Source organism: Rhizobium sp. CECT 9324 (assembly GCF_918741265.1).
In the GTDB taxonomy this organism is placed as follows: Bacteria; Pseudomonadota; Alphaproteobacteria; order Rhizobiales; family Rhizobiaceae; genus Allorhizobium.
This window is the reverse complement of record NZ_CAKKMZ010000001.1, coordinates 2,803,176-2,860,846: the sequence shown is the minus strand read 5'-3', so window position 1 is coordinate 2,860,846 and position 57,671 is coordinate 2,803,176. Positions and strand designations below refer to the sequence as shown.

General features: G+C 59.9%; 49 protein-coding genes (2 of these 49 cut by a window edge). 27 read left to right on the top strand and 22 right to left on the bottom strand.

Going from position 1 to position 57,671, the window contains the following annotated elements; genetic code table 11:
- Positions 1-1,267, bottom strand: the 5' portion of a protein-coding gene (locus LQ231_RS14005) for an NADP-dependent malic enzyme (RefSeq protein WP_113141608.1). 1,046 nt of this gene lie to the left of the window's left edge; only the first 1,267 of its 2,313 coding nucleotides appear in the window; the start codon lies at positions 1,265-1,267; the stop codon falls past the left edge of the window.
- 157 nt (positions 1,268-1,424) lie between these two features.
- Here LQ231_RS14005 and LQ231_RS14000 point away from each other — a divergent pair, with 157 nt between their 5' ends.
- The 5 genes from LQ231_RS14000 to LQ231_RS13980 all read left to right on the top strand — a co-directional run bounded on the left by LQ231_RS14000 (position 1,425) and on the right by LQ231_RS13980 (position 6,501).
- The gene (locus LQ231_RS14000; protein ID WP_113142484.1) at positions 1,425-2,279 is read left to right on the top strand and encodes a UDP-2,3-diacylglucosamine diphosphatase; all 855 of its coding nucleotides are present in this window, start codon (positions 1,425-1,427) and stop codon (positions 2,277-2,279) included.
- A gap of 176 nt (positions 2,280-2,455) precedes the next feature.
- Positions 2,456-3,607, top strand: a complete 1,152-nt coding sequence (locus tag LQ231_RS13995; protein WP_113141607.1) for an ABC transporter permease — start codon at positions 2,456-2,458, stop codon at positions 3,605-3,607.
- 8 nt (positions 3,608-3,615) lie between these two features.
- Positions 3,616-4,464: an ABC transporter ATP-binding protein gene (locus LQ231_RS13990; protein ID WP_230171775.1), complete on the top strand. Its 849-nt coding sequence runs from the start codon at positions 3,616-3,618 to the stop codon at positions 4,462-4,464.
- Between the two features lie 7 nt (positions 4,465-4,471).
- Complete coding sequence (locus LQ231_RS13985; RefSeq protein ID WP_230171774.1) at positions 4,472-5,845, top strand: MlaD family protein; 1,374 nt, start codon at positions 4,472-4,474, stop codon at positions 5,843-5,845.
- A 29-nt stretch (positions 5,846-5,874) separates the two neighbouring features.
- Entirely contained in the window at positions 5,875-6,501 is a 627-nt protein-coding gene (locus LQ231_RS13980; RefSeq protein ID WP_230171773.1) for an ABC-type transport auxiliary lipoprotein family protein, read from the top strand.
- Between the two features lie 98 nt (positions 6,502-6,599).
- Here LQ231_RS13980 and LQ231_RS13975 read toward each other — a convergent pair whose 3' ends face one another.
- Positions 6,600-12,965, bottom strand: a complete 6,366-nt coding sequence (locus tag LQ231_RS13975) for a hypothetical protein (RefSeq protein WP_230171772.1) — start codon at positions 12,963-12,965, stop codon at positions 6,600-6,602.
- 473 nt (positions 12,966-13,438) lie between these two features.
- On the opposite strand from LQ231_RS13975, the gene LQ231_RS13970 reads away from it, so the two are divergent.
- Together LQ231_RS13970 and LQ231_RS13965 are read left to right on the top strand one after the other, a co-directional pair.
- Entirely contained in the window at positions 13,439-13,810 is a 372-nt protein-coding gene (locus LQ231_RS13970) for an Hpt domain-containing protein (RefSeq protein WP_230171771.1), read from the top strand.
- Between the two features lie 119 nt (positions 13,811-13,929).
- Entirely contained in the window at positions 13,930-14,250 is a 321-nt protein-coding gene (locus tag LQ231_RS13965) for a 2Fe-2S iron-sulfur cluster-binding protein (RefSeq protein ID WP_113142481.1), read from the top strand.
- 307 nt (positions 14,251-14,557) lie between these two features.
- On the opposite strand, the gene LQ231_RS13960 is transcribed toward LQ231_RS13965, so the two are convergent.
- Positions 14,558-15,181: a DUF922 domain-containing protein gene (locus tag LQ231_RS13960; RefSeq protein WP_113141603.1), complete on the bottom strand. Its 624-nt coding sequence runs from the start codon at positions 15,179-15,181 to the stop codon at positions 14,558-14,560.
- Positions 15,182-15,291: 110 nt separating this feature from the next.
- Here LQ231_RS13960 and folP point away from each other — a divergent pair, with 110 nt between their 5' ends.
- The 3 genes from folP to folK are packed head-to-tail and all read left to right on the top strand — an operon-like array spanning position 15,292 to position 17,040.
- On the top strand, positions 15,292-16,167 hold the full coding sequence (folP, locus tag LQ231_RS13955; protein ID WP_230171770.1) for a dihydropteroate synthase: 876 nt from the start codon (positions 15,292-15,294) through the stop codon (positions 16,165-16,167).
- Entirely contained in the window at positions 16,164-16,532 is a 369-nt protein-coding gene (gene folB, locus LQ231_RS13950) for a dihydroneopterin aldolase (RefSeq protein ID WP_230171769.1), read from the top strand. The genes folP and folB overlap by 4 nt, the downstream gene beginning before the upstream one ends.
- Positions 16,516-17,040, top strand: coding sequence for a 2-amino-4-hydroxy-6-hydroxymethyldihydropteridine diphosphokinase (gene folK / locus LQ231_RS13945; protein WP_290371360.1), 525 nt, complete (start codon positions 16,516-16,518; stop codon positions 17,038-17,040). Before folB ends, folK begins: the two co-directional genes overlap by 17 nt.
- A 37-nt stretch (positions 17,041-17,077) precedes the next feature.
- Here the strand turns inward: folK and LQ231_RS13940 are convergent, their stop codons facing one another.
- The 4 genes from LQ231_RS13940 to LQ231_RS13925 form a co-directional block, all read right to left on the bottom strand.
- Positions 17,078-17,632 (bottom strand): hypothetical protein, encoded by a 555-nt coding sequence (locus LQ231_RS13940; protein WP_113141600.1) that lies wholly within the window; start codon positions 17,630-17,632, stop codon positions 17,078-17,080.
- 142 nt (positions 17,633-17,774) lie between these two features.
- Entirely contained in the window at positions 17,775-18,878 is a 1,104-nt protein-coding gene (locus tag LQ231_RS13935) for a TIGR01620 family protein (RefSeq protein ID WP_230171768.1), read from the bottom strand.
- Positions 18,875-20,353 carry a YcjX family protein gene (locus LQ231_RS13930; protein WP_230171767.1) on the bottom strand — a complete coding sequence of 493 codons (1,479 nt, stop codon included), beginning with the start codon at positions 20,351-20,353 and terminating at the stop codon, positions 18,875-18,877. Before LQ231_RS13930 ends, LQ231_RS13935 begins: the two co-directional genes overlap by 4 nt.
- Before the next feature lie 166 nt (positions 20,354-20,519).
- Complete coding sequence (locus LQ231_RS13925; protein WP_113141597.1) at positions 20,520-21,026, bottom strand: histidine phosphatase family protein; 507 nt, start codon at positions 21,024-21,026, stop codon at positions 20,520-20,522.
- A 274-nt stretch (positions 21,027-21,300) separates the two neighbouring features.
- Between LQ231_RS13925 and dksA the strand changes: the two genes are divergently transcribed.
- A complete protein-coding gene (dksA, locus tag LQ231_RS13920) occupies positions 21,301-21,720 on the top strand; it encodes an RNA polymerase-binding protein DksA (protein WP_113141596.1) in 420 nt (139 codons plus the stop codon).
- A 135-nt stretch (positions 21,721-21,855) separates the two neighbouring features.
- Here the strand turns inward: dksA and LQ231_RS13915 are convergent, their stop codons facing one another.
- Entirely contained in the window at positions 21,856-23,382 is a 1,527-nt protein-coding gene (locus LQ231_RS13915; protein ID WP_230171766.1) for a flagellar biosynthetic protein FliO, read from the bottom strand.
- Positions 23,383-23,641: 259 nt separating this feature from the next.
- Between LQ231_RS13915 and cckA the strand changes: the two genes are divergently transcribed.
- Complete coding sequence (cckA, locus tag LQ231_RS13910) at positions 23,642-26,251, top strand: cell cycle histidine kinase CckA (RefSeq protein WP_230171765.1); 2,610 nt, start codon at positions 23,642-23,644, stop codon at positions 26,249-26,251.
- A gap of 77 nt (positions 26,252-26,328) precedes the next feature.
- On the opposite strand, the gene LQ231_RS13905 is transcribed toward cckA, so the two are convergent.
- Positions 26,329-27,255: a pseudouridine-5'-phosphate glycosidase gene (locus tag LQ231_RS13905; protein ID WP_230171764.1), complete on the bottom strand. Its 927-nt coding sequence runs from the start codon at positions 27,253-27,255 to the stop codon at positions 26,329-26,331.
- A gap of 25 nt (positions 27,256-27,280) precedes the next feature.
- Entirely contained in the window at positions 27,281-28,225 is a 945-nt protein-coding gene (locus LQ231_RS13900) for a carbohydrate kinase family protein (protein WP_230171763.1), read from the bottom strand.
- A gap of 240 nt (positions 28,226-28,465) precedes the next feature.
- Here LQ231_RS13900 and recA point away from each other — a divergent pair, with 240 nt between their 5' ends.
- The 3 genes from recA (at position 28,466) to LQ231_RS13885 (ending at position 33,754) form a co-directional block, all read left to right on the top strand.
- Positions 28,466-29,551: a recombinase RecA gene (gene recA / locus LQ231_RS13895; RefSeq protein WP_113141591.1), complete on the top strand. Its 1,086-nt coding sequence runs from the start codon at positions 28,466-28,468 to the stop codon at positions 29,549-29,551.
- Between the two features lie 155 nt (positions 29,552-29,706).
- Positions 29,707-32,367: an alanine--tRNA ligase gene (alaS, locus tag LQ231_RS13890; protein ID WP_230171762.1), complete on the top strand. Its 2,661-nt coding sequence runs from the start codon at positions 29,707-29,709 to the stop codon at positions 32,365-32,367.
- A 142-nt stretch (positions 32,368-32,509) separates the two neighbouring features.
- Positions 32,510-33,754 carry a GGDEF domain-containing protein gene (locus LQ231_RS13885; protein ID WP_230171761.1) on the top strand — a complete coding sequence of 415 codons (1,245 nt, stop codon included), beginning with the start codon at positions 32,510-32,512 and terminating at the stop codon, positions 33,752-33,754.
- 14 nt (positions 33,755-33,768) lie between these two features.
- Here LQ231_RS13885 and LQ231_RS13880 read toward each other — a convergent pair whose 3' ends face one another.
- Complete coding sequence (locus LQ231_RS13880; RefSeq protein ID WP_230171760.1) at positions 33,769-34,401, bottom strand: glutathione S-transferase family protein; 633 nt, start codon at positions 34,399-34,401, stop codon at positions 33,769-33,771.
- Positions 34,402-34,524: 123 nt separating this feature from the next.
- Positions 34,525-35,739, bottom strand: coding sequence for an NADP-dependent isocitrate dehydrogenase (locus LQ231_RS13875; RefSeq protein ID WP_113141587.1), 1,215 nt, complete (start codon positions 35,737-35,739; stop codon positions 34,525-34,527).
- Positions 35,740-35,963: 224 nt separating this feature from the next.
- Between LQ231_RS13875 and LQ231_RS13870 the strand changes: the two genes are divergently transcribed.
- From LQ231_RS13870 to LQ231_RS13845, 6 genes are all read left to right on the top strand, one after another.
- Positions 35,964-36,488, top strand: a complete 525-nt coding sequence (locus LQ231_RS13870) for a hypothetical protein (RefSeq protein ID WP_230171759.1) — start codon at positions 35,964-35,966, stop codon at positions 36,486-36,488.
- A 166-nt stretch (positions 36,489-36,654) separates the two neighbouring features.
- Positions 36,655-37,494 carry an RNA methyltransferase gene (locus LQ231_RS13865; RefSeq protein ID WP_113141585.1) on the top strand — a complete coding sequence of 280 codons (840 nt, stop codon included), beginning with the start codon at positions 36,655-36,657 and terminating at the stop codon, positions 37,492-37,494.
- Positions 37,472-38,305 (top strand): glutamate racemase, encoded by an 834-nt coding sequence (gene murI, locus LQ231_RS13860; protein WP_230171758.1) that lies wholly within the window; start codon positions 37,472-37,474, stop codon positions 38,303-38,305. The genes LQ231_RS13865 and murI overlap by 23 nt, the downstream gene beginning before the upstream one ends.
- A gap of 84 nt (positions 38,306-38,389) precedes the next feature.
- Complete coding sequence (locus tag LQ231_RS13855) at positions 38,390-39,676, top strand: hemolysin family protein (protein ID WP_290371359.1); 1,287 nt, start codon at positions 38,390-38,392, stop codon at positions 39,674-39,676.
- A gap of 459 nt (positions 39,677-40,135) precedes the next feature.
- Positions 40,136-40,372 (top strand): DUF1127 domain-containing protein, encoded by a 237-nt coding sequence (locus LQ231_RS13850; protein WP_230171756.1) that lies wholly within the window; start codon positions 40,136-40,138, stop codon positions 40,370-40,372.
- 273 nt (positions 40,373-40,645) lie between these two features.
- On the top strand, positions 40,646-42,172 hold the full coding sequence (locus tag LQ231_RS13845) for an ATP-binding protein (RefSeq protein WP_230173355.1): 1,527 nt from the start codon (positions 40,646-40,648) through the stop codon (positions 42,170-42,172).
- 42 nt (positions 42,173-42,214) lie between these two features.
- On the opposite strand, the gene pepT is transcribed toward LQ231_RS13845, so the two are convergent.
- The 3 genes from pepT to LQ231_RS13830 all read right to left on the bottom strand — a co-directional run bounded on the left by pepT (position 42,215) and on the right by LQ231_RS13830 (position 45,444).
- Complete coding sequence (pepT, locus tag LQ231_RS13840) at positions 42,215-43,453, bottom strand: peptidase T (RefSeq protein WP_230171755.1); 1,239 nt, start codon at positions 43,451-43,453, stop codon at positions 42,215-42,217.
- Between the two features lie 25 nt (positions 43,454-43,478).
- A complete protein-coding gene (locus tag LQ231_RS13835) occupies positions 43,479-44,291 on the bottom strand; it encodes a D-alanyl-D-alanine carboxypeptidase family protein (protein ID WP_230171754.1) in 813 nt (270 codons plus the stop codon).
- Positions 44,292-44,445: 154 nt separating this feature from the next.
- The gene (locus LQ231_RS13830) at positions 44,446-45,444 is read right to left on the bottom strand and encodes a TerC family protein (protein ID WP_230173353.1); all 999 of its coding nucleotides are present in this window, start codon (positions 45,442-45,444) and stop codon (positions 44,446-44,448) included.
- 340 nt (positions 45,445-45,784) lie between these two features.
- On the opposite strand from LQ231_RS13830, the gene rpsD reads away from it, so the two are divergent.
- The 4 genes from rpsD (at position 45,785) to LQ231_RS13810 (ending at position 49,219) form a co-directional block, all read left to right on the top strand.
- Positions 45,785-46,402, top strand: a complete 618-nt coding sequence (gene rpsD, locus LQ231_RS13825) for a 30S ribosomal protein S4 (protein ID WP_007606101.1) — start codon at positions 45,785-45,787, stop codon at positions 46,400-46,402.
- Between the two features lie 111 nt (positions 46,403-46,513).
- Positions 46,514-47,440, top strand: a complete 927-nt coding sequence (locus tag LQ231_RS13820) for a glutaminase (protein ID WP_230173351.1) — start codon at positions 46,514-46,516, stop codon at positions 47,438-47,440.
- 69 nt (positions 47,441-47,509) lie between these two features.
- On the top strand, positions 47,510-48,397 hold the full coding sequence (ttcA, locus tag LQ231_RS13815; RefSeq protein ID WP_230171753.1) for a tRNA 2-thiocytidine(32) synthetase TtcA: 888 nt from the start codon (positions 47,510-47,512) through the stop codon (positions 48,395-48,397).
- Positions 48,398-49,219, top strand: a complete 822-nt coding sequence (locus tag LQ231_RS13810) for an inositol monophosphatase family protein (RefSeq protein ID WP_230171752.1) — start codon at positions 48,398-48,400, stop codon at positions 49,217-49,219.
- Positions 49,220-49,265: 46 nt separating this feature from the next.
- Here LQ231_RS13810 and LQ231_RS13805 read toward each other — a convergent pair whose 3' ends face one another.
- The 3 genes from LQ231_RS13805 to LQ231_RS13795 form a co-directional block, all read right to left on the bottom strand.
- Positions 49,266-50,471 (bottom strand): multidrug effflux MFS transporter, encoded by a 1,206-nt coding sequence (locus LQ231_RS13805; protein ID WP_230173350.1) that lies wholly within the window; start codon positions 50,469-50,471, stop codon positions 49,266-49,268.
- A 130-nt stretch (positions 50,472-50,601) separates the two neighbouring features.
- On the bottom strand, positions 50,602-50,937 hold the full coding sequence (grxD, locus tag LQ231_RS13800; protein ID WP_113141577.1) for a Grx4 family monothiol glutaredoxin: 336 nt from the start codon (positions 50,935-50,937) through the stop codon (positions 50,602-50,604).
- A 125-nt stretch (positions 50,938-51,062) separates the two neighbouring features.
- Complete coding sequence (locus tag LQ231_RS13795) at positions 51,063-51,302, bottom strand: hypothetical protein (protein WP_230171751.1); 240 nt, start codon at positions 51,300-51,302, stop codon at positions 51,063-51,065.
- Between the two features lie 143 nt (positions 51,303-51,445).
- Between LQ231_RS13795 and LQ231_RS13790 the strand changes: the two genes are divergently transcribed.
- A complete protein-coding gene (locus tag LQ231_RS13790) occupies positions 51,446-52,594 on the top strand; it encodes a hypothetical protein (protein WP_230171750.1) in 1,149 nt (382 codons plus the stop codon).
- A gap of 82 nt (positions 52,595-52,676) precedes the next feature.
- Here the strand turns inward: LQ231_RS13790 and LQ231_RS13785 are convergent, their stop codons facing one another.
- The 3 genes from LQ231_RS13785 to LQ231_RS13775 form a co-directional block, all read right to left on the bottom strand.
- Positions 52,677-52,910, bottom strand: coding sequence for a BolA family transcriptional regulator (locus LQ231_RS13785; RefSeq protein WP_007606087.1), 234 nt, complete (start codon positions 52,908-52,910; stop codon positions 52,677-52,679).
- A 33-nt stretch (positions 52,911-52,943) separates the two neighbouring features.
- Positions 52,944-55,166, bottom strand: coding sequence for a phosphoribosylformylglycinamidine synthase subunit PurL (gene purL, locus LQ231_RS13780; RefSeq protein ID WP_230171749.1), 2,223 nt, complete (start codon positions 55,164-55,166; stop codon positions 52,944-52,946).
- A gap of 148 nt (positions 55,167-55,314) precedes the next feature.
- The gene (locus LQ231_RS13775) at positions 55,315-56,733 is read right to left on the bottom strand and encodes a PLP-dependent aminotransferase family protein (protein WP_230173349.1); all 1,419 of its coding nucleotides are present in this window, start codon (positions 56,731-56,733) and stop codon (positions 55,315-55,317) included.
- 83 nt (positions 56,734-56,816) lie between these two features.
- On the opposite strand from LQ231_RS13775, the gene LQ231_RS27290 reads away from it, so the two are divergent.
- On the top strand, positions 56,817-57,047 hold the full coding sequence (locus tag LQ231_RS27290) for a DUF1127 domain-containing protein (RefSeq protein WP_113141573.1): 231 nt from the start codon (positions 56,817-56,819) through the stop codon (positions 57,045-57,047).
- 69 nt (positions 57,048-57,116) lie between these two features.
- Here LQ231_RS27290 and LQ231_RS13765 read toward each other — a convergent pair whose 3' ends face one another.
- Positions 57,117-57,671: the 3' portion of an acyloxyacyl hydrolase gene (locus LQ231_RS13765; protein ID WP_230171747.1), read on the bottom strand. The gene runs 18 nt beyond the window's last position; 555 of the gene's 573 nt are visible here — the last part of the coding sequence; its start codon lies beyond the right edge, outside the window — the gene reads right to left on this strand; it ends in the stop codon at positions 57,117-57,119.

Below are 57,671 nucleotides of genomic sequence, written 5' to 3'. Positions count from 1 at the left end.
TGATCGGACGGCGAGCGACACCACTGTCGGCTGCGGCGCGGGCCACAGCCGGGGCAATGCGCAGGATCAGGCGTGGATCGAACGGCGAGGGAATGAGGTAGTCGGAACCAAACGTCGGTGTCTCGCCGGAATAGGCCTTGGCGGCCACTTCCGAGACTTCCTCACGTGCCAGCGCTGCAATGGCACGCACGGCGGCCATCTTCATCTCTTCGTTGATGGTGGTGGCGCCGCAGTCGAGTGCACCCCGGAAGATATAGGGGAAGCAGAGAACGTTGTTTACCTGGTTGGGGAAGTCCGAGCGGCCGGTGCAGATCATCGCATCCGGGCGCGCCGCGCGCGCTTCTTCAGGCATGATTTCCGGCTTTGGATTGGCCAGGGCCATGATCAGCGGGTTGGGCGCCATCTGTACGAGCAGCTCAGGCTTCAGTACGCCTGCCGCAGACAGTCCGAGGAAGACGTCGGCGCCGTGGATGCTGTCGGCCAGCACGCGCTTATCGCTTTCCTGGGCGTAGACTTCCTTCCAAGGGTCCATGAGCTCATTACGGCCCTTGTAGACCAGGCCTTCGATGTCGTGGACCCAGATATTCTCGCGCTTGGCGCCAAGGATGACGAGAAGATTGAGACAGGCGAGTGCTGCGGCGCCGGCGCCGGAGGCGACGATCTTGACCTCCTCGATCTTTTTTCCTGCGAGTTCGAGGCCGTTGAGGATCGCAGCCGCGACGATGATCGCCGTGCCGTGCTGATCGTCATGGAAGACCGGAATGTTCATCTTGGCGCGAAGCTGGTCTTCGACTTCGAAACACTCCGGAGCCTTGATGTCTTCGAGGTTGATGCCGCCGAAGGTCGGCTCCAGGGCCGAAATCGTCGAGACCATCTCATTGACCGTCGGCGCTTCGATTTCAATGTCGAAAACATCGATGCCGGCAAACTTCTTGAACAGAACTGCCTTGCCTTCCATCACCGGCTTGGAGGCGAGAGGGCCGATATTGCCGAGACCGAGAACCGCGGTACCATTTGAGATCACCGCAACGAGGTTTGAGCGCGCCGTATAATCGTCGGCGGCAGCGGGGTTTTCCTGAATGGCAAGGCAAGGTGCAGCGACGCCTGGCGAATAGGCCAGCGCCAGATCACGCTGGTTGCCGAGCGGCTTGGTCGCCTGGATTTCCAGTTTCCCCGGTCGCGGATAGCGATGATAGAAAAGCGCCTGCTCATCGAGGTCCGCAGAGGTGTTGGAGGCTTGCGGCTTGTTCTTGTCCTGGGAATTCATCGGCTCACCGGCAGTTTCTTGAAGGGGAAGTGTGGGTTCCTCAATACACGAATTGCCCGCAAGTGGTAGCCGCTAAGTGTGCTGTTCGGTACTGTGTCATCTTCCTGAAACACGACTCTGGTTAAGCGCTTGATAAAGAGTGCTAGAGGACCGCGACGTGGAAGAAGCCAGCGAAATCCGCCAATTCAGGACACTTTTCATCTCGGATGTCCATCTTGGTTCGAAAGCGGCCAAGACCGATTTCCTTCTCGATTTCCTGCGCCTGCATGAGGCGGAGACGATCATTCTGGTCGGAGACATCGTTGACGGATGGCGGTTGAAGCGCAGTTGGTACTGGCCGCAGGAATGCAACGACGTTGTGCAGAAGCTGTTGCGCAAGGCGCGCAAGGGCACGCGGATCGTCTACATCCCCGGAAATCACGACGAATTCCTGCGCGGCTTTCCGGGTACCCATTTCGGCGGTATCGAGGTCGCTGAGCGTATGATCCACGAGACGGCCGACGGGAAGAAATATCTCGTCCTGCATGGTGACGAGTTTGACGTTGTCGTGCGCAATGCCCGACTGCTCGCCTATCTGGGCGATTGGGCCTACGACACCGCGATCGCGATCAACATTTTCCTTGCAGCCGTCCGGCGCCGTATGGGCATGCCTTATTGGTCGTTTTCGGCCTGGGCGAAACTGCAGGTCAAGCATGCCGTCAATTTTATCGGCGAATTCCAGAAGGTTGTCGCCGAAGAAGCCCGCCGGAACGAGGTCGATGGCGTTATCTGCGGCCATATTCACCATGCGGTCATGGAAGACATCGATGGCATCCACTATGTCAACACGGGTGACTGGGTGGAAAGCTGCACTGCCATTGTCGAGCATCACGACGGCCGGTTTGAGTTGATTTCCTGGGCGCACAAGATCGGTGAAGCAGCTTCTTCCAAGCGAATCGCATCGCCGATGGTTCCGATTTCGTTGCCGGCGCTGGCTGACATTGCCGAAGCTGAGGGCGTCCGCGCAGCCTGAGCGCAGCGGACAGGTGCTGGAAAGCGACAGCCCAGCCAGATTAAAGCCATGGTGTGCGATTAATTCCCAGTTAAGGATTACATCGCCATTTGCGATGGTTATAGTGCACTTCCATTTTGTAGGATTTGCGTGGACGGGATTCGTTGTGGCCCGTCATTTTGGAAGTTGTCTTAGCCTTGAACTCGGTTCAGCCTGAAATCGCGCGTATCACGATCGATGACCTGCCGGAGGGGCGTGGGCGTGTCATTCGGCTCGCCGGAAACTGGAAAAATACCAGTCTCAGCGCCATGGTCAAAAGCGCAGGCAGCCTTGTGGATGACAAGTCCGGGGTTGCCGAAACCGTGGATCTCGACAGTGTTGTCAGCATGGATACAGCCGGCGCCTGGCTGGTTCGGCGTTTCGTCGCGCAGCGGCAGGCTGACGGGCGCGACATTTCGATCGAGGGCGGTACGCCTGAGATGCGTGAACTGATCAATGCGCTGCCCGACCGCGTTCAGCCTCCGGAAAAGAAGAGCAGCCGCAGCAGCCTGTTCGAAACCATCTTCGCACCCGTGGGGATGCTGACAGTCAGTCTCTGGGAAGATTTCGTCGCCATGATGTTTGTGCTCGGCTCTGCCGTGCGCGGCGCCCAGACGAAATTCGGGAGAGGCGGTGGCGTTTCGCCCGCCTCCGTGGTCAATCAGCTCGACCACATGGGCGTTCGCGCCATGCCGATCATCATACTGATGTCGTTCCTGATCGGCGCGATCATCGCGCAGCAGGGTGCTTTCCAGCTCCGCTATTTCGGTGCCGAAGTGTTTGTCGTCGATCTTGTCGGCATTCTACAGTTGCGCGAGATCGGCGTGCTGTTGACGGCGATCATGATTGCCGGCCGTTCCGGCAGCGCCATAACGGCCGAAATCGGTTCGATGAAAATGCGCGAGGAAATCGATGCGTTGAAGGTCATTGGCCTCAACCCGATCGGCGTGCTGGTTTTTCCGCGCCTCGTCGCACTGACTATCGCGTTGCCATTGCTGACCATTGTCGCCAACTTTTCTGCACTTTACGGCGCAGCAGTGGTCGCCTGGGCTTATTCGGGCATCACCTTCGATGTCTTCATTACCCGATTGCATGATGCCGTCGATTACTCGACCCTTGCTTCGGGCATGATCAAAGCTCCGTTCATGGCCCTGATTATCGGTATCGTCGCTGCAGTCGAAGGCATGAAAGTTGGCGGTAGCGCGGAATCGCTTGGCCGGCATGTAACCGCCGCCGTGGTCAAATCCATCTTTGTCGTCATTCTCGTGGATGGGCTGTTTGCCATATTCTACGCGGCCATCGATTTTTGAGGACGCGCATGGAAGACCAGACAGGCAAACAGAAAGAAGTCCGGCAGGCAGAAGTTCGGCAGGCAAAAGACCGGGAAACAATCCTTTCCGTCAAAGAACTGACCGTTGCCTTCGGCGACAATGTCGTGCTCGACAAGCTGGATCTCGACATCTATCGCGGTGAGATCCTCGGGTTCGTCGGCGCGTCCGGCGCCGGTAAATCCGTATTGATGCGCACCGTGCTCCGGTTGCTGCCGCGCCGCTCCGGCAAGATCGAAATCCTTGGTGCCGACTATGACGAGGTTGACGAGCGCGAGCGCACGATGCTCGATACGCGGCTTGGCGTGCTTTTTCAGCATGGCGCCCTATTTTCTGCCTTGACCGTCAAGGAGAACATTCAATTGCCGATGCGCGAATACCTGGATCTGCCGCAATGGCTGATGGATGAGCTCGCCTATCTAAAACTCGAGCTGGTCGGTCTCCACCCCGATGCCGCCGACAAATATCCTTCCGAACTCTCGGGCGGCATGATCAAGCGCGCGGCACTTGCGCGGGCGCTCGCCCTCGATCCGGATCTCGTCTTTCTCGACGAGCCGACGTCGGGGCTTGACCCGATTGGTGCTGCTGAATTCGACGATCTGATCGCTCGGTTGCGCGATACCCTTGGATTGACCGTCTATATGGTCACCCACGATCTCGACAGCCTGTTCTCCGTCTGCGACCGTATCGCCGTGCTGGGTCAGAAGAAGGTTCTGGTCGAAGGCACGCTCGAAGACATGCTCGCCTGTGATGATCCATGGGTGCAATCCTATTTCAAGGGCAAACGAGCCCGCTCCATTCCTCGGCCGGAATCGTCCGGCGTGCATCCGGTAGAGTGACTGACACATGGAAACCAAAGCCAACTATGCCCTCGTCGGCTTTTTCACCCTGCTGGTCATCGGCGCTGCCTTCGGCTTCGTCTACTGGATGGCGGAGTATGGCAGAGGCGGCCCGGTTGCGCCGCTTGCCATTCGCATTCCAGGCTCGGCCAATGGCCTGAGCATCGGCTCGCCGGTGCGCTTCAACGGCATTGCCGTGGGTTCAGTCCGCAATCTCTATATCGACAATGACGACCCGCAGTTCTCGGTGGCGTTTACGGAAGTGCGCGCCGATGCGCCCGTGACGTCCTCCACCAAAGCGGTTCTGGAAATCCAGGGTCTGACAGGGGCTGCCTATATCGAGCTTTCAGGCGGGACAGCCGACGACAAGGAAAACATCCTTGCCAAAGCAATGGCGACCGGGGAGCCAGCGGTTCTGATGGCCGATCAATCGAGCGTGACAAACCTGCTTTCCACCGCGGACAAGATCCTTCAGCGCGCCAATGATGCCATTGGTGATTTGCAGGGCTTTATCGGCGATGCGCGCGCGCCTCTGACCAATACGGTGAAAAATGCCGAGGTGTTCTCCAAATCGCTGGCCGACAATGCCAAGGGCATCGATCAGTTCCTGAAAAGCGTAAGCGCATTGTCCGATTCCGTGTCGGGCCTTTCCGGGCGCCTGGATTCGACCCTCGGTGCGGCCGAAGACCTGTTCAAGGCGCTGAATTCGGAGAAGATCGACAAGATCCTGACCAATACCGAGCGTGCGACAGCAAATATTGCCAGCGCAGCAGATCGAGTTGGTCCGGCCATCGACAGCTTCCGGCAGACGGCAGAGACTTTCCAGCGCTTCGGCAGCAACGCCGACCTGACCCTGCAAAAGGTGTCCAAGCTGGTTGACGCCATCGATAGCCAGAAGGTCGGCAAGGTCGTGGACGATGTCTCCGTGGCATCGGCTGATGCGCGCACCGCGATTGCCGGCTTCAAGGATCTTTCGGTCAGCATCACCGGTCGCAAGGATGATATCAACAAGGCGATCGACGACTTTACCCAACTCGCCAATCGTCTGAACAATGCCTCTGCGCAGGTGGACGGGATCCTGAAGAAGGTCGACAGCTTCCTCGGTTCCGACGACACCAATTCGCTGAGTGCCGAAGCGCGCAAGACGCTGGAGCAGATCCGTCTGACGGCTGAAAACCTCAATGCCCGGATCGGACCGATTGCGGAGAACCTGCAGCGCTTCTCCAGCACCGGCTTGCGGGACATCCAGACACTGGTCAACGATACGCGCCAGACCGTCCGCGGTTTGAACGACGCGATTACCAATTTCGACAACGACCCGCAGCGATTGATCTTCGGCGGTGAAACGATCAAGCAATATGATGGACGGACTCGCCGATGACGGACCGAAATCGCAGGGAATATGACAGCATGACTATGTCCTGTTTGGGAGGCGCGGTGCGCCACAGGCGTGCGCTGATGCGCGGCGCGGTGTTCTTGCCGATGCTGCTTGTCGGCCTATCGGGATGTGCTTCCAAGGCGCCAAACGATACCTTCGATCTCTCGGCAAGCGCTGTCGTTTCGACGAATGCTTCAGCCAAGAACCGGCAATTGCTCATCGCCGATCCGACGGCGCTCAAGGCGGTCGACAGCGAGCAGATCCTGGTGCGCGTGTCCAATTCCGAGATTCGCTATTTGTCCAAGTCGCAGTGGAGCGACAAGCTGACGCGCATGGTCCAGTCAAAGCTGGTGGAAGCATTTGAGGACACCGGCCGTCTGGGTGGTGTCGGCAAGCCGGGGCAGGGCCTTGCCATCGATTATCAGTTGATCACCGATGTGCGCGCATTTGAAGTGGCGACCGTCGGCGGAGATCGCGGTGTGGTCGAGATGTCGGCCAAGCTGCTCAATGATCGCAATGGAACGGTCGTTGCCCAGAAGGTCTTCAGGGCAGAAGCGCGCGCTGCGGGAACGAGCAACGAGGCCTATGTCACGGCAATGGACAAGGCCTTTGGCTCGGTCACTGCAGAGATCGTCACCTGGGCGCTCACGGCCATCTGATTTTTCATAGTTTGAGTCAGAAAAGCCCCGGATCCATTTGAGATCCGGGGCTTTTTCGTTTTCAGCTTGGTGACCCGTCTGCCGCCTCTGCCACTATCTTAACTGAAGCGGCCAGCGGCATGCGCCAGCATGGTATAGACCTTGCCGGTGTCCGAGGTGAGGTAGGACTGGGTCACGCTCTTGTCGCGATCGGTGCGTGCAACATCGGCCAGAAGCTTTTCGAAATCGGCGATGTAGCGATCGACAGCGACGCGGAACTCGGGCTCGCGGTCATACTTGCGCTTGATCTCGTCAAAGGTCTGCTGACCCTTCAGCGTATAGAGGCGACGGGTGAACACGTCACGCTCGCCGCGCTGGTAACGACGCCAGAGTTCGACCGAGGCATCATGGTCGATGGCGCGGGCGATATCGACCGAAAGCGAATTCAGTGATTCCACCATATGGCGCGGGTTGCGGCTGTCGGCCTGGCGCGGTGCAGCAGCCGACGAATCCTGTGCCGGACGGGCCGGGGCCGGGCGTGCCGGCGCAGGTGCGGCCGCTGCTGCCGTCTCATCGCGCGAGGCGCCGCGCAGCAGGTCGCTGATCCAGCCACCACCTTCGACGCGGCTCGCTGGCTGCGTCGGCTGGCTGTAGCCTTCGCCAAGCTCCAGGCTGCCGCGCAGAGCATAGTTTTCGGCGGGGCGAGCAGCCGGCTGGGCTTGAGGAGCAGGGGCGGGTGCTGCGACCGGGGCACGACGCACCGGTTCCGGCTGGGCCTCTGCCAGGCGACGGGCGACGGGCTCGGAGATTTCCAGCGTCTGGCTGGTACGGCCGACAAGCTGCGAAATGTCCTGCAGTGCCTTGATCTGTTCGGCCACGGCGCGGCGCATGGCGGCAGCGCTTTCCTTGGCCTCTTCGGGCAGATCGAACGCACCGCGCTTCAACTCGTTGCGGGTCAGGTCCAGTTCCTTGCGGATGTCGGTGGCCGAGCGACGGATTTCGTCGGTGGCGCCGGCAAAGCGGGCGACGGCGTCGGTCACTGCCTGCTGCATGGCTTCGCGAAGGGCGACCGCGGCACCTTCCGACTTACGGCCGGCTTCTCCGAGCAGGTGGTCAATGTCGTTCAGGGAAACAGCGAGGCCGCCGCGTAGACGGTTCGCAAGCTCGCCCGAACGCTTCTCGGCTTCGGTCAGCGTCTTGTCGATGGAAACCTGTGCCTCCTGTTCGGCGGAGAGCAAGGCATTGCGCATGTTGGTCGCGGTGACCTGTGCCTTCTTTTCCGTCTCCCCAAGCACCTGTCCGATGTCGGCGAAGGAGGCCTGAACGCTCTCTCGCATGTTGGCTGCCGTCGACTGGGCGCGCTTTTCCGTCTCACCAAGGATATGGCCGATGTCGGTGAAGGACGCCTGGACACTCTGGCGCAGGTTGCCCGCCATCTGGCCAGATCGCTGTTCGGCACGGTCGAAGGCCGTTTCGACCATCTTGCCGAGGCTCTGCATGGTGTTTTCAATTTCTTCCGAGCGCTTGACCAGGCCGATCGAAAGCTCGCGCAGGGCCTGCTGGCGTTCTTCCAGCGTGCCGACCAGATTGGACTGCGCGGCGGAGAGAAGTTCGGATGCCTTGCCCAGCACCTTGGTATGCTCGCCGAAGCGGCCGACGATCGACGAAACCTGGCCGAGCGTCTCGGTCGAGACGACTGTCAGGCGCTCGAGCTGTCCATCGAGAAGGCGGTTGGAGGTGGAGAGAATATCCGTCGCCTTGCCTGCGGTCTCGTGGAAACGCGCCGCCGTGGCACCCAAGCGGCTATCGAGCGAACCGATGCTCTGAACCGCCTGTTCAACGATGGTCGAGATACCGGAATTGCTTTCGCCGAGCCGCTCGATAAGCTGCGAGGCATTGGCAACGATAGAGTTTTCTGCGGCACTCAGAGTTGCTGCGGCGCGGTCGGCACGGTCGGTAATTGCGCCGAGCACGGCCGCATTCTCTGTACGCAGGCGTTCAGCACTCTGTTCCGCCGCCGCGGTGATCTGTTCGGCAGCAGCGCGTCCGGTCTGGGCATAGGTCGCGATCATAGGACCGGCCTTTTCGTCGATCAGGCGCGACAGTTCCGCGGAGCGGCTCGACAGCATCGAGTTCAGTTCGCGGGTCCGGTCGTCGAGAACCGAACGAATGGTGTTGCCGCGTGCCTCCAGCGCCTTCTCGACGGCGTCCATGGTGATGGCCAGTTCCTGGGTGTTTCCGGCAATAGCTTCGCGGATGGCGGCGGTACGGCCTTCCAGTGTCGAGCCGACATCCGCCAGGGTGCCGGAGAGGTTGGCGACCTGCGCACTGACCAGGGCCTCTGCCTGCGAGACCTTGTTGCTGATCGCATCGCCCGCCTGGGAGAAGGTCTGGGCAACGGCTGCTGCCTGACCCGCAAGGCGGCTCTGGGTGTCTTCGATGCGCCGGGTCAGATCCTGCGACTGTTCCTCGACGGTGCGGCTCAATTCGGCACTGCGTTCACCGATCTGTTCGGCAAATTGCGTGCTCGAAGCTGTCAGGCGGTCCACCGAGCGCTGTGCTTCGGTGTCGAGATCGCGGGCTGCGTCGGCAACGGCACCACGCAGGGCGGCGGCAAGACCTGCGGCCTTGCCTTCGATCGTGCGGTTGACGTTTTCAAGACCAATGTTGAGCGCGCGGTCCATGGTCGACAGCCGTTCGTCGATCTGGGCGGTTCGGCCTTCGAAGGTTTCTGCGACCTTGGCGGTTCCGTCGTCGAGGATCTGGGCAACGCGGGTGCTGGCTTCGCTGCCGACGCGCTCAATTGCGGTGACCTTCTCATCGAGGCGGGCCGCAAATTTTTCGCCGGCATCGTTGACCCGGGCGTCCACGCCGTCAAGGCCGTTGCGAAGGCGGTCTTCCAGTGTACCGAGGCTGAGTTCGATCCGGGTGCTGGTTTCGTCCAGGCGCGTGGTCATGCCGCTGACGGATTGCTCCACAACACCGGAAAATTCCTGGGCGGAGCGTGTGATGTCGCCGGCCGCGTCGCGGATCTGGGACGTCAAGGAGCCTGCGGTTCCGCGCAGGCGTTCGTCGAGCGCCTTGCTGCTGTCATCAATGGCACGCCGCAGCGTGCCCTCGTGGTCTTCAAGGCTCATTTCCAGCATGCCGGCCGATGCGGCCAGCGATGCACCGAGAGAGGTCGAGTGTTCGACCAAGCTGTTTTCCAGGTCGCCCTGCGCGTCGCGCAGCGTCGTGGAAATTGCGTTCGTACGATCGTCCAGGGTGGCGCGGATGCGCTCATGCGTGTCCACGAGCCTGGTGTCGATCTGACTGACGCCCGATGCAATCGTGTCGGCGATCCGGTTGGTATTGTGGCTGAGCGTTTGCGACAATTCGTTGTTTGCGCCTTCCAGCGTGGTCCGCAGGTGTTCGCCGGTGCCAGCCAGCTTGCCGTCAATGTCCGTGATGCCGCTCGACAGTGTCTCGGTGATGTAACTCGAGTGGCGTCCCAGGGTCCGCTCCATTTCACCACCGGCATCTTCCAGTGCGGAAGCGAGGTAAGCGGTGTGGCCGGCGAGCGACAGGTCGAGTCGCTGCTGGCTTTCGCCATAGGCGCTGCGGACAGATTCCGCCTTTTCGGCGAACGCTGCATCAATGCGCCGATCGGCATCGGCGACTGCGTCGATGATCCCGGAGGCGCGTTCGGTCAACGTTTCTTCCAGGCGTCGCTGGCCGTGAGACATGGCCTCGACGATGCGACCGGAATTCTGGCTCAGCGTCAGTTCCAAGGTGCTGCTGGCGTCTTCCAGCGTGGAGGCGAGATAGGCCGTGTGGCCAGCCAGAGAAAGATCGAGCTTTTCGTGGTTTTCACCATAGGCGTTGCGGATCGCGTCAACCTTCTCGGCGAATGCGGCATCGATACGGCGGTCGGCATCGGCGACGGTGTCGATGATGCTGGATGCGCGCTCGGACAGTGTTTCGTCGAGACGGCGTTGGCCGTCGGACAGCGCCTCGATAATACGGCCCGAGTTCTGGCCGATCGTCTGCTCGAGCGTGCCGGCGGCATCCTCGAGCGTCGATGCGAGATAGGCCGTGTGGCCAGCGAGAGATAGATCGAGCTTTTCCTGGTTGTCGCCATACGCGCTGCGGATCGCCTCTGCCTTTTCGGCGAATGCGGCCTCGATACGCCGATCAGCATCGGCAACCGTGTCGACGATATCCACCGTGCGCCGGGACAGCGCATCTTCCAGGCTGCGCTGACCCATGGAGAGTGTCTCGGCTATGTCCTGGCTGCGTGTGCTCAACGCCAGGTCCAGTTCGAGGCTCCTCGTGGCAAGCGAATCGGCAATGTCACGGCTGGCCGCATCGATGGACTGGGCAATCTGCTGGCTTTGCGATCCCAGAGTTTCGGCGATGTCGCGACCCTTGATCTCCAGTGTTTCGGCCAGATGCTGACTGCCTGTGCTGAGCGCGATATCGAGTTCCAGGCTCTTGGTGCCGAGTGTGTCCGCAATGTCGCGGCTGGCAGCCTCGACCGTCTGCACGATGGTCAGGCTCTGCGTTTCAAGCGTCTGCGCGAAGTCGCGGCTCTTGCTCTCCAACGTATCGGCAAAGCGGTCCTGATTGCTGTTCAATGCATTGATGATGAGTTCCGACCGTGTGGTCAGTGTTTCGTCAAAGCGTGTCTGGTTGTCCGCAAGGGCAGAGTAGAGTGCGCCGCCGCGCTCTTCCATGACCTGATCGATCCGTTTCTGTGCGGTTTCCAGACTCAAGGTCAGTGCCGCTGCCCTGGCAGACATGGCGTCGGCAATTTCCTGGGCGCGGCCGGCAAGAGCGCTGTCGATCATTTCCTGGCCGGTTCCGAGTGTCGCGGCATAGGCGAAAGACTGGTCTGCCAGAGTGGAGCCCAAGCGCTCGATGCTCGAGGTCAAAATGCCATCGATCGATTCAGAACCACCGGTCACGGTTTCATTGATCCGGGCAAGGCTTTCCATCAGCTTGTTGTCGAGGGTGCCGGCACGTTGGTCGAATGCGCTGGAGAATTCGGCGACACGGCTGTCGAACGTTGCGTTGATCTGGCCGATGGTTGTCTGGAATCGATCCTCAAACAGGCCCGAACGCAGGTCCAGATCGACGATCGCGTCGTCAGCGGCCGACTTCATGCTCTGACTAAAGGACCGGCCGCGCTCATCGAGCGAACCGTTGAGCTTGGCGAGTACGTCGTCCAAGGATGAGGTGATGGTGTGCTCGCCGCCCTTCAAGGTCTCGGCAATATCGCGGGTCCGTTCGACGAGCGTCTCGTTGAGCTGGCGCGCACGCTCGTTGAGCGCTGCGTTCAGTTTTTCTGTGTTGGCATCTAGCGTCGAGGCGCGGGTCTCGAACTGGCCAAGCAATTCGCGGCCACGTTCGCCCAGAGTGGAAGACAGATTGGCGAGCTGTGCGTCGAATTCCGAAGCCAGAGAGATGCCTGACGCCGCAAGCGTCTGGACCATGTTCTCTGTCTTGTGGGTGAGAAGAGAGCCGAGTGCCGTCACCGCTGCATCGGACCTCTCGGTCAGCGTCGCTGCGCGCGTGTCGATCATCGAGGCGAAAGCTTCGCCCGATGTCTGCAGGCGTACGGAGATTTCTTCCGTCGCCAGCGACAGTTCTTCCTTCAGCTGGTCATGCGCGCCAATGATCGACGAGCGGATGCGCTCGGCGTGATTGACGATTGCGTCGCGCTCGGCGCCCAGTTCGTGCACGAGGCCGCGTACACGCAGTTCGTTGTCGGTGTAGCTGCGCTCAAGCGCCGTGACTTCGGAATGCACCAGCGTTTCAAGTTCCGTCGCGCGGGCGATCGTGCGTTCGATGCCCTCGTTCATGGCAGAAACTTCACGGCGGACAGCCTGGCCGACGGTCATGATACGCTCGGAGGCGATGGTTTCCGGCTCCGACAGTCGCAGAGCCACTTCGGCCATGGATCTTGCTGCATTGCGCAGATCATGGGCACGCGCCATCATGATGGAAAAGGCGAAAAACAGCATGATCGGCACAATGGTGCCAACAAAGATTGCGACGACGCCCGGCATTGCGACGATGTCGGCAACCGTCGGCGCCTGCCACATCTGCGTGCCATAAAGAAGTTGTGTCAGTCCGACTGCGCCAAGGACCCATAGAGCCGAAATGATGGTGGCATTGCGCAGAGCCGTCGGCAGCGATGCGCCGTCCAGCGACTTCAAGATAGCGGCGGGCGTGCGGCGCGACGTGTCATTGGCCGGGGCAAAGGCCGGGGCCTTGGGGGCAGGCTCTGGAGCAAGCTCGCTGGTGCGAACGGCACGGCGCTCCTGTGGCTTCTTCGCCGATGCAGGATTTTGAACGGGTTCAGACACGGGGCTCTCCGATGCGCGTGCCGCCGGTCGGACGGGTTTAGTCGCCGGCGCCTCATTGTCGAAATCAATGCTCAGGGCCGCCTCAAGAGCTTGAAAAGCGCTCTCATCAATAGAGTCGGACTTCTTGTTCGCCATAGGGTTACGCCTCGTTACCGCTACTCTCGGCAGTTCGATCCAAGGTCTCTCCGCCGCCTGCGTTCGAGCCTGGTCTGACTGCCTTACTTCAGGATCCCCGTCTGCCGCCACGCCAGCCGAAGACCCCTTTGGATCTCATCGTCGAAGCGCTGGCAATCACCACATTCGCGATGAGTTTTAGCACTATCCGACATTGGGGCAAAGATTTCAGCCTTTAGCCCATTCAACCGTATCGTAGTGACACATTCGGGCTTCCGATACAATTAATGGCCCGGACGGGGGTTAATGCGGTTTTCGGTTGTTAACAATATTTAAACCAACGGAGGGCGCGAAAAGCCAATGTGTGTCGGGGTTTAACGCGCATTAACCATAGCGCGAAGTTTTTGGCGCCAACGGGTCCCGTTTTAACGCAATTGCCACGGCCGCCATTCAGACTGGCGACCAGAAATAACAAGAAAAGAAGGATCTTGGCTATGGCAGCCGTCAATGTCGCATTCGAATCTCCGGAAAACTTCGGCGGTCTTTGCCCGTCCCAGCAGCGTCCGGTTGATCTCGTCCACCTGGCCACACAGACCAAGGGCGACAGGGCTCTGGAAATCGAGATCCTGCAGATGTTCGCCCGGCAGGCACGCGGCTGTCTCCAGGCTCTCTCAAGCCATGGCGACGGTTTGCAGGTCAGGGCGGCCGCACAGAGGTTGAGAAATGCAGCGATGGCGGTTGGAGCCCTCAAGGTTGCCGGCGCAGCTGACCTGATCGAGACCAAGGGTGCGACCGCCGATTCGATCGCGTCCGTCAGCGCCGCTGTTCTTGAAGCCGAACACTTCATCCTGAAGCTCGCCCGATAGGGGAATGACGCCACAATGGCGGCCCGGTGACATTTGTCACGGTCGCTTCGTGTTGACTGGTGTTTCGATTTGTTGGATGACTTCGCGGATTTTTTTGGCGAAGCTTGGACACACACTACATGGCAAATATCAGCATCATTGCGTTTGACGGCACCCGCTTCGATATCGCAGCCGCCGAAGGCTCGACGGTCATGGAAAATGCCGTGCGCAATTCCGTCCCGGGGATCGACGCGGAATGTGGCGGCGCCTGCGCTTGTGCGACCTGTCACGTTTATGTCGATGACGCATGGACAGATAAGGTCGGGGCGCCTTCGGCAATGGAAGAAGACATGCTCGACTTCGCCGTCGACGTGAAGCCAAGCTCGAGATTGAGCTGTCAGATCAAGGTCGTCGCTGCCCTCGACGGCCTTGTGGTTCACGTTCCGGAACGCCAGGGCTGATTACATGTCTCCCTCGGATAGGCTAAAAAAAGCCCCGCTCTCGCAGGGCGAGGAGCGGGGCAAGGGGGCGCATCGCCAAGCAGGCGAGGGAGGAAACACCTGTGGCACCAGGACGCGCCGGGAGAACTTGAAATCGGATAAACGCTTAAACAACGTTTGATGATGACAGGTATATTTCAGATTCTTATCAAGTGCCACGCCGAGAAATAGCCGGTTATTCACAGGTGTGCCCGCAAGTTTGGGGCAAGATGTGGCATTGCTGCATTAGGTAACTGTAATTTTTCGCGGGTTATTTCCGCTAGAAAGCCTAATTGTCGCTTTCCCGTCCGCTTTTGTAGCGGAGGATGCGGGCCATCCTGTTTTGGAAGTTCTTGGCCTCGATCCGATCGAACGTCATTTGTGCCTCGTCATGGGCGATGGTCAGGCGATCGGTTACTTCTGCGACCTTGTCCTGCATTTTATCGCAATCATCCTGGGCCGGTATTCGCTTCAGAGCTTTTTCCAGATTGCGGGCGTATTGGCGGGCAATTTCCGCATGCCGTTCCTCGTGGCGCTTTATGTCTGCTGCCAACGCATCCCAGATGAAGGCGAGTTCCGTCGTGGCGCGTTTTCGGTTCTTCCAGCGCGGCAGAATGATCTTGGTGTCGAGTGTGACGCGTGCATCCTCGATGGCGCAGCGCTCGCCCTTGCGTATATAGGTGAGGTCGCCACCGAAGCGGATCTGGGTGGCGCCAGGATGGCGGTTTCCCGTCATCTGCGTCATCGGTCCCTTGCGCGTCAGTTCGTCATCGATTTCGGCAGCGGTTCTACCGCCGATCTGGAAATAGCTGGTCGATTTACGAACGATCGTCTCGGAGTGTGCGGTTCCGGCCGAGATCGACAGGAGCGCTGCAGTGGCTGCGGCTGGCCAAAAACGGCAAGCATTTGACATTATCGTTTTCCGCAATCTTCTCATCCGCAATGTTGAATTCGCCGCGCCCATGGGGCATAGCCAAGCCGCGAGCACTATTGCAGCTTCGCGGTTTTCCGTCGAGAGGACAGATGAACGTGACCACCGGCAATCGAAGCATCTGGCGCGTTGCCCATGGTCGCGAGATCGACCTGACCGAGCGTGGCGCGTTGATGGCGATCATCAATGTAACACCGGATTCGTTTTCCGACGGTGGACTGCACGATACAACCGACAGGGCGATTTCCCACGCGCTTGCATGTGTCGAGGCTGGCGCCGATATTCTCGATATCGGTGGCGAGTCGACACGGCCGGGCGCGGCTCAGGTGACGCCGGCAGAGGAATTGGCGCGTGTGGTCCCGGTGATCGAGGCGCTGGTTGCCCGCACCGGTGCGCTGATCTCGATCGATACCTACCGCGCATCGACCGCCCGTGCGGCTATCGCTGCCGGTGCCCATATCATCAATGACGTGCACGGCTTGCAACGCGAGCCGGAGATTGCATCGGTTGCCGCGGATACCCTCGCGGGCCTTTGCATCATGCATACGGGGCGCGGACGGGAGAAACTGGCCGACGTCATCGACGACCAAGTGTTTTTTCTGCGTCATTCTCTCGAAATCGCGCGGTTTGCGGGCGTTCAGCCGAATGCGATCACGCTCGATCCCGGCTTTGGTTTCTCCAAGGAAACGGTCGAGGACAATGTCGACCTGATGGTGCGTTTCGAGGAGCTACATCAGTTTGGTCTGCCCCTTCTTGTTGGCACATCGCGAAAGCGATTTCTGGGAACGCTCAGCGGACGAGACGCGGCGGAACGGGACGTGGCGACCGCTGCGACCACGGTTGCCCTGCGTCTGAAGGGTGCGGCCGTATTCAGGGTCCATAATGTCGCGATCAACCGCGACGCCCTGGTCGTTGCCGATGCAATGCTTGCGGCACAAAGGCGACTTGCCGAAGGAATGAAGCCATGAGTGCTATTTTCACCATTACCCTGAAAAACTGTGCCTTCTTTGCCCATCATGGCGTCTTTCCCGAAGAAGGTGTGCTTGGTCAGAGGTTCTATGTCGATGCTGAATTCGACGTGGATGCTGGCGAGGCCGCAGCGCAGGACCGGCTAGAGGGGACCGTGCATTATGGTATTGCCTTCGACGTCATCGAACGGATCGTGACCGGCACCCGAGTCATGCTGATCGAAGCGCTGTGTCTGGCGATCGCAAAGGCCCTACTGGAGCGCTTTCCGGAGATCGTGCGGACGCGGATCACGGTGCGTAAACCCAGCGCGCCGATTGCGGGCATTCTCGACTATGTACAGGTGAGCGTTGAACAATTCCGGTAAGTTTGGCTGGCATCAGGCGACGCTTGGGCTTGGTGGCAATATCGGTGATCCCGTGTCTGCCATGGCCGCGGCTCTGCGCCGTCTGGATAGTCGCGACGATTGTCGTGTCATTGGCGTTTCTCGGCTCTACAGAACGCCTCCCTGGGGCAAGGTCGACCAAGCAGATTTCTACAACAGTTGTGCCGCAATCGAGACCACGCTCGCGCCGGAACCGCTCCTGGCCGCGTGCCTTGACATTGAACGCGAGATGAAGCGCGTCCGTATCGAACGCTGGGGACCGCGCACGATCGATATCGATATCCTGACCTATGACGATTGTGTCGTCGACGGCGAGCATTTGAAGATCCCGCATCCGCGGATGACAGAACGCGGTTTCGTGCTAATGCCGCTCGCCGATATCGCTCCGGATCTCGTGGTCAGGGGGAGGGCGGTTGCTGACTGGTTGAGCGACACTGATCGTGCCGGCATTGATGTCGCAAATGAAAACCGCGCCTGGTGGCGCGGTTGATCCTGGTGAATGCGTCCTCGGCGCTCTGCCGAGCGGTTTATTCCGTGGTCGCGGTAACAGCCATGGCATCGGCCTGGCGGTTCAGTTTCAAGCCGATGACCGGGATCAGGCGATCCTCGACCTTGACCGAGATGGTGATGTTCATCGCATCGTCTTTTTCGATACGGGCGACCATCGCGCCATTCAGCTTCTTGCGGTTGATGCCCATGACGGCGCGGTTGCCGGTTACTGTTCCGGAGACGATATCCATGCCCTTGCCTTCTGCGCCGTCAAGGAACTGACCCTTGTAAGTGCTTCCGGCCTGGGAAATGAATGCGGACATCGGCTGGCTGAACACACCGACGCGGCAGGTGCCGTCGAGCTTCATGCCGGGTTCCTTGCCGTCTGCCGACAGTCCGGTCAGGTTACAGGTAAACTTGGTGCCTTTGTATTTGCCGGCAACAATTTCGCCCGGACCTTTCCAGACGCCAGCGACCTGTTCGAAGAAGCGCTTGTCACGCGATGCCGCGTCCGCAGCGGTGGCGGGCAAAATTGCGGCAACAGCCAGGATGACGGCACTGCGGCCGAGCGACGAGAAGATGCGAGAAGACATCGATTTACCTTGGTACGAGAAACCAGAAAACCCGCAGTCAATTTAGCGCGGTATTGGTTAATGCATCCTTGCAATTAACCTTAAATGGCGTCTGCCGCAATCGGCAAAACACGGGTTGTCCAACGGGTGTTGCCCATAAGACTCAGTTGTTCCCGCCGTCTGGCTTGCCATTCAATGATGGTGTCAGGTCGCCGATGAAGTCGCCAATACCCGGCCGCTTCAATGCCCTGAAGGGCAGCGGACGGCAGAGGTCCATCGCGGCAATGCCGATACGAGCGGTCATCAGGCCGTTGATCACGCCCTCGCCAAGGCGGGCGGAAAGACGCGAGGCAAGCCCGTGACCGAGCACCTGCTGCACCAGGCTGTCGCCTACGGCGATCGATCCGGTGACCGCCAGATGGGCGATGACGTCGCGCAGAAGGCGCAGCATTCCAAGGCTTCCGGGCCTTCCGCCATAAAGTTCGGCCATCGCACGGACCAGCCGCACGACCTCGAACAGCACATAGCCGAGGTCGACCAGTGCCCGCGGGCTTACCGCCGTCACGACCGAGACACGTTTGGAGGCGCCGAGAATGAGGTTTCTCGCCTTGATGTCCAGCGGGCTCAGCAGTTCGCGCTCGGCCAGTTCGATAAGCTGCGGTCCATCGATCACATCATTCTCGACCTCGGTCATCACCTTCTGGCCACGGGCCGTTTCGGGGCGATGGGACACGAGCCTGCTCAGGCGCTTGACGATGGCCAGGGCTGCGGGCCGCCTGCGATCGGCGCTGGCAAGCTCCGCATCCGCCTTCAGCGATTGGACAGCCTCCAACCTGTAGAGGCCGGCCACTTCGCGACCGATGGCAATTGCCAGAGCGAGCAGACCCACGACAAGCACGCCGACCGCGACAGAGCCGAGCCAGTCGGACCGGGCGAAAAGATCGCGAATCAGTCCATCGACCCAGAGGCCGAGGGCCAGCGAGACAAGGATGCCGAAGGCGCCGGCGGCAAGCCGGGCAAAAGAGAAACCACGTCGCCTCGGCGTTGCCAAGGGAATGTCGTCGACGGGAGATGCTGCGCCGAGGAAAGGATCCTCCTCGTCCGGCACGATCACCACGTCATGGGAAAAGCTTTGCGGCTGACGGGGTGTCGACGGGCGCGGCACAGCCACTGATGGCTCGGCTTCTATGGAAAAGGCGGCCGGCCGCCGCCGGTTGCCTTTGTCTTGGCCGGAGCCAGGTGCGGAGGATGACGGGGGCTTGGTCATGCGAGGCGGTCTCCGAGCAGGAACTGCATGGCGCGATCGAGGCGGATATGAGGAACGGACAGCATGATGCCACCGCCGGTTTCCTCAAGATGCGGAGGACGGAAGCGGACAATGCCAAGGTCCGGCAGGTCCGTCATCGCCTCGCCGGCGTCGATCGAGCGGAAAAAGGCTTCTGGATCCTCCGGAAGGTCTCCCGGGAAAACGGCAGTCTTGCGCTCGCCGTCGAAGGTTTCGCTGCCGATCCGTTCGCCGTCCATGGGGGTGCCAACGATAACCGGAAGATCATGGCCGTCCCGTTTGACATTGGCCTCTCTGGTCGCACGCACGGACGCAAGCGCCATCACCTCGATACCCGCGCCGCTCATCCCGATGGTCTGGATCGCCCTGTCCACCAGTCGACGGGTCAAGGTTTCCAGCCGGTCGTGGCTTTCGTGGTGCAGATGGTCCGCCTTGGTGGCTGCAACCAGCACGCGGTCTATGCGTCGGCGGATCAGCGAGGTCAGGATATTGTTGGAACCAGCGCGGAAGCAGGCGAGTACATCGCCCAGCGCCCGCTCGAGATCCTGGACCGCTTCCGGGCCGCGATTGATGGCCTGCAGCGCATCGACCAGCACAATCTGTCGATCGAGACGGGCGAAATGCTCGCGGAAGAATGGTTTGACGACCAAGGCCTTGTAGGCCTCGTAACGCCGTTCCATCATCGCCTGAAGTGATCCTTTCGGTGCCTTGCCTTCGGCGAGAACTGGCAACGGCGCGAAAGTCAGGGCCGGGGAACCTTCCAGGTCGCCGGGCATAAGGAAGCGGCCGGGCGGCAGCGTCGACAGCGATCGCTCGTCCGATTTACACAGGCGCAGATAGGTCGTGAAGCTCTCCGACAGCCGACGCGCCACCATTTCGTCGGCGGGCGCATGGGGGTCGGTAGACGCTGCCAGTTCCCGCCATTGACGTGACAGTTCCGCGCGCACCCCGGTTGTCGCAAGACTTGCCGTCGCTTCGGAGAATTGGCGGTAATCCTGCTGCAGCAACGGAAGGTCGAGCAGCCATTCCCCCGGGTAGTCGACGATGTCGATCGACAGTCTGCCCGCCGACAGAAGGCGGTTCCAAGTGCTGGCGCTCTTGTATTCTATGGTCAAGCGGAGTTCGGAAATTGCCCGTGTCGAATCCGGCCAGACGCGCTCCTTGATCAATGCACGGATGTGGTCCTCGTACTGGAACCGCGGCACGGCATCGTCCGGTTGTTCTTCCAGCTTGGCGCTGGCGATTCGGCCCGAGCGAATGGGCTCGAACAGTGGCAAGCGTCCGCCGTGCAGGATATTGTGGACCAGCGAGGAGATGAAGACCGTCTTTCCGGCGCGCGACAGGCCGGTTACGCCCAGACGGATTGTCGGGTGGACGAGATTGGCGGCGCGGTCCGCAACGTTGTCGAAAGCGATCGCTGCTTCATCGGTAAGGCTGGTGAACAGGGAAGGAGGCAATGGCGGGTTCCTGAGATTGTCATGGCTTCATCTGATGTTGGACATGGCCAAGCGACAGACATCGGCCTCCATTGCATATAGGTCGCCGTCGCCGCGCAAAAAAGAGAGGGCAAACAATGCCTGTGTTCTGAACCGGTGCCCTGATATTCGAACTGAGGATATAGGCTTAGCCTACGAGAAAGTCTCGCAACTTCCAGCCCTGACCGGGGCCGTCGATCTCAAGGGCATCGATTACCGCAAGACCAGACGTCGGATAGCCTTCAGGCACCGTACGCCCGACAATGTCATGGCCCACCAACCGCGCAAAGACCTCTTCAACAGCGGGATTATGGCCAACCATCATCAATGACTGCACACCGCGTGTTGATGTCAGAATTTCGAGATAGGTGTCCGCAGGAGAATTGTAGAGGTCATCGATGAAACGAAATTCGGACAGGCCGGAGAAGGCCCTGCGCAAGGCATCGGCAGTTTGGCGACAGCGCTTTGCGGTTGAGGAGATGACCAGATCGGGCCGATAGCCCTTGTCGGCAGCGGTCTCGGCCAGCAACTCGGCCTCGGCAAAACCTGCGTCGGACAGGCTGCGGTCAAAATCGCGACCACCAGGGTCGGCCCAGCCGGATTTTGCATGTCGCAACAAATAGATGCGTTCAGGAGGCTTGGTGGAGAGCGTCATCCGTTGGGTTATCCGCGTCAGATCATCCTGCTAATGAACTAGCGGTTATCGGCCCCATACGTCAACTGGCAGCCCATGCCTTATCACGTGTGTCGACCATTGTTCGGTCGGGGCGCTATGAGCAGTAGTCGATAGAAATAGTGCTTAAAAAATATACTCTTAGATGAAAAATATGACAGATTTAAAAATGCCGTGGAAACAGTCATGAGGCTTGAACAGGCTGGGCTGAAAGGTTATACAGCCGCACATTGAGATGTTCTTCAGGAGAATCGCGTTGAGTGAGAAGATCAATCTTAGCAATTATGTGCTCTCTGAGGAAGAAGAGTTCATGAACGCGAACCAGAGGGCTTATTTCCGGGCAAAGCTTGTTGCCTGGAAGAATGATATCCTCCGTGAAGCGCGCGAGACCCTCGGCCACCTTGCCGAAGAGAGCGCAAACCATCCCGATCTCGCCGACCGGGCGTCATCCGAAACAGACCGTGCCATTGAGCTGCGTGCTCGCGACAGACAGCGCAAGCTGATCTCGAAGATCGATGCCGCCTTGCAGCGGATCGATGAAGGCACCTATGGGTATTGCGAGGAGACAGGCGAGCCAATCGGATTGAAGCGGCTGGACGCCCGTCCGATTGCAACCCTGTCGATCGAGGCGCAGGAACGTCACGAGCGCCGCGAAAAAGTTTACCGCGACGAGTGATCCTGATCACCCGGATCGGTCGCTCTGGCGATTGACTTTGCATGCCGGCCTTCGGGCCGGCATTTTTCGTTGGGGATTGTGACATGGCGACAGAGCGTCGCGGCCGGTTGTCCGCTACGCTGTCTTCTGACCAGATCAGGAGTTCCGGCTGGCTGACATTTCGCCGAAAATACGGGCGATCTCGTTTTGCAGGTTCGGTTCGTCTGGCGTTGCTGCTGTGTTTGCGGCGTTTTTGTCGACCTGCGGCTCAGGATGCCTTACCTCGGGCAGGACCGCAGACATCGGCACGCCGCCGGACATTGCGACCACCGGCCTGTCGCTGCGGATTTCGGAAGAGACGGGCTGTGTGGCGGGCCTGTCGCTTTTTGTCAGCGGCAGCGGATCAGCGGCAAGATGCAGCGCCATTTCCTCTTCAAGCACCCGCTCGAAGTCGCTCATGTCGCGTGGCGGCAGTTGATCCTGGGTATTGAGCAGGGGTTCAAGCCTTGGGCTAAAACGACCAGCCTCAAATGGCTGAACGACCGCCGGGCTTGCGGCCGGGATCGTTGGCAGAACGCGCGCACGCGCCGTGTCCAGAATGCTGGCTGCCTGCGGAGCCGTGACGTCCGCTACAGGTGGCGGTGCTGCTAAGGACGCAACTCCATCGGGGGAAGACTTGATCGCCGGAAGGTCCATCACGGAATTCGGGGAGAGCGGTTCAAACGCCGGTGCTTGATCGAGGTTCTCGGGATGATTGAACGGTGGCTCGCTGGTGACGGCAGGCACAACCGTGATCGGCATCGGGACAGCCGCCGCTGTAGCCGCAGTCGATATCACATCGCCCGGGGCCCGCTTCAGTACTGTTTCCACAGTTTCAGTCACAGGAACCGGCGTTTCAACCACTTCAAGGCGTGGCTCCGGTCGCGCTTCGGCCATGTTTCTTGTTTCGATCGGCCGAGATTGATCGGCCGGTTTTGCCGCGTCTTGCGAAGGTGACACAGCCTGAGCCGTCATGACCGGGATCGCTGTCGCTGCGACAATGGGAGCGACCGGCGCTGCAACTGCCGCGGCGACGTAGACGGGTGTGGGGACGGCGGGCGTGGCCACTGGCGTTTTCGGAGCGACGGGCGTTGTGGCTGCAGGCTCAACGGCGCGTACCGCTGTCGGCATTGGTGTTGAAGCTTGCGTGGACTGCTGTTGCCCCTGATTGCGGACTGGTGCCGGATCGGCGGTGTTTGCCACAGGTGCGACTGGCGCTTCGATGGGAGCGGACATCTGGTCGCGCGGTGCCTGTTCGGTGTGATTAACGCCAATCTTTACCGCCTCAGCATGCGGCGGGATTGCGATCGCTTCCGGTGCCGGGGGCTGAACGGTCAATGCGGAGAGATAGCCGCGGTCATCGCCAATGCCGCTTTCAATAACGATATCGGTCGGGCCGCCGATCATCACAAGATGTTCGACATTGTCGCGGCGGATCAGGACTATGCGGCGGCGCGCATCAACGGCGGCGGCATCAAGGACCTGCAGCCGGGGCTGACGGTTGCGTCCGCCGCGAACGAAAGGCGAGGATGCGCGATTGCGCATCAACCAGAGAACGATGAACAGGCACAAAAGAGCGAGGGCTACGCCGAGTGCCGCCACCAGGAATTTATTGCCATAGGCGGAAATCATTTCGTCCAGCATGATACGCTCTCCATTTAAGGCTTTCTCGCAGAAGATGCTTCGTTCTGCAATCATGGCCTGTCGTCAGTCCCGTGCAGCAACTGCGCCGGTCCGACCCGATAATTTCCACTCAGAATGCGGCATTCCTGTGGGGTAGCGACAAAGCGGGCGTGTTTCGGCCTTTCTTCGCTTTTTGCACCCCTTGCAAATTGCTAAACAGGTGGGTGCGCCGATTCCCGTAACGGGTCGGGAGCAAGGCGCGGACAGGCAAGAGGCATTCATGACGAGACAGCAAAAGCCCGGCGACAACGATAGCCCTCTGGTCGACCGCCGTGGCGGGTTCGGCACGGCGCTGCGGATTCTCCTGCTCGCCCTGGTGCTGATCGGCGCGTCGGCGGCCTTTGTGTTTTTCCGGGACCAGTTGGATAACCAGATCGTTCTGGGTGTGCTCGGCGTTCTGGCGATGATGGGAATCTTCTTTATCGTCTCGGCCGTCATCGGCTTCGTTGAGGTCATGCCGCAGTCTCATACCGATACGCTGGCGCGTCGTTTTCTTGCCAGCCAGCCGGAAGGCACGCTGATCACCGATTCCGAAGGGCGCATTGTCTATGCCAATGCTGCCTATGGTGAGATGACCGGCGCCAAGAAGGCGACCGAAGTACAGACGCTTGAGGCACTTCTGTCGCGTTACCGTGAATCCAGCGAGGCACTTTACCGGCTGACCAACGGTTTGCGCGAAGGTCGCGAAAGCTACGAGGAATTCCGGTTGCTGAAGCCGCTGGGCAATCAGACCGGCAATGGCTCGGGCGCGCATTGGTATCGGCTCAAGGCGCGGTTGCTGGCAAGCGAGAGCCGCGGGCGGGGCCTGCATGTCTGGCAGATTTCCGACATTACCGTCGAGCGCGACGACCAGGAACGCTTCTTCAAGGAATTGCAGCACGCGATCGATTATCTTGATCATGCGCCCGCCGGTTTTTTCTCCGCCGGCCGCAAGGGAGAAATCTACTACCTCAACGCAACACTCGCCGAATGGCTTGGTGTCGACCTGACGCAGTTCAGCCCTGGTTCCATGTCGATTACCGATCTGGTGGCCGGTGAAGGCATGGCGCTGATCAATTCGGTCCAGGCGGAGCCCGGCAATTCGCGGACCGAGACGCTCGATCTTGATCTGCGCCGGGTCAATGGCCAGATCCTTCCGGTGCGATTGGTGCATCGCGTGCGTGCGGCACGGGATGGTGCGCCCGGCGAAAGTCGGTCCATCGTGCTTGCCCGGCAAAGCGGCGACACCGGCGATCATTCGGCCTCGGTCGCGTCCATGCGCTTCACCCGGTTCTTCAACAACACGCCGATGGCAATAGCGTCTGTCGACGGCGAAGGCCGGATCCTGCGCACCAACGCGCCGTTCATGAAGTTGTTTGCCGACATCATCAGCCGCGATCAGATCGAACAGCATGACAAGTTGGAGATCGTGTTCCACGAGGGCGAGCGCGAGCGTTTCCACGACGCCCTGACACTGGCCAAGGATCGCCAGGTCGATATCGCGCCGATCGACAGCCGTCATCCGGTCAGTGATACCCGGCACTTCCGATTCTATGTCAACGCCGTGATCGACCAGAGCGACGAGGCGCCCGAAGAGGCGGCGATCGTCTATGCCGTCGATGTAACAGACCAGAAGGCGCTGGAAGCGCAGATGGCGCAGACGCAAAAGATGAATGCAGTCGGCACGCTTGCCGGCGGTATCGCGCATGACTTCAACAATGTCCTGACCGCGATCCTTCTGTCCTCCGACCATCTGCTGCTGCAGGCGCGACCGTCGGATGCGAGTTTCGCCGACCTGATGGAGATCAAGCGCAATGCCAATCGCGCGGCGGTTCTGGTCCGTCAGCTGCTGGCGTTCTCGCGCAAGCAGACGATGCGGCCCTCGGTGTTGAACCTCACCGATGTGATCGGCGACCTGCGCATGCTCGTCGATCGATTGATCTCCGGCAGCAATGTCAAGCTGCGGGTCGAATATGGTCGCGATCTCTGGCCGGTGAAGACCGACCTGTCGCAGTTCGAGCAGGTGATGATCAATCTCTGCGTCAACGCGCGTGACGCGATGCCGAACGGCGGGACGATCACCGTGTCGACGCGCAATGTCTCGGCGCAGGAAGCGGACGAGTTCCAGTATCGCGGCCTGCCGGCGGAAGAGATGGTGCTGATCGAGGTTGCCGACACGGGCACGGGCATCGCGCCTGATATCATGGACAAGATCTTCGAACCCTTCTTCACGACGAAGGAAGTGGGCAAGGGAACCGGACTCGGACTTGCGATGGTCTATGGCATCGTCAAACAGTCCGGCGGCTACATTTATCCGGAATCGGAAGTCGGCAAAGGGACGATGTTCCGCATCTTCCTGCCGCGGCACATCCCCGAAATCCAACCGGTTATCGAGCACGCGGCCGGTACACCGGATCCGGTTGCGGTTTCGGCATCAAGCAACGAAGCGTCCGCCGAGAACCGCGATCTGACCGGAAAGTCGGCCGTGGTGCTTCTCGTGGAAGACGAAGAGGCCGTGCGCCGTGGTGGCAAGCGCATGCTGGAGACGCGCGGCTACACGGTTCACGAGGCGGGATCGGGCGTGGAGGCGCTGGAAATCCTCGAAGAGCTTGGCGGAGCGGTGGATATCGTCGTGTCCGACGTCGTGATGCCGGAAATGGATGGGCCGACGCTGCTGACCGAATTGCGCAAGAAATATCCCGACATGAAGTTCATCTTCGTATCGGGTTATGCCGAGGACGCCTTTGCGCGCAATCTGCCGGCAGATGCCAAATTTGGCTTCCTGCCCAAGCCATTCTCGCTGAAGCAATTGGCGGTGGCCGTTCGCGAGATGCTTGACGGGCAAGCCTGAGATCGAGACATATCGGACATAAAAAATCCGCGCTGGCGACAGCGCGGATTTTTCGGTTCGATCATGCCGTGGCTAATTCAGCCGTTCATGGCCACGGCGATTTCCGCGGCCAGGCGCGCATTGTTTTCGACCAGCGCGATATTGGTCTTCAGGCTGCGGCCTTCCGTCAGATGGAAGAGATTGTCGAGCAGATATGGCGTCACCTGTTTTCCGGCGATCTCGTCACGTTCGGCATTGGCCAGTGCACGGCTGATATAGATTTCCATTTCCTCGCGCGGGATTTCATCTGCTTCCGGCACGGGATTGGCGATCAGCATGCCCCCGTCGATGCCGAGTTGTTCGCGCAGTTTCTGGAAATTGGCGATTGCCGCCGGGCTTGTCAGATTGAGCGCGCTCTTCAGTCCAGAGCTGCGCGACCAGAACGCGGGGAAGTCTTCGCTGTCATAGGTGACAACAGGAACGCCGCGTGTTTCGAGCACTTCAAGGGTCTTGGGAATATCGAGAATTGCCTTGGGGCCGGCCGAAACAACGATGACTGCCGTGCGGGCCAGCTCTTCGAGGTCGGCGGAAATGTCGAAGCTTTCTTCCGCGCCGCGGTGCACGCCGCCGATGCCGCCGGTGGCAAACACATGGATGCCGGAGCGATAGGCGGCGATCATCGTCGCTGCGACCGTGGTCGCGCCATTGCGGCGTTCGGCCAGAGCAAATGCAAGATCCGCACGCGACAGCTTCATCACACTTTTCATCTGGGCAAGCTCTTCGAGCTGTGCCGGCTCAAGGCCGATATGCAGCACGCCGTTCATCACGGCGATGGTCGCGGGCACTGCGCCCTGCTGGCGGATGATCGTCTCGACGCTTTTTGCCATGTCGAGATTGCCCGGATAGGGCATGCCATGGGTGATGATGGTCGATTCCAGCGCGACAATGGGTGCGCCCCGCTGCTTGGCAGCGCTGACTTCGCTCGAATAGGCAATGGGTAGGAGAGGGGAGATGGAACGGTTCATGGGAGCATCCAGGTGGTTTTGCCCGTCATGGCAGGAAACGGGCTCGTGGGACAAGAGCCAACTGCGTTTCCAGCCGCTGGGGCGTGAGGTTTTCTTCGGTTGCATGTCTTGAGGCGAGCGTGATGGAGGCGGTTGCTACCGCCTGACGAAGTGCCTCGCAGAGATCGCCGCCGGCTAGCCGTGTTTTCAGAAATCCAGCGGCAAAGGCATCGCCGGCACCAGTGACGTCTGCAATCTCGGCGACCGGTGATGGTTCGATCGCGGCCGCTGATGTTTCATCAAAGGCAATCGCGACGCGCCCGCCACTGGTGACGCTGCCGCCCCGAAGGCCGGCCAGGCGGAGAAGCGTAGGCCAGTCCTCCGGTCGATCCGCGGTTTTCCCGGTCAGGCTTTCGGCCTCGGCAACGTTGAGGAACAGATGGTCGATCCGGGGCAGGGCCTCCCTGAAACGAAGGACTTTCGCCGGCGATATGGCGATGGCCGACAGGCCAATGCCGCGCGCGCTGGTCTCGTCGGCCAGGGCGGTGATGGTCGCGCCGGGAAGGTTCGCGTCACAGAGAACATGGCCGGCCGCATCGATGCTGTCGCGGGTGGAGCGGGCGCGTAGCCGGCGCGCACTGAAGATATCGTAGAGCGCCATGTCGGCCAGAGCGATGACCAGATTGCCGTCGCGCTCAATGATGGCGGTGTAGCTGGGCGTTGCGCGGTCGAGAAAGACCACGGGGCAATCGTCAAGGCCAGCGCGTTGTGCCGCCTCCGTCACGGCCTGTCCTGCCGGATCGCCGCCGCGGGGTGCAATCAGGCGAACGCGATGACCGAGCCTGGACAGGTTGCAGGCTGCATTGAATACCCCGCCGCCGACTTCCTCGAACCATTGGCCGGGATTGCTGGCGCCTGGCTTCGTGTCACCGAAGAGGCGTCCGCGACGGTCAATATGGGCGCCGCCTATGGCGAGAATATCAAAGCTCATGAACGGCACTTTCGCACGCGACGGCGACGAATCGCAAGGACATCAAAACACTGAATTTGCAAAGTAAGATCCTGTTTGCAAAAGCATTTATCGAGGTGGAACATTCGTCGAACATGGAATGGAAAACCGTTTTTTCTCAACGGTTTGAACGGCTCTTGCAAAAATAGAACAAATGCAGTACATACAGTCCATCGGCGGCTTCATTGCCTATGCGGCCTCAATAACCTAAAGGTGGATCGAATGGCACAGAATTCTTTGCGGTTGGTAGAGGACAAATCGGTGGATAAAAGCAAGGCATTGGAAGCGGCGCTCTCGCAGATCGAACGGTCGTTCGGCAAGGGCTCGATCATGAAGCTCGGCGCGAACGAGAGCGTGGTTGAAGTCGAGACGGTCTCGACGGGTTCGCTCAGCCTCGATATCGCGCTTGGTATCGGCGGGTTGCCGAAGGGCAGAATTATTGAAATTTACGGGCCGGAAAGCTCTGGCAAGACGACGCTTGCGCTGCAGACGATTGCCGAAGCCCAGAAAAAGGGCGGTATCTGCGCCTTCGTCGATGCCGAGCATGCGCTGGATCCTGTCTATGCCCGCAAGCTCGGCGTTGATTTGCAAAACCTTCTGATCTCGCAGCCCGATACCGGCGAGCAGGCCCTCGAAATCACCGACACGCTGGTTCGCTCCGGTGCAGTTGACGTGCTTGTTATCGATTCTGTTGCAGCGCTGACGCCGCGCGCCGAAATCGAAGGCGAGATGGGCGACAGCCTGCCCGGCCTGCAGGCCCGTCTGATGAGCCAGGCACTGCGCAAGCTGACAGCTTCAATCTCCAAGTCGAAGACGATGGTCATCTTCATCAACCAGATCCGTATGAAGATCGGCGTGATGTTCGGTTCGCCGGAAACCACCACCGGCGGTAACGCGCTGAAGTTCTACGCATCGGTGCGCCTCGATATCCGTCGTATCGGCGCGGTCAAGGATCGCGAAGAGGTTGTCGGCAACCAGACACGCGTCAAGGTGGTCAAGAACAAGATGGCGCCTCCCTTCAAGCAGGTCGAGTTCGACATCATGTATGGCGAAGGCGTGTCAAAGACCGGCGAACTGGTCGATCTTGGCGTCAAGGCCGGCATCGTCGAGAAGGCGGGGGCCTGGTTCTCCTACAATAGCCAGCGTCTCGGCCAGGGGCGTGAAAACGCTAAACTGTTCCTGCGTGACAATCCGGCGCTTGCGCAGGAGATCGAATTGGCGCTGCGGCAGAATGCCGGACTGATCGCGGAAAAGTTCCTGCAGAACGGTGGTCCAGACGCCAATGATGGCGATAGCGTCGAGGATTAAGTCTCTTTCGGGCCCAGATTCGAAGTTCGGCCGGCCACGTTTCGAAAGAGGCGTGGCCGGTTTTCTATTGCGCGGCTGGACAGCGACCATGGCGGACGATAAAAGCCATTGATTTTGCGAATTGGCCGGCTTCCGGCCTGAATGAAGGGCGTGACATGAGCGGTGTAAACGAGATCCGGTCGACTTTTCTCGATTATTTCAAGACGAACGGTCATGAGGTTGTTTCCTCCAGCCCGCTCGTGCCGCGCAACGACCCGACATTGATGTTTACCAATGCCGGCATGGTGCAGTTCAAGAATGTCTTTACCGGCCTCGAACAACGTCCCTACTCGCGGGCGGTGACGGCGCAAAAATGCGTGCGCGCCGGCGGCAAGCACAACGACCTGGACAATGTCGGCTACACCGCGCGACACCACACCTTTTTCGAAATGCTCGGAAATTTCTCTTTTGGCGACTACTTCAAGGAGAACGCGATCGAGCTCGCGTGGAACCTGATCACCAAGGAATTCGGTATCGACAAGAACCGGCTGCTGGTGACCGTCTATCACACCGATGACGAGGCGCATGCTCTGTGGAAGAAGATCGCCGGCCTGACGGATGACCGGATCATCCGGATTCCGACCAGCGACAATTTCTGGGCCATGGGCGATACCGGACCGTGTGGACCCTGCTCGGAAATCTTCTACGACCATGGCGATCATATCTGGGGTGGCCCTCCCGGCTCGCCGGAAGAGGATGGCGACCGGTTCATCGAGATCTGGAACCTCGTCTTCATGCAGTATGAGCAGATTACCAAGGAGGAGCGGGTTGACCTTCCGCGTCCGTCGATCGATACCGGCATGGGACTTGAGCGCGTTGCAGCCCTTCTGCAGGGCAAGCATGACAATTACGATATCGATCTGTTCCGCGCTTTGATCGAGGGTTCGGTCGAACTGACCGGCGTGAAGGCCGAAGGTGAGCGTCGCGCCAGCCACAGGGTTATCGCCGACCATCTGCGGTCCTCCGCATTTCTGATCGCTGATGGCGTCCTGCCGTCGAACGAAGGCCGAGGCTATGTCCTGCGCCGTATTATGCGCCGTGCCATGCGCCATGCGCAATTGCTCGGTGCGCGTGATCCGATCATCTACAAGCTGTTGCCGATTCTCGTGCAGCAGATGGGCCGCGCCTATCCCGAACTTGCCCGCGCAGAATCGCTGATTGCCGAGACGCTGAAGCTGGAAGAAACCCGCTTCCGCAAGACCCTGGAACGCGGTCTGTCGCTTCTCTCGGATGCGACGACGGATCTGGGTCAGGGTGACAGCCTCGACGGCGAGACCGTTTTTAAACTTTACGATACCTATGGTTTCCCGCTTGACCTGACACAGGATGCGCTGCGTGCCCGTGGCATCGGCGTCGATATTACCGGTTTCAACGATGCCATGCAGCGCCAGAAGGCGGAGGCGCGCTCGCATTGGGCCGGCTCTGGCGACAAGGCGACCGAGACGATCTGGTTTGAACTGCGCGAAAAGCATGGGGCGACCGAGTTTCTCGGTTATTCGTCGGAGACGGCCGAAGGCCAGATCCAAGCGATCGTGCGCGACGGTGCTTCCGTCGAGACGGCGTCCGCTGGCGAACAGGTGCAGATCGTTGTCAACCAGACGCCGTTCTACGGTGAATCCGGTGGTCAGGTGGGTGATACCGGCGTGATCGTCGGCGAAGGCTTCTCGCTTGACGTGACCGATACGCAGAAAAAGGGCGAGGGGCTCTTCGTGCACATCGCCACCGTTGGCAATGGCGTCGTTCGTGCCGGCGAGGCCGTGACGCTCAATGTCGACCATGCCCGCCGTTCGCGGCTGAGGGCCAATCACTCGGCGACACACCTTTTGCATGAGGCTTTGCGCGATGTGCTCGGCACCCATGTGGCGCAAAAAGGGTCGCTGGTTGCGCCCGAGCGCCTGCGTTTCGACATTTCGCATCCGAAGCCGATTTCGGCTGAGGAACTGAAGATCGTCGAAGAAATGGCCAACGAGATCATTGTGCAGAATGCGCAGGTGACGACGCGCCTGATGGCTGTCGATGATGCGATTGCCGAGGGTGCCATGGCGCTGTTCGGTGAAAAATACGGTGACGAAGTGCGCGTTGTATCGATGGGTACGGCCGTTCGCGGCGACAAGGCCGGCAAGGCCTATTCGATCGAGCTCTGTGGCGGCACACACGTGAATGCGACGGGTGACATCGGATTGGTGCGCCTGGTTGGCGAGAGTGCCGTGGGTGCTGGCGTGCGCCGTCTTGAAGCGCTGACGGGTGAATCGGCTCGAGCCTACCTGGCAGAGCAGGACGAGCGGGTGAAAACGCTTGCTGCCTCGTTGAAGGTTCAGCCGACGGAGGTTGTCTCGCGTGTCGAGAGCCTGATCGACGAACGCCGCAAGCTCGAAAAAGAACTGGCCGACGCAAAGCGCAAGCTGGCCATGGGTGGCGGCGCCACCGGCAGCGGCGATGCACCCCGTGTGATCAACGGCATCAGCTTTGTCGGGCGTCAGCTTACCGGTATCGATGCCAAGGATTTGAAAGGCATGGCAGACGAGGCCAAGACGGGTCTCGATTCTGCGGTCGTTGTCCTGATCGCGGTGGCCGAAGACGGCAAGGCGAGTGCTGTGGTTTCGGTGACGTCGGATCTCACCGATCGTCTGAGCGCCGTTGATCTGGTCCGCATTGCCTCGGTGGCACTTGGCGGCAAGGGTGGCGGGGGCCGTGCCGACATGGCGCAGGCAGGAGGCCCGGACGGCACTCAGGCGGACGCTGCGATCGAAGCGGTTGCCGCCGCGATCGCTGGATGATGACGACCGCACGGGCTCCGGGGCGCTGACGTGCCTCGGAGTGCGGTGTTTCTGCTGAAGCCTTCCGTCACATTTACCACGCCGGTTTTCACTTCTTTCAGCCTTCGTTGCTATCCCTTGCTGCAATCTTGAGGTTTGCGGCTTGGAACAGTTCTTCCATATTCCCACATTGATGTTCTGCCTGTCGGCGGCCTGCGTCATCATTTCTGCATTTTTAACGCTTCTGTGGGTCTGGGATCGATCCAGTCGCGCCCTGCTGTATTGGACCTGGGGTTTCTGGCTGGGATGTATCGGTCTGGCACTGCTCGGACTGCGTGAGGTGGGTCCACCCACGCTTTCGCTCGGACTTGGCAATGCGTTCAGTCTGTGGAGCCTCGGTCTGATCTGGCTTGGCTGCCGCGCTTTCAACGAGGGTGATGCGGATGCGCCGTCAGCGTTTGCGCTGGCCGGTGGTTTGGTCTGGTTTACGCTTTTTGCCTCCTGGGGACACTTTGCCGAGGATCTGAACACCCGTGTGGTCGTCGCGTCGGTCTTCTATGCTGGTTACTCGTTTCTCATCGCCCATGCCGTGTGGAAGGGCTATCGCCATGAGCCATTGCCCGCCAGACGGCTGGCTGCCGTTGCTTTCGGGATGCATGGCCTGTTTTACGTCGTGCGCGTGCCTGTTCTCTACATCTTCCCTGTAACGCTGAATGGCGGCTATCCGAATCTGTGGTTCGGCGTGGTTACCTTCGAATATTTCATTCAGGCGCTGTTCGGTGCGCTTGCCATATTTGCGATGGTGCATGAACGGCTGACTTTGCGTTACAAGGCGGCTTCAGAGATCGATTTTCTGACTGGCATTCGCAATCGACGTGCGTTTCTGGCCGCCATAGTGTCCAGCCGTTGTCGGTCCGGTGGCAACAGGGCGGGTGCAACGCTGGCACTGCTTGATGCTGACCATTTCAAGTCGATCAACGATACGCATGGCCATGGCGCTGGCGATGTTGTTCTGACGGATCTGACCGAAAAGGTTGCAACCCGTCTCCCCCCTGGCGCTATTTTCGGCCGCGTCGGTGGTGAGGAGTTTGCCATCTATCTGCCGCCTGATGTGGCATCGGGTGATGTCGCGCTGCTGGAGCAAATTCGCATCGACATCGGCACAATGGCGGTGCGTCATGGTCAGGCCTCTATCCGATTGAGCGTGAGTATCGGCCGTTGCGCGCTGCCGTCGGGCCATGTCGACATGCAGATGGCGCTTGCTGCCGCCGACCGGGCGCTTTATGCGTCCAAAAAGGCGGGTCGCAACCGCGTCACGACCAGCGCTTTCGATCCTGGCTTCGAGCCCAGCAAGCGCGATCGACCCGTGGACCTTGCTGCGGAAAACTTGCCTCCGTCGCCTGCCTGATCGCCCAATTCGTGTTAGCCGGCTGCTGCTTGTGGCAGTTCGGCCATGGCTGCATCGTCAAGTGCATTGGCGCGCTGCCATGCTGGCCGTGCAGTCAGGCGGCGGCAATAAGCCTCGAAGGCCGGGCGTTTTTCGATCGAGCCGAATTGCAAACCCCAGCTGATATGCGAGCCGACATAGACATCCGCGGCCGTGAAGCGTTTGCCGGCAATATAGGGCGTGGCGGAAACGGCGTATTCCAGCGTGTCCATGACGGCCTCGAACGAACCGTAGCCAACCATGCGGCGCCGGTCTTCCGGCACGTTTATGCCAAGGCTGCGGTTGGTGACCGCTGCCTCAAGCGGGCCTGCGGCAAAAAACATCCAGCGGAAATAGGCGCCACGTTCGTCTGCCGTCGGGGCCAAGCCGGCCTCGGGGAATGTTTCGGCGAGATAGGCACAGATCGCGGCACATTCGGTGACAATCGTCGCACCATGTTTGATCGCGGGTACCTTGCCCATCGGATTCACGGACCGGTAGTCGAGACTTTTCATCGCCGGGCCGTAGGTGACTATTTCCGTACGATAGGGCACGGCGACTTCTTCCAGCATAACGCGGGCAATCCGGCCGCGCGACATCGGGTTGGTATACAGAACCAGATCGGTCATGGGGTGTTTCCTCCGCTTTGTTCCCTTTATGTTTCAGTATAGATCGCGAGACGCGAGAGACAAGCAGGCAGAACAAAAAAGCCCGGCGCAAGGCCGGGCTTTTCGTCACGCATCAGGCGCCAATCAGGCAGCCATGGCCTTCTTCAGGTTTTCATCGACCTTGTCGAGGAAGGCGGTCGTCGAGAGCCACGGCTGATCCGGGCCGATCAGCAAGGCCAGATCTTTGGTCATGTAGCCGGCTTCGACCGTGTCGACGCAGACCTTTTCCAACGTATTGGCAAAACGTGCCAGTTCGGCATTGTCGTCGAGCTTGGCGCGGTGGGCGAGACCACGGGTCCAGGCGAAGATCGAGGCGATCGAGTTGGTCGAGGTCTCCTGACCCTTCTGGTGCTGGCGGTAGTGACGGGTCACCGTGCCGTGGGCCGCTTCGGCTTCAACCGTACGGCCGTCCGGCGAAAGCAGTACCGAGGTCATCAGGCCGAGCGAGCCAAAGCCTTGGGCAACGGTGTCGGACTGGACGTCGCCGTCGTAGTTCTTGCAGGCCCATACGTAACCGCCGGACCACTTCAGGGCTGAGGCGACCATGTCGTCGATCAGGCGGTGTTCGTAGGTGATGCCGACTTCATCGAACTTCGCCTTGAACTCTGCCTGGTAGACTTCTTCGAAGATGTCCTTGAAGCGGCCGTCATAGGCCTTGAGGATAGTGTTCTTGGTCGACAGATAGACCGGCCACTTGCGCATCAGGCCATACATCATCGAGGCGCGGGCGAATTCGCGGATCGATTCGTCAAGGTTGTACATTGCCATGGCAACGCCGGCGCCGGGGGCGTCGAAAACGTCCTTCTCGATCACCTGGCCGTCTTCGCCGACGAACTTGATCGTCAGCTTGCCCTTGCCCGGGAACTTGAAATCGGTTGCCTTGTACTGGTCGCCGAAAGCATGACGGCCGACAACGATCGGCTTGGTCCAGCCCGGAACGAGGCGGGGTACGTTCTTGCAGATGATCGGTTCGCGGAAGATCACGCCGCCGAGGATGTTGCGGATCGTGCCATTCGGCGACTTCCACATCTGCTTGAGATTGAATTCCTTGACGCGGTCTTCGTCCGGGGTGATCGTGGCGCACTTGATGCCGACGCCGTGCTTCTTGATGGCATGGGCGGCGTCTACGGTGACCTGGTCGGACGTCGCATCACGGTTCTCGACCGAGAGGTCGTAATACTCGATGTCGAGGTCGAGGTAGGGCAGGATCAGCTTTTCTTTGATGAACTGCCAGATGATGCGGGTCATCTCGTCGCCGTCGAGATCGACGACCGGGTTTGCTACCTTGATCTTGCTCATGAATATCCTCGCTCGGAATGAATAGGGACGAGCGTCCCACTTGGATCGGCTCGCTGGGCTATAGCATTCCCGGGTGAGAACGCAAAGCGCCGGCACAGGCTGATAGCGCGATTTCATTCACAAATTGACACCAACAATGGTCTCATGCGGGCGGCTATCCACATTGAGCTTTGGCCGCGCCGATATAGAGTGCCGCAACATTCAATCTGCCTGTGGAAACTGCCATGAAAACCATGATTGCCGCTTCGATGCTTCTCGTCTCCAGCGGTTTTGCCGCCGCGGCAGACATGACCGCTCCCGTGCGCGAAGTCGTCGAAGCGACGGCCGCCAACTGGACAGAAGAAGCCTTTGGAAACGAAAAGGAAGTTTTCTCCGAAGACCGTCTTGATCGGGTTTTCAGTGTGGATTTCGCCGCGCTTTACCGCGAAGCCTCGAAGAATCCCGCCTATGATCTGCCCGAAGGCGAAACGACGGGTTTTCCCTTCGACTACGACCCGATTGCCAGGGGCCAGGATGGATGCCCGTTTCAGAATATCCGCGTCGAGGATGATGGGGACGGGCAGGTCACGGCGCTGTTCAACAATCGGGCCTGCATGGGCGATGATCCCGCCTACAAGCAAGATACGGTGCTGATCTTTCATGTCCAGGAAGAGAATGGGCGCGCCGTCATCGATGACATCTATCCGGTCGAGAACGGTCAGTCCGGCCAATCGATCAAGGATGAGTTGAAGACGATCGCCGGACAATAGGCGCCCTGGGCGCAGATATCCGTTGCAGCGTGACGGAGTGCCGCGAAGGTTTTGTCCAAGCTCTCTGTCCGATCATGGTCCGGTTCGCGAGATCGGATCTGATGCTTTTGATTTTTGCGCCGGTTTGTGTCAGTGAGGCCGCACTTATCGATTGAGACAGGCGAACATGGCAGGCACCAACAGCGAACGCGTACTTCTGGCCGAAGGACCGGCGATCATTCTGGTCGAACCGCAACTGGGCGAGAACATCGGCATGGTGGCGCGCGCCATGGCCAATTTCGGTCTGGCGGAGTTGCGCCTGGTCAATCCGCGCGATGGTTGGCCAAGCGACAAGGCGCGGTCTGCGGCGTCCAAGGCAGACCATGTGATCGACGGCGTCGTCGTCTTCGAGACTCTGGAAGAGGCTGTTGCCGATCTCAACTTCGTCTATGCCACGACTGCGCGCTTTCGTGACGGTTTCAAGCCGGTGCGTTCGCCGGTGACGGCAGCATCGACGTTGCGTCGACGCTTCAGTGCAGGTGAAAAGACCGGCATCATGTTCGGACGGGAGAAGTCCGGCCTGTCGAACGAGGATGTGGCACTTGCCGACGAGATCGTCACCTTTCCGGTCAACCCCGCCTTTGCATCGCTGAACATCGCGCAGGCCGTGCTGTTGATGTCTTATGAGTGGATGAAGTCCAGCATGGACGATGTTCAGGCCGTTCCCTTCGACGCGGTCGAGCAGGCACCTGCCACCAAGGATGAGGTGATCGGGCTGTTCGATCACCTGGAAGAGGCGCTCGATGCGCGCAACTATTTCCATCCGGTCTCGAAAAAACCGAGAATGGTCGACAATCTCCGTGCCGTCCTGTCACGGCGCGCCTTCACCTCTCCCGAGATCAAGGTCCTGCGTGGCGTGATTTCCTCGCTCGATCGGTTCCAGCGTTCCAGGCCACGCGGAGCCGGCGCACCCGATCCGGCACTATCCAGAGGCAGCAAGCGGCATGACAGCGGCGATAACGAGTGAGCTGAAGCCGGTTCTGGTCTTTGATTCCGGGATAGGTGGTCTGACCGTCTTGCGCGAAGCCCGGCTTCTCATGCCGGAACGCGGCTTCATCTATGTCGCCGACGATGCCGGATTTCCCTATGGTGGCTGGGAGGAGGAACCGCTCAAGGCGCGCATCGTTTCCCTGTTTCGCGGCTTGTTTGCCGCGTATGAACCGGAAGCGGTGATTGTCGCCTGCAACACCGCGTTCACACTCGCAGGTGTCGATCTGCGCACCGCTTTTCCTGACAGGCGCTTTATCGGGACAGTGCCGGCCATCAAGCCTGCCGCCGAGCGCACGCGCTCCGGGCTCGTGTCCGTGCTGGCTACGCCCGGTACGGTCAAGCGCGCCTATACACGCGACCTGATCCAGTCTTTCGCCAGCCAGTGCCATGTCCGGCTTGTCGGCTCCGAAAACCTGGCGCGCATGGCAGAGGCCTATATACGGGGCGAGGCGCTGGACGATGCGCAAGTGATGGCCGAAATCGCACCGTGTTTTGTCGACAAGGATGGATCCCGTACCGACATCGTCGTGCTTGCCTGCACGCATTATCCGTTTCTCGCCAATGTCTTTCGTCGTTTGGCGCCCTGGCCCGTCGACTGGCTCGATCCGGCCGAAGCGATTGCGCGGCAGGCGCGACGGATCGTCCCGCTTATCGAGGGTGCAGAGCATCCGGATGGTTTCGATTTTGCCGTCTTCACCTCGGGGCAACCGAATTTCTCGACCTGTCGCCTGATGCAGGGAATGGGGTTGTCAATTGCGCCTGCTGATCTGCCGGGGATTTGCCGATAGACCCTTTGGAAGAGCCTACCGTTGTGCTAGAGGTCGGCCTGTGGCCGGACGATTAGCCGGTGTAGAGGAGCTTTGCTCGCAGTTTTGTTAACCGAGATATCGATTGTCGTATTCCTGACGCTTCTGAATGGCGTCTTGGCCATGTCTGAACTCGCCGTCGTCTCATCACGACCCGCACGTCTCAAGGTCATGAGCGAACTGGGAAACCACGGCGCACTCGTCGCTCTAAGACTGGCTGAAGATCCCGGTCGTTTTCTTTCAACCGTCCAGATTGGCATCACACTTGTCGGCGTGCTGTCCGGCGCATTCTCCGGTGCGACGCTCGGTGCGCGTCTGTCTGATTGGCTGGAGCTCCAAGGTGTTTCGAATGGCGTATCTGACGCGGTTGGCGTCGGTTTTGTCGTGATGATGATCACCTATCTGTCGCTGATCGTCGGCGAACTTGTTCCCAAGCAGATTGCGCTGCGCAACCCGGAAGCCGTTGCTGCGCGTGTCGCCATGTCAATGCTTGTCTTGTCCAAGGTGTCGGCGCCGCTCGTCTGGCTGCTGAATGGATCCGGCAAGCTGATCCTGTCGCTACTTGGCCAACAGGGTGTTTCTGCCGGTACCGTCACGGATGAAGAAATCAAGACGGTCCTGGCAGAAGCCCATAGCGCCGGGGTTATCGAATCGGAAGAATCCGCGATGATCTCGGGTGTCATGCGCCTTGCCGACCGGACGGCGCGTGGGCTGATGACGCCGCGCCGCGATGTCGAAATGCTCGACGTCAAGGACACGCTGGCGGAATTGAAGGATTCACTGCGCGACAGCCAGCATTCGCGTTTGCCGGTTCGTGCGGGCGATTCCGATGAAATCATCGGCGTGCTTTTCGTGAAAAAGGTCTACGAGGCCATCGCGCTCGGCACTGCGGTCGATATCCGCACGCTTGTCAGCGAAGTGCCGATCGTGTCCGACCTTGCCGGGGCGATCGACATCATCCAGGCAATGCGCAAGACCTCCCTGCACATGGTGCTGGTCTATGACGAATACGGTCATTTCGAAGGCATCATCACGTCGGGCGATATTCTCGAGGCGATCACGGGCGCCTTCCAGGACGATAGCGAGGACGAACCGTCTCTGGTGCTGCGCGAAGATGGTTCCTATCTGGTGGCCGGGTGGACGCCGATCGATGAGTTTATCGATCGTATCCGCGTGCCGATCGATCCCGATCCGGATTACACCACGGTGGCAGGCTTCGTCATTGCCGAATTGAAACGTATCCCGGAATTGGGCGAGAGCTTCGTGAAAAGCAACTGGCGCTTCGAGGTCATCGACCTGGACGGCCGCCGCATCGACAAGCTGCTGGTTTCACCGGTTGGGCAGGCGGACTGATCAGGAGGCGGGCCGCGGGCGACGGTCGTCTAACAGTTCGGTCCCGACATGCGAATGCACGAGGCATCCCGCAACCCGCGTCGGTTTGCGGGATGTTGCGTTTTTGCCACTTAAATTCGACAAAATATGCAATCCGCAATTGCGCTCTTGTGGCGCGCTTTGTCTTGTGTAATTTTATGGGCATCCGCAATTCAAGCAACAGGAGGCGTCGATGACTGATCATTTCGTGTATACGCGCCTCTCTGGCGGATTGGTGTTCATGTCGATGGTGCATTGCGCCTATGGACCACGAACCACCGCCTGAACGGTCTTTCCGTGCAGGATTACGGCGTTTGGCGCCATTTTCAACAAAACTGATGTGATTGGTTGACTGGGCGCGTAAGTGCGTCTGCATGTCCGCCTCTCCGTTTTTTCCATCTAGAGGACCTGGTCGCTTCGCCGCGCCGGGACGGAAAAATCATGCTTAAAGAACAATCTATAGTTGCTGACAGCCTGACGACTGCGGTCGATGAGCTATGCCAGAAGTTTGGTGTCTGGGCGGCCGCGCGAACCTTGATCTACGTTGCGTGGACAAAGCGCAGGACATCCAACTCGGTGAGCGGTATGTCCGATCGCATGCGCCGGGATATCGGCTTGCTACCAGAAGAAAACCGGCGTCTGCCATCGCGGTTTTCCCTGTGGGACATCCGTCTTTGACGGTCGCTAAATCTCCGGCGGATAAAGCCGCCGGAGATCTCCGACATTTCGGCAAGGATCGACTGATCATTTGTCCCGTCGTCAAGTCGACGCGTTGATAATCCGTGATGGCAAATGCTTGGTGCTCGCAGTTTGCCCGGCAACGATGCATAATTGCCTGTTGATGGCGCGGTCTTTCGCAGCGATGATTCGGGAAATATTTGCTAAAGCATCGGTGGGTCGCCTTGGCGATCTGGTCGCTCTGCGAGCGCAAGAGCATACGAGGTGGCATTGGTGCAGGTCGGAATCGATATGGGTACCCTGACGGGCGGCGCTCCGGCGAAGCTCGACATCGAGGAACTTCTCGCCACGCGTCTGCTCGTTCAGGGCAATTCCGGTTCGGGTAAATCGCATCTCTTGCGGCGCTTGCTGGAACAGTCCGCGCAATGGGTGCAGCAGGTGATCATCGATCCCGAAGGCGATTTCGTCACATTGTCGGACAAATACGGCCATGTCGTCGTCGATGGTGAGCGAACCGAAGCGGAGCTTGCCGGCATCGCCGACCGAATCCGCCGGCACCGGGTATCCTGCGTACTGACGCTCGAGGGTCTGGATGTCGAGCAGCAGATGCGCGCGGCGGCCGCCTTTCTCAATGGCCTGTTCGATGCGGATCGTGAATTCTGGTTTCCGGTGCTGGTCGTGGTCGACGAAGCGCAGATGTTCGCCCCGGCCGTCGGCGGCGATGTCTCGGAAGATGCGCGCAAGATGTCGCTCGGCGCGATGACCAATCTAATGTGCCGTGGCCGTAAACGCGGTCTCGCCGGGGTCATCGCCACTCAGCGTCTCGCCAAGCTTGCAAAGAACGTGGCGGCGGAAGCATCGAACTTCCTGATGGGCCGTACCTTTCTCGATATCGATATGGCGCGCGCCGCCGACCTGCTTGGCATGGACCGCCGGCAGGCGGAAATGTTCCGCGATTTGCAGCGCGGCAATTTTGTCGCCCTTGGCCCGGCCCTGTCGCGCCGCCCATTGCCGATCGTGATCGGCAATGTGGAAACATCCGCGCGTTCGTCCAGCCCCAAGCTGATGCCGCTTCCGGATGCGGTGGCCGATGTCGAGGACCTGATCTTCACGCCCGATCCGGAAGAATTCACCCGGCCGATCGTGCGCCGTGCACCGCCGGCGCCCCGTCCGACGACCGATATCCTGGCCGAGTTGTCGCGCTCGAGCCCTGCTGCCATGGCACCGGTCGGCGGCAGTGAACCGGGGTCGCCATCGCGCGCGGACATGTCGTCCGAAGAGCGCGAGGAGCGCCTGGCGGCGGTTCTTGCCGAAATTCTCGGCGATCCGCAGGCCGCCTATCGGACCGACAGCGTGCTCTACCAGGAATTCCTCGTGCGCGCCCGGATGCGGCGAGTGTCGGGGCCGCCAATGCCGATGGGCGAGTTTCGTCGGCGTGTGGCGATTTCGCGCTCGGGTGTCGACGAAGAAACGGCGGCGAGCGCCGGATGGGCGACGGCACTCGATCTGTCGGTGCGTGTCTCGGACGACCTGCAGGGCGTTTTCCTGCTGCTTGCCAAGGCCGCATTGCTGTCGGAGGAATGCCCGTCGGATCACCGCATCGCCAAGGCCTACGGCACCCATTCGTCCCGCCGGGCGCGACGGCTGCTCGGCTATTTCGAGGAGCAGGGGCTGGTCGTGGTGCATACCGATTTTTCCGGCAAGCGTATCGTCGCCTTCCCGGATCTGGAAGCCGAGACCCAGCCGGGCGATCCCAATGTGGTGGATTCGGACGTGTTGTCGCAGTCGGCGGCCGAGTGAGCCGATGAACGGGGCGGGGTGCCCCGTTGCATCATAGGCTGGTCAGGCCGCAGTCTTTTCTTCCCAAACCTTCACCAGTTCGACAATGGTCCTTGTTGCCGTTTCCATATCCTGGACGCTGACCCATTCGAGCGGCGAGTGATAGGCGTGGCCACCGGTATAGATATTGGGGCAAGGCAGGCCCATGAAGGACAGGCGTGAGCCGTCGGTGCCGCCACGGATGCTGTGCAGCTTCGGTTCCAAGCCGACGCGGAGAACCGCTTCGGCGAGATGGTCGACGATCTCGGGATGCTGGTCGAGAACCTGCTTCATGTTGCGATACTGCTGCTTGACCTCGAATGTGTAGCTGGAGCCCGGGTAGGCTTTCAGCTCGTCCCGGGTGATGTCTTCCAGCAGCTTTTCCTTCTCCACCAGACCGTCGTCGGTAAAGTCGCGGACAATCAGGCTGATATGGGCGCTTTCCATCGAGCCGCTGATATTGGTCGGGTGGATGAAGCCCTGCTTGCCTTCGGTTGCCTCCGGCGTGAGATCCCTTGGCAGGCGCGCGACGATGTCGCTGGCAATCTTGATGGCGTTTTCCATCTTGCCCTTGGCATAGCCCGGATGCATGGCGACACCGGTGATGTCGATCTCGACGCCGTCGGCCGAGAATGTCTCGTTCTCGATCTCGCCGACTGTGCTGCCGTCCAGCGTATAGGCAAAGCGGGCGCCGAGCTTGTCGAGATCCACCTTGTCGGCACCGCGGCCGATCTCCTCATCGGTGGTGAACAGGATCTTGATCGTGCCGTGGCTGATATCCGGCTTGGCAATCAAGGTTGCCGCGGCCGTCATGATCTCGGCGATGCCCGCCTTGTCGTCGGCGCCGAGCAGGGTCGTGCCGTCGGTCGTGACGATGTCGTTGCCGATCTGGTTCTTCAACTGCGGATGGCTTTCGACACGGATCACCTGGTTCGTGTCACCGGTCAGGCGGATGTCGCCGCCGCGATAGTTGCGGACGATCTGCGGCTTGACATTGGTGCCGGTGAAGTCAGGAGCGGTGTCCATATGCGAGCAGAAGCAGATGACCGGTACCGGCTTGTCGGTGTTGGCCGGGATTGTCGCATAGATATTGCCGTGCTCATCAAGGTGGGCGTCGGAGAGGCCGAGGGCCAAAAGCTCTTGGACCAGGATCCGGCCCAGATCCTTCTGCTTTTCCGTCGATGGCTGGGCAGAAGACTTCGGATCGGACTGGGTATCGATCACCACATAGCGGAGAAAGCGGTCGAGGACTGTATCGGTCATGGGGCTTATCCGATCTCTGAAGAGGTTATTGTCCGGACTGCGCGCCCAGATATTTGTCGAACAGGGCTGCCATCTGGCCGTCACGTTCGGCTGCGCTGTCGCCGCCGAGGACAACGCCGACGACGCGGCGTGTGCCATTGCTGGCAGAGCTGACGAGATTGTAGCCAGAGGCCTTGGTATAGCCGGTCTTGATGCCGTCCGCACCCGGATAAGTGGACAGCAAGTTGTTGTGTCCGCGGAATTTCATACTGCGAAAGGTGAGGCGGGTCGTGGAAAACAGTTTGTACTCTTCCGGATAATCGCGCATCAGGGCCAGGCCCAGCCGCGCCATGTCGGCGGCCGTCGTCACCTGGTTTGGGTCGGGCAGGCCGGCCGGATTGGTGAAGACCGTACTGGTCATTCCGAGCTTGCGGGCCTTGGCGGTCATCATGTGACCGAAGGCCTGTTCGGATCCGGCGAGCGTTTCAGCAACCGCGACGGCCGCGTCATTGGTCGACAGCACGATCATGCCCATGACGGCTTCGCGCACGGTGATCTTGTTGCCGGCGCCGACCGCAAACTTGTAGGGTTCTTTGCTCTCAGCGTTTTCCGACATCACCAGGCGATCATCCCAGCCGAAGCGTTTCTGATGCAGGGCCTCGAAGGTCAGGTACAACGTCATCATCTTGGTCAGCGACGCCGGATAGTTGATGACATCGGCATTTTCGGCCTCAAGTACCTGCCCGGTATTGGCATCGAGGATCACATGGGCACGACCGGCGAACGCCTGTGTCGGTCCGAATGCGGCCACGAGCGCCATGACGGACGAGAGGAAGAGGGAAGCATTGCGGTAGGTCATGACAGTCCTGAGCACGAGCGTGAAATCTGAGTGTTGTGTCGGCTTTAGACCAGTTTGACCAAGCTGTCAGCGTCGCAAACAGTCGTCACGATATTTTGAGTGCAAACTGATGGAGGCGGGGGCGGCGGTGATGCCGCCCCCCTGTGAGATCAGGTCACTGTTCGGTGACGGCCTTGGCGTCATCCTTGTCGGTGTTGCGGGTTGCCCAGAGGGAACCCAGGATGCCGACGGCGAGGATGCCGATGGTGACCGACAGCGAGACGACCGGCGGGATCTTGGCGAGACCCAGCATGTCGGCGACGAAGATCTTCGAACCGATGAAGATCAGCACGACCGACAGCGCATATTTCAGATAGGCGAAGCGGTGGATCAGGGCGGAAAGCGCAAAATAGAGCGCGCGCAGGCCGAGGATCGCGAAGATGTTCGACGTGTAGACGATGAAGGGATCGGTGGTGATCGCAAAGATCGCCGGGATCGAGTCGACGGCGAAGATGACGTCGGCCAGTTCGACCATGATCAGCGCCAGGAAGAGCGGCGTGATGTAGGTCTTCAGCTTGCCGGTCTTTTCATCCGGTTCACGCACGAGGAATTTCTCGTCACGCAGGCCGTTGGTGACGGGCAATCGCTTCTGCAGGAACTTCAGGACCGGATTGCTCGAGACATCATGTTCCTGCTCGGCCGTCAGCAACATCTTGATGCCGGTGATGACCAGGAAGGCGGCGAAGAGATAGAGAACCCAGTCGTAGTTTTCGACGATGGCAGCACCTGCGGCAATCATCACGCCACGCAGGACGATGACACCGAGAATGCCCCAGAGGAGAACGCGGTGCTGGTAGGCGCGGGGGATGGAGAAATAGCCGAAGATCATCGCGATGACGAAGATATTGTCCATCGCCAGGCTCTTTTCGACGACAAAGCCTGTCAGATATTCCAGTCCGGCCTGCTGGCCGCTCTGGAACCAGACCCAGCCGCCGAAGGCGACGCCGAGGGTCATATAGAAGCCTGAGAGAAGAAAACTCTCCTTGATGCCGATTTCACGGCTTTCCTTGTGCATGACGCCAAGGTCGAGAGCGAGTAGAAAGGCAACGAGAGAAACGAAAGTAAGCCACATCCAGGAAGGTGTGCCCAGGAAGTCAACCCAAAGAAAATCCAACATGAGGATCCCTTTGCCGGAAAGGTTTTTGATCGCAGCCCCGACATCACGAGAATCCGGCGCTCAACGTCAGAGGGGCCCGGTGGCTGCGTGAAAGGTCAGATGGGACAGCGGCTTGGAAACTTCAAGTCACAATGTTGACATTTCCGGCCATCCCCCATATAGCCCCGTCAACTTCGGGTTCCTGAGAGCCCGTCGTTTAACGACATGTCCCGTGGTTTTCCCCGTACGCTTTACGTGAGAGGCCTGTCAGAGTTTCTAAAACGGAACTCAGAGGAGGGCGTGTTTCCTTGATCCGGTTTGGCAACAAACCGGTGTAACCTGTTGAGAAGGAAATGCGATGAGCAAGCGCGCTGCATCCAAGTACAAAATCGATCGCCGCATGGGCGAAAATATCTGGGGTCGTCCTAAGTCCCCGGTCAACCGCCGCGAATACGGTCCTGGCCAGCACGGTCAGCGCCGCAAGGGCAAGCTTTCGGACTTCGGTGTCCAGCTGCGCGCCAAGCAGAAGCTCAAGGGCTACTACGGCGACCTGCGCGAAAAGCAGTTCCGCGCAACCTACGACGAAGCCAACCGCCGCAAGGGTGACACTTCGGAGAACCTGATCGGTCTGCTCGAATCGCGTCTGGACGCGATCGTATACCGCGCCAAGTTCGTACCGACCGTCTTTGCTGCCCGTCAGTTCGTCAACCACGGCCACGTCACCGTCAACGGCGTCAAGGTCAACATCGGCTCGTACCGCTGCAAGGCCGGCGACGTGATCGAAGTTCGCCAGAAGTCGAAGCAGCTGGTCACCGTTCTCGAATCGGTCCAGCTCGCCGAGCGTGACGTTCCGGACTATATCGAAGTCGACCACAACAAGATGGTTGCTACCTTCGCTCGCGTCCCGACCCTGTCCGACGTTCCTTACGCTGTCGTCATGGAACCGCAGCTGGTCGTCGAATTCTACTCGCGTTAATCGACGCGTTTCGGATTTTGGAAAAGCCGTCCTTCGGGGCGGCTTTTTCTGTTTGCAGTGGGATGGTGGACAATGAATATTGGGCCAGCGCTTCCGAGCGAGAGGGTGGACATGAACCTGCAGGCGATCGTTGACGACATCGTGCGCGAGCTCGAGCCCCGGCTGGGCGAGGGCAAGGTGGCCGACTACATTCCGGAACTGGCACGGATCGACCCCAAGCAGTTCGGCATTGCCATCACCACCGTTGAGGGACAGACCTACAAGGCCGGCGATGCGGATGCGGCGTTTTCCATCCAGAGCATTTCCAAGGTTTTCATGCTGACGCTGGCGCTCGGCAAGGCCGGCGAGGGGGTGTGGAACCGGGTCGGGCGCGAACCATCCGGGTCTGCGTTCAACTCCATCGTCCAGCTCGAACACGAGCATGGCATTCCGCGCAATCCGTTCATCAATGCCGGCGCGATCGTCGTCGCCGACATGGTGTTGGCCGGCCACGCGCCACGCGAGGCGATCGGCGAATATCTGCGTTTCATGCGCTACGTCGCCGATGACGAGACGCTGTCGATCGACGAGAAAGTGGCGCAGTCTGAGCAGAAGACCGGCTACCGGAATTTCGCCCTGGCCAATTTCATGCGTGGTTTCGGTAACCTGCATCATCCGGTCGAGCATGTGCTTGGCGTGTACTTCCACCAGTGCGCCCTGGCGCTAAGTTGCGTCCAGCTCTCCCATGCCGGCCTTTATCTCGCTCATCGCGGTACCAATCCGCTGACCGGCTTTTCGGTTGTCTCGCCCAAGCGCGCGCGCCGCATCAACGCGCTGATGATGATGTGCGGGCACTATGACGGTTCGGGTGATTTTGCCTTCCATGTCGGCCTACCGGGCAAGTCCGGCGTCGGCGGCGGCATCCTGGCTGTCGCGCCGGGTAAGGCTTCGATCGCTGTCTGGTCCCCGGGGCTCAACAAGGTCGGCAATTCGGCGCTCGGCTCTGTCGCGCTGGAGATGCTGGCGACGAAGACGGGCTGGTCTGTCTTCGGCACTTGATCTTGACGGCTTAAAGGGGCATTGCACACACGACATGCCACGCGGCCCCAGTGCCCGAGGGAGCCCGAAATGAACATTTCCTTGCCCGCCGATACATTTGGCGCCGATGCCACCACCACAGAGGACGAACTCGACCTCGCTGGCATCCATCCGATCTTCGCCAAGGCGCCGCAGTCCGTGTCGTTCAACAAGCTGCGCAAGCGGCTGATCCGCCAGGTCCGTCAGGCAATTACCGATTTCGACATGCTGAAGGGCCAGAAGCGTTGGTTGGTCGGCCTGTCCGGCGGCAAGGACAGCTATGGCCTGCTGGCCATCCTGCTCGATCTGAAATGGCGCGGCCTGCTGCCGGTCGAGCTGATCGCCTGCAATCTCGATCAGGGCCAGCCGAATTTCCCCAAACATGTGCTGCCGGACTATCTGACGGCGATTGGTGTCGAACACAGGATCGAATATCGTGACACCTATTCGATCGTGAAAGAGAAAGTGCCGTCAGGCGGGACTTATTGCTCCCTCTGTTCGCGCCTGCGTCGCGGCAATCTGTACCGGATCGCGCGCGAGGAAGGCTGCGATGCGCTGGTGCTGGGGCACCACCGCGAAGACATTCTCGAAACATTCTTCATGAATTTCTTCCATGGGGGGCGGCTGTCCGCCATGCCGGCCAAGCTGCTCAACGATGAGAAGGATCTCTTCGTCATGCGGCCGCTTGCCTATGTCGCGGAGGACGACATGGCGCGGTTTGCCCAGGCCATGGAATTCCCGATCATTCCCTGCGATCTCTGTGGCTCCCAGGATGGCCTGCAGCGCAATGCGATGAAGGATATGCTGGCTGGCATCGAAGCGAAAATGCCCGGCCGCAAGGATGCGATGCTACGCGCGCTCGGGCATGTCGATGCCTCGCATCTGCTCGACCCCAAGCTTTTCGATTTTTCCGCACTTCATATTTCCAAGGATAGCTAAATGGCCGACATCGATATCGCTGCGCTTGCCAATCTTTTGCAGGAGGCAGCCGTCCGTGAAATCTTGCCGCGGTTCCGTAATCTGGGCGACGGCGATGTCCGGATGAAAAGCGAGGCGATCGATCTCGTGACCGAGGCGGACGAAGCCGCCGAACGGCTGATCCGCGACGGTGTCGCCGAGATCATGCCGGACGCCTTGTTCATCGGTGAGGAAGCGGTGGCGGCCGATCCGGCTCTGCTTGGCAAGCTTGCAGGTGCCGACCTTGCCGTTGTGGTCGATCCGATCGACGGTACGTTCAACTTTGCCTCGGGTCTCGCACTGTTCGGCGTGATGCTGTCCGTGATCAGCAAGGGTGAGACGGTTGCAGGTCTGATCTATGATCCGATCGGCAATGACTGGGCGATTGTCGAGAAGGGGTCCGGCAGTTGGATGTGCAAGCCCGATGGTTCGCAGGAGCAGATGTTCATGCGCCCGTCACAGCCGCTCGAACAGATGATCGGCATTGCCAATACCGGCTATTTCGACATCGAGACGCGCCGGAAGCTTCTGGTCAATCTGGCTGATGTCCGGCTGTTCACCAGCTATCGCTGTGCGGCCCACGAATACCGCCTGCTGGCGCAGGGACATATGGATTTTGCCATGTACAACAAACTGATGCCCTGGGATCATCTGGCCGGTGCGCTGTTGATGCAGGAGGCCGGCGGTCATGTTGCACGCCTCGATGGCTCGGCCTATCTGCCGCACCATACAGATGGCGGCCTGCTTGTCGCGGCCGATGAGGACACCTGGCAGGAACTGCGCGAAAAGATCTTTACGGTATAACGAAAAAGGCCCGGTTTCCCGGGCCTTTTCTATATCTGCCGCCAACTCAGACCGGTTGGTTGTGTGCGTGGAACAGTCGTCCCTTTTCGCCGATCAGGACGAAGATCAGGCCTATGATCGAAACGACGAAATATCCCGCTACCATCGGCAGGGCCGTGCCGTCATAGGCCTGACCAATGGCCGCACCGATCAGAGAGCCGCCCACCGTGCCCATGAAGCCGAGCACTGACGAAGCCGTGCCGGCAACGTGGCCGAGCGGCTCCATGGCCAGCGAGTTGAAATTCGAACCGATCCAGCCGAACTGGAACATCGCCAGCGAGAAGAAGGTGATGAACAGGGCGAACGGCATGGGTTGCGGTCCGAGTACCTGCACGATCAGCCAGATCAGGTTGATGGCGATGAAACCGAGCAGAGATGCGTGCGACAGCTTGCGCATGCCGAATCGGCCGACCAGCTTGGCGTTGACGAAGGAGGACAGGGCCATGAAGATCGCAACGCCGGCAAAAGCGACCGGAAACCAGACGCCGAGGCCGTAGATGCCGACATAGATCTGCTGCGCCGAGTTGATGAAACCGAACAGGGCGCCGAAGATGAAAGTGCTGGCGATCGTGTAGCAGAGTGCGACACGATTGGTGAGAACGATACGGAAGCCGTCGTAAATGACGCGCGCGGTGAACGGGCGCACATCTTCGGCAGCCAGCGTTTCGGGCAGGCGCACATACATCCAGGTTCCGACGATGACAGCGATTGCGGCCATGAAGACGAAGATCCAGTGCCAGTGACCGAACATCATCACCACCTGGCCGGTGCCTGGCGCCACGACCGGGATGACCATGAACACCATCATGATCAGAGACATCACTTCCGCCATGCGACGGCCGCCGTAGACGTCGCGCACGATCGACACGGTTATGACGCGGGTGGCGGCCGAACCGATGCCCTGGATGAAGCGCAGAAGCAGCAGCATGCCGAATGACGGCACCAGAACGACAGCGAGCGACGAGATGACGTAGATCGCAAGGCCGATGATCATCGGAGTGCGGCGGCCGAAGCGGTCGGCGATCGGGCCGTAGAACAGTTGGGCGACGCCGAAGCCGATCAGGTAGGCGGAGACGACATATTGCCGATGGTTCTCATTGTCGACGTTCAGCGAGGCGCCGATTTCCTGCAGGCCAGGCAACATGATGTCGATGGCCAGCGCATTCAGCGCCATCAGGAATGCCATCATCGCGATGAATTCCATCCGGCCCATCGCCCCCAGGGCCTTGGGCGCCGATTGTAATGAATCTGACATGAAAAATGACCTTAAAACGGCAGCAAGGCGTTGCCCGGGGCAACGCCTTGTCAACCGTAGAGTATGAATTGCCTTACGGTGATACGGGTCAGGCGGCGCCGCGAACGGCAATGCCCTGGTCTTCAAAATGCTTCTGCAGTTCGCCGGCCTGGAACATTTCGCGGATGATGTCGCAGCCGCCGACAAACTCGCCCTTGATGTAGAGCTGCGGGATCGTCGGCCAGTTGGAATAGTCCTTGATACCCTGGCGGATTTCCGCGTCTGCAAGAACGTTTACGCCCTTGTAGTCGACACCGAGGTAGTCAAGGATCTGTACGACCTGACCCGAGAAACCACACTGCGGAAACTGTGGGCTGCCCTTCATGAACAGGACGACCGGGTTGCTCTTTACTTCGTTGTCGATGAATTCGTTGATGCCGCTCATGGGTCTTCCTTTCACGCGCGGATTCAAGGTCCGCTGTTTGTAGCCGTGTTTCTAGATAGCAAGCAGACGGCGCTTTTGCCAGAGTTATGCGTTACAACATTTCACGGTAATTCAGCGAACTCCGTTCAACGTGTGCGCTGGCTGCTGCGGTTGGAAGAACTGCGGCGGCGGCTGACCTGCTTGCGTGCGGGCTTTGCGGTCTTCGCCTTGCTGCGTGCGGTTTTCCTGACGAAGCGGCCGCTGGTGGCGGAGCGGGTCTGGCGTTTGCGGCGACGGGTGGTGCCCCTGCCTGTCGTCTTCTTGAGGATTTCCTTCAGGACGCCTTCGATCACGTCGCTCACCATGTCTTTGACCAGATCGGCCATCGATTTTGTCTCCAGATTTGACCACGCAATGGCGAATGACCCATGAAGCCGGGGCTTTTTCGACCTCCACTCTTTTAATCCGGGGACTTCTCGTCTAGCAAGCGCTGCTTGCGGTCGCTGATCGCCATCAACGAACTGAGACAATGACAAAGATCAAGACCAGGCTGGTTCTGCATTTCCCCGGCTTCGAGCCTCTCGATGCGGCGGCCCATCACCAGCGCTATATTCGCTCCGCTGCGCAAGCCTCCAAGGTCTGGGAGGCGGACTTTGCCGTGAAGCCTCTCGTGCAGGACGACGGTGGTGCGCGCTTCGATGTCGACGGCCGGTCCGAGGCTTGGCAGGTGCGTTCGACCATCCATGTCTTCGACCACAATGATCTGATTGCCGACATGCGCTCCGAACCGCTGTGGCGGCAATTGCTGTCTGGCTACCGCGCCGCGGTGCATGTCGTGGTGCAGGGCGGCGCCCTCGGCTACCTGCGCCATGCCTGGCGGTTCGGTCTGTTTTTCCTGTTTCCCTTCCTGTTCGTCGGGTTGGCAATGGCGCTGAGCCTGGCGATTGCGGCGCTGCCGGTGATGCTTGGACGAGCATCCTGGCTTTTTGGCCTCTCCGTCCCGGCCGCTGTCGGATTTTTCATTTTCCTGTTCGTGCCGTATTCCAACCGCTTCCACACCCTGCATCTCTTTGCCGACTGGCGTCTGGCGGTTGCGGTTGCGCGTGACGACGACACGGTGCGGGCCTGGGTCGAAAGCTGTGCGGAAAATGTGTTGCATGCGTTGAAGCATGAGGTCGACGAAGTCCTGATCACGGCTCACAGCATGGGTGCCAGCCTGGCAATCGCCGCGATCGGCCGGGTGCTGGAGAAGGAGCCTGAGGCTTTCGCGGCCAAGAACGTAACCTTCGTCACGCTCGGCGGCGCTGCCCTGCAATGTGCGCTGTTGTCGAGTGCTACGACCTTGCGCGGGCGGGTCGGTGCGCTGGCGCACAACCGCGATGTGTTCTGGTTCGATATCCAGTGTCTGACCGACCCGATCCATCTCTACCGGTGTCATACCGTGGCGCTTTGCGGCCATGCGGACGCGCCGCAGCCGAAGCTGGTCTTCATCCGCTTCAAACATGCGCTGTCGCCGGAACGCTACAGAAAGAACCGCCGCGACCTGTTGCGGATGCACCGGCAATATATCCTCGGGCCGGACCGCAAGAGTGGTTTCGATTTTACCTTGATGACCGCAGGGCCGCTGCCTGCCGCAAGTTTCGTTGATCTCAAGTCGGATCAACCACCGATACTGTGATGCCCCGCACGACATGAAGAGGCCCGCCTGACATTTGCCGGGCGGGCCTCTTCAAATTCTCTATCTGTGCGCTTGTGTGTCGCTATTCGGGAATGCTGGTCTGCAGCGCCAGCGCGTGCAGAACGCCGCCCATGTTGCCCTTCAGTGCGTCATAGACCATCTGGTGCTGCTGCACCCGGTTCTTGCCACGAAAGGCTTCTGCGACAACTTCGGCCGCGTAGTGGTCTCCGTCGCCCGCCAGATCGCGGATGACGACCTTGGCGCCGGGAATGCCAGCCTTGATCATGTCTTCGATATCGCCCGGGTTCATCGGCATTGGCTATACTCCTGCAATTTCTTGGCTGCCGCTTTAAGCGATCTCGCCATCCATGAAGGAAGGGAACCACGATTCATGGGCCGAGCGCAATTCTTCAATTGCAACGGGGCGGGCATTGCCGAGCGCGACATTGGAGCCGCCGGTACGACCGATCCACGGGCAGAATACGCCAGCGGCTTCGGCGCGGACCTGAACCTGGTCGACATTGTCCTGGGCGACGGTCAGCACGTAGCGGCCCTGGTCTTCGCCGTAGAAAACCGCAACCGGATTGGCGTCGTTCAAGGCGTTGACATGGGCGCCGATGCCTGAGGCCATGGCCATTTCAGCGACGGCCAGTGCAAGGCCGCCCGACGAGCAGTCATGAACAGCCGTTGCCAGGCCGTCCTCTATGAGGCCACGGACGAAATCGCCGACCTTCTTTTCATGGGCGAGATCGACATGCGGGGCCGGACCGTCGGTGCGGCCATGGATGTCGCGCAGATAGACCGACTGGCCGAGATGCGTGCCCCAGGAAGACGGAGCACCAGCGAGCAGGATCGCCTCGCCCTGGGCGGCAAAGCGGATACGGGCCATCTTCGACCAATCCTTCATCAGGCCGACGCCGGCAATTGTCGGGGTCGGCAGGATGCCCTGACCGTTGGTTTCATTGTACAGCGAGACATTGCCCGAGACGATCGGGAAATCGAGTGCCAGGCAGGCTTCGCCGATGCCCTTGATGGCGAATACCAGCTGGCCCATGATTTCAGGGCGTTCGGGATTGCCGAAGTTCAGGTTGTCGGTGGCGGCGAGCGGCAATGCGCCGGTGGCCGTGATGTTGCGCCAGCATTCGGCAACCGCCTGCTTGCCGCCTTCGAAGGGATCGGCCTCGACATAACGCGGGGTCACGTCGGAGGAGAAGGCGAGCGCCTTGGTCGGATGCGTGTCGACGCGGATGACGCCGGCGTCACCGCCCGGAAGCTGCAGCGAGTTGCCCTGGATCAGCGTGTCATACTGTTCGTAGACCCAGCGGCGCGAGGAATTGTTGGCCGAGCCGACCAGCTTTAGAAGGCTATCGCTGATGTCGGCGGAAGGAATGTCACCATCTGCAAGCGGGGCAGGCGTCTTCGGCTCGATCCACGGGCGATCGTATTCCGGCGCCTCGTCACCGAGTTCCTTGATCGGCAGGTTGGCGACTTCCTCGCCCTGGTGGAGTACGCGGAAGCGCAGATCGTCGGTGGTGTAGCCGACGATGGCGAAATCGAGGCCCCACTTGACGAAGATCGCCTTGGCAACCTCTTCCTTGGAGGGCTCGAGCACCATGAGCATGCGCTCCTGGCTCTCCGACAGCATCATTTCATAGGCCGTCATGCGCTCTTCGCGCACCGGAACCTTGTCGAGCTGCAGCTCGATGCCGAGGCCGCCCTTGGCGCCCATTTCGACGGCAGAGCAGGTGAGGCCGGCGGCACCCATGTCCTGGATGGCGATGACCGCGCCGGTCTGCATCAGCTCGAGGCAGGCTTCCAGCAGGCACTTTTCGGTGAAGGGGTCGCCGACCTGGACGGTCGGGCGCTTTTCCTCGATCGATTCGTCGAATTCGGCCGATGCCATGGTGGCGCCACCGACACCGTCGCGACCGGTCTTTGCGCCGAGATAGACGACGGGCAGGCCGACGCCCTTGGCTTCGGAGAGGAAGATGCCGTCGGACTTGGCAAGGCCAGCCGCAAAGGCATTGACCAGAATGTTGCCGTTGTAGCGGGCGTCGAATTCGACTTCGCCGCCGACCGTCGGCACGCCGAAGGAATTGCCATAACCGCCAACGCCAGCAACGACGCCGGCAACGAGGTGCTTGGTCTTCGGATGATCCGGCGCGCCGAAGCGCAGCGCGTTCATCGCCGCCACTGGACGGGCACCCATGGTGAAGACGTCGCGCAGGATACCGCCGACACCGGTGGCCGCACCCTGATAGGGCTCGATATAGGACGGGTGATTGTGGCTCTCCATCTTGAAGACCACGACGTCGCCATCATCGATATCGACGACGCCGGCATTTTCACCCGGACCCTGGATGACGCGCGGACCCTTGGTCGGCAGCGTCTTCAGCCACTTCTTCGAGGACTTGTAGGAGCAGTGCTCGTTCCACATCGCCGAGAAGATACCGAGCTCGGTAAAGGTCGGCTCGCGTCCGATCAGGTTCAAGATGCGATCGTATTCATCCGGCTTCAGGCCGTGGCTCGCGATCAATTCTGCGGTGATGGGACGGGTGTTGGAAACGGTCATCTGGCTCTCAGGGCAATGGAGATCGGTGGGAGATCGGTTTCGAGGCAGGCTATAACGCATGCCTGCGCGGCGCGCGACTGGAAAATGCGCCGAAGAGAAGGTTTGTCTACGGTTTTGGCCAATGGATCACGCGCCGCCTGGGATGCGTTCAGACGATTGCGCTCGTGCCGACCGGCGTCTGATCGAGCAGCCTGCGCAGTGTCTTCAGGCCGGTCTCGGAAATTGATCTGTCGCGTCCTTCGCTGAATCCCGCCCTGACGTGATGAAAAACGCGCGACGAGCGCGCCGGCTTGAATTCGTCCTCGTCATCGATCAGCACATCCGCATCGAGCGCCGCCTGCTTGAAGGTTCCAGACAGCCAAGGTTCTGGAAGCTTCAGCCAGAAGAAGGGCAGGCGAGGATGCGAGCGGAATTCGAATCCGGAAAAAAGCGTTCTGACAATGGCTTCACGGGCGCCAAGTTCGGTCAAGACGGCTGTGCGGATATCGTCAGCCGCACCCGACAGCACAAGTCGGGCAGACAGCTCGGCTAGAAGAAAGGGCAGGCCACCACTCACCATTTTCTGGGTGACGCGCACGCGCTGGCTCATATGCGGCGGGCAGGCGACCCAGCCGCCGCGTACACCGGCGGCGACTGATTTCGACAGTCCGTTGAGAAGGAAGGTGCGGTCTGGCGCCAGTTCCGCCAGGAGGGGAATGCCGTCGCCCATCATGCCGCCATAGAGGTAGTCCTCGATCAGCCAAACATTGTATTTTCGCGCTATGTCAATGATCTCGCGGCGACGCGACAACGGCAGGCAGGAGAGGGTGGGATTCTGGCCCGACGACATGATGAAGGCGGCCTTGGGGTGTTCCCGGGCGCAGACGCGCTCAAAGTCTTCGGGCAGAATGCCATCGACATCGGAATCGACAAGGGCAATCTGTCGACCCATCAGATTGGCACTTCGGGAAACCTGGGAATAGGTCAGGTGCTCGCAAACGATGCGATCGCCGGTGCCGCTGACGGCGGCGATCACGGCGTTGACACCGGCATGCACGCCGAGTTGCGGTAGAACCTGCTCGCGTTCCGGGCTCCAGTTCCCGTTCGACAGCCATCTGCTGCCTGCTTCCTGCCAGTCCGGCGACAATGTCCGGGTATAGCTGGAGATTTCGCCCGGATGGGCCGCTGCTATTTCGGTCATGACGCGCCCGACGATCTCGGCCTGTCCAACGTCCACCGCCGCCGTCGTGTCGAAGCGCAACTTCCCGGCAGGCGGCGTCAGAGCACGTGTTCCGCCGAACTGGAGGGTGACAGGATCGGACAGTGTGTTCGGTGCGAAGGCATTGCCGTTATGCACATACGTTCCGCGGCCGACTTCGCCGGCCACCAATCCGCGCTCTCGCAGGACATTATAAGCGCGTGAAATTGTACCGATTGTAACTCCGACGTCATAAGCGAGGTCGCGTTGCGGCGGCAGCTTGGTTCCGTGTGGCAGATGCCCTGCCTTTATTGCCGCCTCTGCTTCATCGGCAATGCGCAAATAAAGTGGGCCTTGCCCCTTCGAGAGTGTGGGAAGCCAATTTGTCATCATGACATTTCTCTATATTGTCACCCACTGCCTGTCAATTGTATCCGTATTCCATCGATACAAAGTAGATTGCAGGTCTAGAAATGGTGACAATAGATACAATTCCTTCAAGGGCCGAAGGTGGTTCTTGGATAAAGGGAGCCTGCCTTTTGGTGCTTCGAGAATTTGGTAACATGCGCGCGCGGTGGTCGAAGCGACGTGGCCGTCTGGCCTTGCTCGAGTTGAGCGAAAGCCAGTTGCGCGACATCGGCATAACCCGTGAACAAGCGCTTTACGAGGCGAGTAAGGTCAGTTTGCTGCAGAGAATGTTGTAGTTCCGGACGTGTCCGGGATGGGCCGGTTCGTCATCCCAACCTGACAGACCGGCCCACCGTTGCTACCCTCTAGAACCGGTAGGCCAGCGACAGACCCGCATGGCTGATACCGTCATTGGAATTGCCGCAAAGATTTGCATTCGATGCGTGGTCCACGGTCGCGACAATGGCGAGTTTTTCATTAAAGCGAAAACCGGCGGCGGCAAATTCGCTGAACAGAACCCGGCAGCCCAGTTTGGGGCCATTGGTGCCGTCTTCACGCAGATCGCCGTCATGCAGGGCGCCGCCAAAGCCCGCGTTCAGAAAAAAGCTGTGCGTCAGGTCTACTGTCCAGTTTACACCCGCGAAAAACTGGCTGGTGTCGCCCGATGTGCTGACGATCGCCCCTGTATGCACGCGTGGCCTCAAAAATGTATCCTGCCAAGTGGCAGCATGGACTGCGTCGAATGGATCGAAAAACAGCGTCACGCTTGGAAACAATCCTGCTTCGAAGGTGCTATGCGACTGGATTGATCCCGCCAGCCCGAACCGGGCCTCGTCGATCGACCAGTCTGCCGCTTGGGCGGCTGCCGGCATGTCGATGACGCACAGCAAAACCATCGCCAGCGCTGCGAGGCGCCAGTT

Excerpts from the sequence above, each read along its gene's own strand:
- LQ231_RS13990 (WP_230171775.1), top strand. The coding sequence starts at position 3,616 with ATGGAAGACCAGACAGGCAAACAGAAAGAAGTCCGGCAGGCAGAAGTT.
- LQ231_RS13985 (WP_230171774.1), top strand. The coding sequence starts at position 4,472 with ATGGAAACCAAAGCCAACTATGCCCTCGTCGGCTTTTTCACCCTGCTG.
- LQ231_RS13980 (WP_230171773.1), top strand. The coding sequence starts at position 5,875 with ATGACTATGTCCTGTTTGGGAGGCGCGGTGCGCCACAGGCGTGCGCTG.
- LQ231_RS13975 (WP_230171772.1), bottom strand. The coding sequence starts at position 12,965 with ATGGCGAACAAGAAGTCCGACTCTATTGATGAGAGCGCTTTTCAAGCT.
- LQ231_RS13970 (WP_230171771.1), top strand. The coding sequence starts at position 13,439 with ATGGCAGCCGTCAATGTCGCATTCGAATCTCCGGAAAACTTCGGCGGT.
- LQ231_RS13965 (WP_113142481.1), top strand. The coding sequence starts at position 13,930 with ATGGCAAATATCAGCATCATTGCGTTTGACGGCACCCGCTTCGATATC.
- LQ231_RS13960 (WP_113141603.1), bottom strand. The coding sequence starts at position 15,181 with ATGTCAAATGCTTGCCGTTTTTGGCCAGCCGCAGCCACTGCAGCGCTC.
- folP (WP_230171770.1), top strand. The coding sequence starts at position 15,292 with ATGAACGTGACCACCGGCAATCGAAGCATCTGGCGCGTTGCCCATGGT.
- folB (WP_230171769.1), top strand. The coding sequence starts at position 16,164 with ATGAGTGCTATTTTCACCATTACCCTGAAAAACTGTGCCTTCTTTGCC.
- LQ231_RS13940 (WP_113141600.1), bottom strand. The coding sequence starts at position 17,632 with ATGTCTTCTCGCATCTTCTCGTCGCTCGGCCGCAGTGCCGTCATCCTG.
- LQ231_RS13935 (WP_230171768.1), bottom strand. The coding sequence starts at position 18,878 with ATGACCAAGCCCCCGTCATCCTCCGCACCTGGCTCCGGCCAAGACAAA.
- LQ231_RS13925 (WP_113141597.1), bottom strand. The coding sequence starts at position 21,026 with ATGACGCTCTCCACCAAGCCTCCTGAACGCATCTATTTGTTGCGACAT.
- LQ231_RS13915 (WP_230171766.1), bottom strand. The coding sequence starts at position 23,382 with ATGCTGGACGAAATGATTTCCGCCTATGGCAATAAATTCCTGGTGGCG.
- cckA (WP_230171765.1), top strand. The coding sequence starts at position 23,642 with ATGACGAGACAGCAAAAGCCCGGCGACAACGATAGCCCTCTGGTCGAC.
- LQ231_RS13905 (WP_230171764.1), bottom strand. The coding sequence starts at position 27,255 with ATGAACCGTTCCATCTCCCCTCTCCTACCCATTGCCTATTCGAGCGAA.
- LQ231_RS13900 (WP_230171763.1), bottom strand. The coding sequence starts at position 28,225 with ATGAGCTTTGATATTCTCGCCATAGGCGGCGCCCATATTGACCGTCGC.
- recA (WP_113141591.1), top strand. The coding sequence starts at position 28,466 with ATGGCACAGAATTCTTTGCGGTTGGTAGAGGACAAATCGGTGGATAAA.
- alaS (WP_230171762.1), top strand. The coding sequence starts at position 29,707 with ATGAGCGGTGTAAACGAGATCCGGTCGACTTTTCTCGATTATTTCAAG.
- LQ231_RS13880 (WP_230171760.1), bottom strand. The coding sequence starts at position 34,401 with ATGACCGATCTGGTTCTGTATACCAACCCGATGTCGCGCGGCCGGATT.
- LQ231_RS13875 (WP_113141587.1), bottom strand. The coding sequence starts at position 35,739 with ATGAGCAAGATCAAGGTAGCAAACCCGGTCGTCGATCTCGACGGCGAC.
- LQ231_RS13870 (WP_230171759.1), top strand. The coding sequence starts at position 35,964 with ATGAAAACCATGATTGCCGCTTCGATGCTTCTCGTCTCCAGCGGTTTT.
- LQ231_RS13865 (WP_113141585.1), top strand. The coding sequence starts at position 36,655 with ATGGCAGGCACCAACAGCGAACGCGTACTTCTGGCCGAAGGACCGGCG.
- murI (WP_230171758.1), top strand. The coding sequence starts at position 37,472 with ATGACAGCGGCGATAACGAGTGAGCTGAAGCCGGTTCTGGTCTTTGAT.
- LQ231_RS13850 (WP_230171756.1), top strand. The coding sequence starts at position 40,136 with ATGCTTAAAGAACAATCTATAGTTGCTGACAGCCTGACGACTGCGGTC.
- pepT (WP_230171755.1), bottom strand. The coding sequence starts at position 43,453 with ATGACCGATACAGTCCTCGACCGCTTTCTCCGCTATGTGGTGATCGAT.
- LQ231_RS13835 (WP_230171754.1), bottom strand. The coding sequence starts at position 44,291 with ATGACCTACCGCAATGCTTCCCTCTTCCTCTCGTCCGTCATGGCGCTC.
- rpsD (WP_007606101.1), top strand. The coding sequence starts at position 45,785 with ATGAGCAAGCGCGCTGCATCCAAGTACAAAATCGATCGCCGCATGGGC.
- LQ231_RS13820 (WP_230173351.1), top strand. The coding sequence starts at position 46,514 with ATGAACCTGCAGGCGATCGTTGACGACATCGTGCGCGAGCTCGAGCCC.
- ttcA (WP_230171753.1), top strand. The coding sequence starts at position 47,510 with ATGAACATTTCCTTGCCCGCCGATACATTTGGCGCCGATGCCACCACC.
- LQ231_RS13810 (WP_230171752.1), top strand. The coding sequence starts at position 48,398 with ATGGCCGACATCGATATCGCTGCGCTTGCCAATCTTTTGCAGGAGGCA.
- LQ231_RS13805 (WP_230173350.1), bottom strand. The coding sequence starts at position 50,471 with ATGGGCCGGATGGAATTCATCGCGATGATGGCATTCCTGATGGCGCTG.
- grxD (WP_113141577.1), bottom strand. The coding sequence starts at position 50,937 with ATGAGCGGCATCAACGAATTCATCGACAACGAAGTAAAGAGCAACCCG.
- LQ231_RS13795 (WP_230171751.1), bottom strand. The coding sequence starts at position 51,302 with ATGGCCGATCTGGTCAAAGACATGGTGAGCGACGTGATCGAAGGCGTC.
- LQ231_RS13790 (WP_230171750.1), top strand. The coding sequence starts at position 51,446 with ATGACAAAGATCAAGACCAGGCTGGTTCTGCATTTCCCCGGCTTCGAG.
- LQ231_RS13785 (WP_007606087.1), bottom strand. The coding sequence starts at position 52,910 with ATGCCGATGAACCCGGGCGATATCGAAGACATGATCAAGGCTGGCATT.
- purL (WP_230171749.1), bottom strand. The coding sequence starts at position 55,166 with ATGACCGTTTCCAACACCCGTCCCATCACCGCAGAATTGATCGCGAGC.
- LQ231_RS13775 (WP_230173349.1), bottom strand. The coding sequence starts at position 56,733 with ATGACAAATTGGCTTCCCACACTCTCGAAGGGGCAAGGCCCACTTTAT.
- LQ231_RS27290 (WP_113141573.1), top strand. The coding sequence starts at position 56,817 with ATGGTGACAATAGATACAATTCCTTCAAGGGCCGAAGGTGGTTCTTGG.